The organism is Moritella sp. JT01 (genome assembly GCF_001574435.1).
Taxonomy (GTDB): domain Bacteria; phylum Pseudomonadota; class Gammaproteobacteria; order Enterobacterales; family Moritellaceae; genus Moritella.
The window spans coordinates 1-57,671 of sequence record NZ_LOCN01000026.1 but is presented as its reverse complement, the minus strand read 5'-3'; the positions used below and the strand labels follow the sequence as shown (position 1 = coordinate 57,671).

Here is a 57,671-nt window from a genome sequence, read left to right as displayed (position 1 = left end):
AACAGTTAAATAGCTTAATCAAAGGAAGCGTATGTATCATCGAGAATGGAAGTGCATTTGCCCTAAAAATACAGCAAATGGATTTATCGACTACCTCTCAGAAATACTCAAGTTATAAAGGGTTGTACTGGTTACCATGTTTTACGACGAGAGTTAGAAGGTGAAATTGAAATCACATTCGTATCTTTCTGGTTAGAACTTGAGATGATGAAACAGTATGCAGGGGAAAATTTGTATAAAGCCGTACTTTATCCGGAAGATTATAAATATTGTATTAAACCTGATACAGAAGTAAGGGTGTATCAAGTTGTTCCCGGCATAACAGCTACTTAACAAGCAACTGAACGCATATTCGTTTTACAGTCACGCGTTTTGCAAAAAAGATGCAAAACATCGCGCCAGAAACCCTCAATGGTTAGTTTGACGTTAAGTTACCAAGGAAGTTATGCGAAAGTTGGGATGACACAAACATCTTCTATTTGCGTAATGAAAAAGACGCAAGTTTAATAGAATCGTGGGCAAATGAATGCGGGCTCTATCGCCTTAAGTAACCTAACAAACTGCGAATTAAGATTCACCACAGTAGTTATGCCAATTACGGAGCAATTCGCCCATCTGCATTAGTTCACTTATTAGCAGGGCGCTATGTAACAAGTACAAGTATCTGCACAAATAACGGGGTAAGATACAAAGTATTAAAATTTATCTTTACGAGCTTGGTATAAACAACTATGACAAACCGACTGCCTCAGAAAACTTCCTCGACTATATCAACGCTTAACGATCTTGCGAAGTTGGCAAATTATTCCCTCATGGACACGCTCAACTGTGATCCTGATGCGACAGAAAACGGTGCCGACCACGCGCCGCGACAAGTCTTTACGGGCCATTATGTCCCCGTCAATCCTACTCCAATCAAAGACCCTGAGTATGTAGCGCACAGCAAAAACTTTTTTTCCGAGCTTGGCTTCGCCGACAGTCTGGCTGAGTCCTCCGAGTTCATCCGCATGTTCTCCGGCGACATTTCTCAGGTTCCAGAGCCGATGCGCAAGGTCGGTTGGGCTAGTGGGTACGCACTTTCCATCTACGGTACTGAATACATCCAGCAGTGCCCGTTCCAAACCGGCAACGGATATGGCGACGGTCGTGCAATTTCTGTGCTTGAGGCCGTCATCAACGGTCGACGCTGGGAAATGCAGCTGAAAGGTGGCGGCCGCACGCCATATTGCCGCGGCGCGGACGGTCGTGCTGTCTTGCGGTCTAGTATCCGCGAGTTCTTGGCTCAGGAGCACATGCACGCACTGGGCGTGCCCACATCACGGTCTTTGAGTTTGTACGTTTCAAAAACTGAGACGGTGAATAGACCGTGGTACTCGGAGGGCTCGCGCTCGGAAAATCCCGACATGCTTATATCTGAAGCCGTCGCCATCTCGACACGTGTCGCACCGTCGTTCATCCGCGTCGGCCAACTCGAACTTTTCGCTCGCCGTACCCGTAAAAACGAACACCTGAAAGCGATGGAAGAACTCGAGAAGATTGTGCTGCACTTGATTGATCGTGAGTACGCTGACGTTGTCGATAGGCAACTCACCACCCCAGAAAAAGTGGTATTACTGGCGCGCGAGTTTCGTAGCCGCCTCACGTCGCTGGTGGCGAATTGGATCCGCGTCGGCTTCTGTCAGGGTAACTTCAACAGCGACAATTGCGCAGTCGGTGGCTTTACACTTGATTATGGTCCCTTTGGCTTTTGCGATGTGTTTAACCCGTATTATCAGCCTTGGACGGGTGGTGGTCGTCACTTTTCGTTCATGAACCAACCAAACTCAGCGCAAAGAAACTTCGGCATGTTTTGTTCGGCGTTACGGCCATTACTGGCGTCGCATCAGGACTATTTGCTAGAGCTCGACGAGATTCAAAGTGGATTTTCGAAAGTAATGCACACGAAAATGGAAAAGATGTGGGCTGCCAAGCTGGGTCTTAGTACTTTGAACACAGCGTCTCACAAGGCACTTTGCAACGTACTGTTCAGCGAGCTAGAAACACTCATGATGCAAACTCCTGTCGATTACACGATCTTCTTCCGCGAGCTCTCGTCGATACCCGGTGACATTGGCCCACTCAAGAAAAGCTTCTACAATAATTCGCCGCATGATATAGAGTCCAAAGAGATGGACAAGCGCTGGGCAGAGTGGCTTGAAAAATGGAAAACGCTCCTCAACAGCGCCTGTGACGCGAATGCTACGTCGCCCCGAACCAGTGAGGAAATCTCTAGGCAGATGAAGCTCGTCAACCCAAAATACATTTTGCGAGAGTGGTTTGTTATGCCTGCTTATCAGCAAGCAACTGCGGGAAATTACGCTCTAATTCGAGAACTGCAGGACGTGATGACACAGCCATATGCAGAGCAGTCGAAGGACGTGGAGGATAAATACTATAGATTGAAACCGCCTGAGTTCTTTGAGGTGGGTGGATTGTCTCATCTTAGTTGTTCGTCGTGATTCTTTGGACTTAAAAAAGTAGTGCCAGAAACAACTTAATAGTGAAGGCGAGGTTAGTATTAATAAAAGGTGGCTAAAAGTTGTAATTGACCTTACTGATTGGCCCCTACTTATTGAATATATAGTCACGAGTATTGTCAGTAAACACCCAACAAAGCGCTCAAGCGTTATATACCTAGGAGGTATTTGATTTGAAATTGATTCCTGAGTTAGAAACTGAAAACTTGATTATTTCCGTTTTAAATCCTGACGATTTTGAATTACTCGTCAAATATGAAAGTAATAATCGTAGCCATTTATCTCCGTGGGAGCCAACAAGAACCACAGAATATTTTGGCTTAGAAAAAACAAAAGAACGTGTAGAATTAAACTTCAAAGACTTTCAATTAGGCTCTTCAATTTCTCTTGTTGCCTTTGATAAAAGTAAATCTGAAATTATTTGTTTATGTTCATTTTCAAATATAGTTCATGGTGTTTTTCAAGCTTGCAATCTTGGCTACTCAATCTCTGAGAAGAAGCAAGGTAAAGGTTTAATGTTTGAAATGCTTCAAGCATCAATACAGTATGTCTTTACTGAATACAATCTACATAGAGTTATGGCTAATTATATACCATCAAATATCCGTTCTGGGAAATTATTGGACAAGCTAGGTTTCCAGAAAGAAGGAATGGCAAAGTCATATTTAAAAATATCTGGCTCATGGCAAGACCATGTTTTAACATCAAAAATAAATCCGAGTTAAGTCGGCATATAACAATAATTTAAAGTGGGACTGTTAACCGTTTGCCCGGTTCCGCTTCATTCTACATTTTAGCCATCTATTATTGGGCGTAATGCGTAAAAAGAGACAATATGAAAAGTCAGGGAAAGCTGTTCTTCTTCTGTGGCAAGATGGGAGCGGGTAAGTCAACGAAATCCAAGGTCGTGGCTATCGAAAATGATGCTGTTTTAATATCAGAAGATGAATGGTTGGCCGCTCACTTTCCGAATCAAATTCAGTCGTTTGATGACTACATCAAGTACTCTAACTTAATCAAACCGTTTATCAAAAATCATTTCCAAAGTCTTTTGAAAGTTGGGGTAAATGTTGTCATGGATTTTCCTGCAAACACGGTGAAGCAGAGATTGTGGTTCTCGTCACTTTGTAATGAATTGGGCTGTGACCACGAACTTTTATATCTTAACTTAAGTGACGAACAGTGTTTGTCTCAAATTGGAAAGCGTCGCCTTGAACAACCAGAGCGAGCACACTTTGATACAGAGGCAGTTTTTTATCACGTCACTCAGTATTTTGAACCACCGTGTGTTGGTGAAGGCTTAAACATAGTGCTCGAGGAAAAACACGCATAACAAAGAGTTTACTGAGGGGCATAAAAGTCAATCGGATTCCATAAGTCGTTCGTAGCGTTAGTCTAAATTTAGCGATGTTGTTGTAAAAATTAGAATAATCTTGAGTACCTTATCTATATCAGCTTTACCAAGGGCTAACCAGCCCCTTTAGTTTCCTTCTTCACCCAAAACGCCCGAAACAAACGCATCAACCCCAGCGTTGAAACCGCAATACCTGCAGATCATAATCAGCATCGTTACCTTCCTGGTTAGCCAGGCGTTTAGCTTCTGCGTCCAGCTTAGCCAATTTAAGGTCACCTTCTGCAGTCGTAATCGATGCTGCCATTTCAGCAGCAATATGCTTTTTATTATGGATCAATTTAACGAGAAGAACAGTGAACTGGTTTTATACGCAGGTGTAATGTAAAGCTAACAAGACGTTGGTTAGGGCTGGTTGGTGAATAATATGAATTAACTCCTTAACCGGTCTTGTCTACGCATTTTTTTTGACTCTTTATCGCATTCTTCCAAATGTTGCCAAAGCTGTTTATTCTTTTTAAGTAACTCAACCAATAAATGTTTAAACATATTCGCACCTTTTATTGAATTGTATCTATGTGTATGAAGTGTAGTAAAGTTATGCGTTTGTGTGGCAAATAATAAAACTGTTGGCAACCATTGCAGAGCCTTCATCTACCAGTGGTATCAACACCGATATGAACCACATGATATTTAAGGGTGAGCTCTTTAATTTAACTGGCCATGGTTTCAAAACCGTTACCACTGAGATTCAATAATTCCAACAGACGGAATTTATCGTCAGGGCCAAGCGGTAAACTCAAGACCACGACCGAAGCAATGTCTCGCGTTCGCGCAGGGTCAAAACCAATAACAACGGCTTCATGGCGTAAGGCCGTGAGGAAGCCATTCTATAAATCATAAGCTTCATGGCTGGTCACCGATGGCGTACTAAAATAGGTAATACGAAAATCTTATGGGGCGGCATGCTGGGTGGTGTGATCGGTCGGCCAAAAGGCAAGGGCGGTTATGTTGTATTAAATGCACGTAAAAACTTTGCGAGGCAAAATATTGAAAGAAAGCTATTAACTTAATTATCAGTCCAACCTTCATACCCAAGACGTTTTTCTAATTACTCTGATACGATAAATAGGAAGGACTTTTTAATTTAGTTTGGCGTTAACTTACATTTCCAAGTCCACAACGCTGATAATATCATCTTTATTAATGATGCCTAAATAACGGCTATCGTTAGCAAAATCTCGATTGTCACCTAAAACGATGTACTCATCATCTTTTAAATGCCATTCCCAACCATCATTTCGCATATCAAGAGGAACTATCTTCTTATTGAGAAGTTGAATGTTATAGCCAGTCTGCTTACCTTCCGAAAAGATAGTGTTATCTTTAGTGCTATAAATAGAATTTCTCTCTAAGCACTTTGAATTAATACATAGCCTGCCAACCGTCAGCCATATACGGCTATAGTCGATTTACCTAACGCTTAGTAAGACAAGGCATTATGCTAAACCATAGAACGGTGCAAAGGCTGGAACAACGGCACCCAATATACTTGAGCGAAATATGAAGGCTACAAAGCCAAACGAAAAGTGGGCAATAGTAAAAAAATGCTGATGAATTAATAGAAAATCTCGACGAGTACATCGAGTGATACAATACGAATCAAGGTCAAATTAAAAGGCCTGACTCCGATAGAACATCGAAACCAGGCCTTACAAGCCGCTTAACTAAAATGTCCAACTTAACGGGATCAGTTCAAAAGGGGGCTTTTTTAATTACATGCTTTGCAAAAAACTAAAATACGCTTGTATCTTGGAATAAGCCTACTTTAAGATCTTTTGCAGTATAAATTACTTTACCATCTACAAGCATTTCAGCGTCAGCAATACCCATTACCAAACGACGAAGTACAACACGCTTCATGGCAATTCTATAAGTAACTTTTTTATTTGTTGGTAATACTTGACCTGTGAATTTAACTTCACCTACACCCAGTGCACGTCCTTTACCTTTAGCGCCATTCCAACCTAGGAAGAAGCCAACTAATTGCCACATTGCATCTAGGCCTAGGCAGCCTGGCATAACAGGATCACTGTCAAAGTGACAGTCAAAAAACCATAAATCAGGAGTAATATCTAGCTCTGCAATGATTTCGCCTTTACCGAATTCACCGCTTGTGCTGTCAATGTTTAGAATGCGATCCATCATTAGCATATTGTCTTTTGGAAGACGAATCTCAGAATCAAATAATTCACCGTTACCACATTTAACTAGATCTTCTTTATTGAAGCTGTTGCGTTCTGTTGCTGACATAGGTACCACTTGAACCTCTAATTCGTTTATCATAATAATGTCCTTGTTATCTTGGAATCATCTTAGCGTACATCTGTACGCCAAACAAGTCCAATCAGTTGTTACGTCCCTGTTTAAAGGTTATTCTAGCGTACAATTGTTTAAGTTTGGTTACAAAAACAGGCTCATCGTCTTCTAGTCTATCATCAATATCGTCGGCTAGTTTCTGAATTATACTATAGATACCTTCTTTTTTATCAAGGTCACCGGCTTTGGTGCCCATTAACAGTTCAATGGCTTGGTCTATGTGCGTGATAGGATAGATTGCCAGTTGATTTTTGTTCACTGCAGTGATGAGTTTATCACTTAAATTTAAGTTTACATTATTCGCGGCTGGAATTAAAACGCCCATATTGGTTTGTCCGTTTAATTCACAGATACGCAGGAAACCTTCCAGTTTTTCATTAATCCCGCCGACAGCAAGCACATTACCGAATTGGTCTATTGCACCCGTAACCGCGAGGTTTTGTGCAATCGGTATCTGTGCTAACACCGAGAGTAATGCGCAGGTGCCAGCTAATGCCGCGCTATCACCATCAATTTCACCATAGGATTGTTCAAATACTAAATTGGCACTAATTGGAAGTGGTAGTGGCTTTGCGAAAGTGTGTGTAAAAAACCCTTGAATAATCATCATGGATTTCGCGTGTATATTACCCGCTAACTCGGCTTTGCGCTCAACGTCTGAAATATCACCGTCACCATTTAAATGTCCTGTTGCTGTAATACGAATGGGTTCACCAAAGCTTTCAGGGTGACCATCTATTTCAAGAACAGATAAACCATTTATTTGACCTATTTTAGCACCATTGGTTTCTAAAATAATTTGTTTTTCGATAATACCTTCGTTACTCAATCGAATGTGCGTATTTAACGCTTCATGTTGCAGTGTTAACACGGTATTTAAGGTATCACGGTCAATCATGTCTAACTTTTGTTCAGAGGCCACATGATGGCAATAGCTCAACAATGTCATTAATTTTGATTCATTTAAGCTAAGGTAGTTATTATGTTCACACCAACGACTGCTTAGTTGCAGTAGACGTGTTAGCCCGCTTGAAGACAAGGGAAGTAACTGAGACTCAGTGATTAATGATTTAATATAACCGATGTATTTTTCGATATTTTGATCTGAGACGTTAAACTCAGCAGGAAAATCGATAAATGAATTCGTCATACTCGACAGTTCTCTATCACCTTCAGCTAACTGGCTAATAGCGAGTCGATCACCGAGTAAAATGACTTTTATATCGATTGGGGCTGGATCTGGCTTTAATTCAGTTTGTACTGCTTGGTTACTTGAACGCCAATCCAAAGTACCTTGTTTAATTACCGCTTTTAATTGATACCATAGGTCGGGATTGTTAATTAACTCATCAATCTTGATAAGGATATAACCACCATGAGCTTGGTGTATTAGGCCAGGCGTTAATTGAGCGACATTACTGCTGTAACTGCCGTTTTTATAAAGCGTGTCTTGATTACCAAATAAAGTGGTTTGGGTAAGGTTACTTGCATCAACGAGATTAGAGGTTGCCGTCTCGCCATTGGTAAGGATCTTAAATGCGTGTTCAACATTAAACTCATTAAGGTTTAATAACAGTGGTACAAGACTCGGGTAGGGTTTAATGATACAGGAGTTTAACTGTTCGTCCGCACATTTGCCTGTTGCAATGATGTTGTCAATAACTTGCTTGAACAAGACTGTTTTATCTCGCCAAATTTCAAATGCGTGTGCACGTCCTATTTTTGTTACATCTTCGATATAACAAATGGATTTAGCACGTTTAGTCGACATAGAGGACAACATATCTGAGAATGATTTGGTGTGTTCAAAGCCTTCAAAATCGGTTGCTACAAGTAGTTTAGCGCTTACTGTATTGTGGAATAATGCGAATAGTTTATTATTTTGAGGGTATAACTGGTCTCGCTTTACTGTATCAAACTCATCGAGTTTACAGCGCGAACCAAGATCAAAGACAGGGACTAATTTATCAGCAACAATTTTCTCAATTAACAAGGCTATCACTCATTGGAAGGTAGATAGTTAAATTATATGAGATTGTCGTATAAACAGATAGGATTATTCACAGGTTGTCGTAAATTGGTGGTTTTAAGCGGGATTAATAACCAGAACTGACGGCGTTAACAAAAATGGTTATCATTTTATAAGTCGTTACATTTACGATTGATAGTCCAAAACTAACCCCATAAAAGTGTGTATAAGTGATACACGTTAGGGGCTAGCAGGACTCATTATTAATAATCTTTTATTACCACATTAGATCATCAGGAATCTGGAAATCAGCATACGGGTCGTCTTCTTCAACTTCCGTTGCGGTGTTTTCATTCAGTACCAGTACGTATGCTTCATCAACGGCTCTAATCTTGTCGATAGCAATACTCGGCATAACATAGGATTTACCTTCAAGCACACATAAGCCAATTTGACCTCGAGTTAATGCGTTATAGCTTGGTTGATCGACAGATAGTGTCTTAACCTTGTTATCAAGCACGTAGTTAAATGACAATTCACCAGCGAAATCCGTGATATGCAGTTGCTGAATCATTTGCTTCACTTTGCCATGCTCGGACTTAAGCTCTATTTTCTCTTGAATCGCTTTATTACGGTCAGCATCTAATTGTGCTTGAGCTTCTTTTTTGGTTTTAATATCATCTTGTAGGCTAGTGTCTGCACTTGCCTGATTTTTGCGTACCGCTTTATTTTTCTTATTTTTTTCTTTGCGGATTTTTTTCGCTTTTTTTTCATCGCCTAAACCAGCTTTTAAAAGCTGTTCTTGTAATGATGCCATGGTTTTGAATTCCTGTAGTTTTCGTTTATGCGCGGATCATAGCAGTGTTAACTTTAATTCGCTAGATCCAAACACGGATAGACATTATCATTGATTTTAGTGATCAAAAAAGGCGGTGATTAGCCGCCTTTTTAATATTAAACTCGGTAATAAGCGTGATTATTGCTCGATACCTGTAATTAACCATGGTGCATTTTCTTGAGTCAGATTGCGTTCTAAATGCCACACTTCGTTAATGTCTGCTTCTACTTCCTCATGGCCATCGCGGTAGCGACCACTAAATTTAACACTTACTTGCGAAAGTGATGCGGTAGATTCAGCACGTACTAACTCTGCGTCAAGGAACATGACTTCTGTATGTTGCTCGCCTTCAAGTTCTTTACGTTGAACACGTAATTCATTGTATAACTCGATTGATACGTATTCTTGGATTGTTTCTAAATCATTTTCATTCCAAGCTTTCTGTAGTGTTTTATAATGACTACGCGCACCGCTTAAGAAATTTGTTAAATCAAAGTCTGCAGGTAGGTTAAATGGAACTTCATTGCTTGAACCAGAAAAACCGCCTTGGCTTGCAGTGTTAAACGTTGCATCCGTTGGTGTTGGTGCTTCTTCTTGTCTAAATGCTGGACCAGATGCAGTTTGCGGTGAACCTTGTTGCGATGCTGCTTTTGCGCGCATCATGCCTTTGAATAAGCGGAATAATAAGAAGGCAACACCGGCCATGATAATCATGTCCATGAATTGGAAACCTTCAAAAGCACCACCAAACATAGATGCGATTAAGCCACCAACAAGTAGGCCGCCTAACATACCGCCTAGCATGCCTTTTTTGCTCATACCTTGTTTAGCGGGTGTTGCAGCCGCAGGCGTTTGTTTCTGTGGTGCTGTCTTGTAGCTCTTACCAAAAGACTTACTGCCACCGAATTTTTTAGCGTGTACTTCAGGCGCCGCTAATGAGAAAGCGAATACCATCATTAGAACAGTTAAAATATTTTTCATTATATCCCTTCAATTAATACAAATGTCGTACGCGTATTTTACGTAACTGCATCATAGCAATGGTGTCGTGGGCGTCAATTGCCTTTGGTTACTATTTACACTAGTTGACATAAAATGTCGTTAAAATTATTTTATTTAATTCATAAAGTGATCTGTGTGGGGTTTATTTATTCTGGATATAGAATACTTGGTTATAATAAATAAGAGTGGAACACTCATTACAATGTGTACATAGCGAATAGTATGAAGGCAAATTTGAGAGAGACGAATTTTGATACTAGCGAAAATAATAGTAATGGCCGGTTTATCGGTCTCATTAGGTGCATATGCTAATGAGACCGATATCAAAACGCCCCCCCCCGAGATTAAACCCTTTGTAGTTGGTGGTGTTGATGAGAAAGTATTGGAATTACCCTGGCAGATATATTTAGAGATAGAAAAGGGCGGTACCACCTATGCTTGTGGTGGTACGTTAGTGGCTGACAGGTGGGTTGTCACCGCTGCTCATTGCATAAATAGATTTGTGAGCAATTCAGTGTTTAGTCCTGTTCATGCAGACCAACTCACCGTTTACTCCGGTGGGATAGATCGGTCATCTAAGGATGAAATGTCGAGTAACAGAGTCATACAGGTCATTGCTAATCCACTATATGATCAGTCATCTAACACTGGGGATATTGCGTTACTTCACTTATCTTCACCTGTAGAGTTACCTGCACAAGCAATTAGGTTAATGAATGACGCATTGCAAGTGGATGTAGATTTAGAGTTTGGTAATGGAGTTAGGAATAATTTGGTCTTATCCGGTTGGGGGCGTACATCCACTGATGGTACAAAAAGTACGAACATTTTACAAAAAATAGTGCTTGATGGCATCGCTGATGATACCTGTGCCCTCGCTTGGGGCTGGTCGGGCTTTGAAACAAGTTTTATTTGTGCAAATGCATATAATAAAGGCTCTTGCAGTGGTGATTCTGGCGGACCGCTCATATGGCAAGATAAAAATGCGATAAGCGATAATGATCGCGGTTACCGATTAGCAGGTGTCGTAAGCTTTGGTAATGCACAACAATGTGCTTTAAATTCATTACCTGATGTTTACACCCAAGTTAGCAGCGTTCATGACTGGATTGTAGATGAGATTAACAAAATTTGCGTATATACAGAACCGGCGTCTTCTTTTACACAAGATATATTTACGATTGAAGTGGCAGCACTACCACAAAGTAAAAAAGGGGGGGGGGTGGGTTATTCATTCCTACTTATATTAACGGGTTTACTGCTATATCGTCGAAGAAACTAAAATTGAGAATATCTCTATACTAATAGGCTTATACTTACGCTATAAGCTATTTATCTAGGGTGTAAGTATGGTCAACCTAAAGCTGAATCTTAACCGTCTATCAATTTTTTTTATTCTTGTCATTCTATGGGCTAAACCTGTTTATTCTCAACCTTACGCTATGCCCATACTCGGTTCAAGGCTGATTGGTCAGCAGATACAATATACAGTGAAAGAGGGGGATTATTTGCATGCGATTGCGCAGCAATACAATGTTGGAATGATGGCGTTAATGGCATCGAATCCGACTGTTGATCCCTTTTTACCCCAACCAGGAACTGTGCTTGAGTTACCAACCAGCATGCTGTTGCCTGACGCGCCATATAAAGGGATTGTGATTAACTTACCTGAACTCAGACTATACTACTTTCCTCAAGGCAAAAACATCGTGCATGTATTTCCTGTTGGAATTGGACGGGAAGGGCGTAAGACACCAAAAATGAACAGCTTTGTTAAAGCGAAGCTCAAAGATCCAATCTGGACGCCTACGCCCTCTACGCGTGCCGAGTACCTAGAAAAATTTAAAACTGTGTTACCTCGTTATGTTGAGCCCGGTGAAGATAATCCATTGGGGCGTTTCGCCTTGCAACTTGCTTATGGACAAAGTAACTATCTCATACATGGAACGAATCAACGTTTTGGTATTGGGATGAGGATAAGTGCGGGTTGTATTCGAATGAATCCAGATGACATTGAGTTGTTATATGCTCGCGTAGCGGTAAATGAACCTGTAAGGATTATAAATAAGCCAATTAAATTCACGATTGAACCAAATGGTCAGTATTTAGTTGAAGTTCATACCCCTTTATCTTCTGAAACATTGGATGAAGATCTTAACATGGCTGAGGTTATTGATAGATTTGAAAATCATAAGGTTGATGAAAATGCCCTCAATAATGCGCTACTGCTACACTACGGGTTACCTGTTAATGTCAGTCTTTAATATGAGGTTGAATCGTTAATAGAGGGAAATAGGTCAACGCTCACTATTGCTAACCTATCCAATCTATCGACCACAACAAAACAATGTTGTTAATTATTTGCTATAAGATGCGGCGATATTATCGATGCGTGAGTTCGCTCGTTGTGCTTCTTCCAAAGCTTGTTGAGCCGCTGCTGCGTTAGATCCAATGCCAGACTTCATACTTCCTTGTTCAGATTCTAACATTTTCACTTGGGAGGTTAATTTACTGACTTGAGATGTCAAGCTACCAACACTATTTTCTAGGTCGGCGTTATTTGCACAACCTCCAATGAGTGCTGAACTTACAATCAATCCAGCAATGAGTAATTTACTGTTCATGAAATACCTCTATTTGTTAGCTCTGGAACATGTATATAACATTTTCCACTATCAGAGTTAAGTATGTCAGAGGTTAGGTAATTTTCCACTTAACACTCTATTGTTTTTAAAATTAACAAATATTTATATATTATATTAATCGTTACGGCGTTTTTTATCAGACTATTTTAATGGTTATGCGCGTTATATATGTTTATGATTGCATCTAATTTATTGATATCTACAGGGATTGGCGACTATCAAGTATTTAACAGGGATTGTTTTCACTACAAACTTATTACTGGCTCATTATGCCGTTGCTGAAGACAGTCATTTTACTTTTCCGCATGAATTAGCCTACTTTAGTTCAGAAAAGCAGAAAGAAGATCAAATTAATGCGTGTTTGTCATCGAATGTGACGTCTGCAAAGGGAACGATGACAGTCGAAGCGCTAAGGACGTTTTGTCATGAGGTTAAACCGAATCCGCTTCATCAGCGTAGGGCATTAGAAAAAAGCGCTGAAAACAACCCATTTGCTTTAATCCCCTATAAACCTAACTATATTCTACCGGTGACTTATTCACAGGGAAGCACTGAATCCTATAAGAGTCTGGATAGCGAATATGATTTTGATGATGTAGAAATAAAATTTCAAGTGTCATTAAAGTATATCGTTGCAGAAGATTTTATGACGCCCGGGTTTGACGTGCAACTTGCTTTTACGTCTGTGAGTTGGTGGCAAGCCTATAATTCCGATAGTTCATCACCATTTAGAGAAACAAATTATGAGCCTGAGATCATATTTCAATATAGTGAACCTTGGGATTTGTTTGGATTACCTGTTGCGATCACTGCACTCTCTTTAAATCATCAATCTAATGGTCAATCTGGCCGTTTGTCCCGAAGTTGGAACCGTAATGGCATTTGCTCATGATGATGTTGTCTGGGCTGTTCGTGGCTGGTGGCGTGTACCTGAAGACGAAAAGCTAACACCGGATTCATCACAAGGCGATGATAATCCTGATATCGAAAAATACTTAGGTTATGGTGATCTCAATATGGTTTGGAAATTACCTTATAGCCATAGCTTGGATTTTAAATTACGAAATAATTTAAAATCTGATAATAAAAGTTCGATACAAGTAGGCTGGTCTTTTCCATTGAGTAAGCATTTATTTGGTTATGTCGAATATTTTAATGGCTACGGCGAAAGCCTTATATATTATGATCAACACATTTCGAGAGTCGGTGTCGGCTTTAGATTAACTAACTGGTTATAATTTGGGGACCGAGTGAGCAAGATGTTCTATATCTCGATGTAAAAGTGATTCATCGGCTAAATTTAACTGAACTAAACGACGAAGTTCTGAAATACTATTAATATCAATTCTTGTACAACGTAACCCTAAAACATGGGCTTCATTATGAACTAAAATGGCCGCCATAATGATGACTTGTTCTTGGGTTAGGCTAATTGACAGTGTCATTAGCTGATTAATATTAAACTTTACATTTCTTGGTTTGGTACAGGATAGTCCACGTAAAGATAAATCGATTACATTTGTTGACCATTGATGCCCATTACAAGTTAGCGTGGCATTATGATCAAATAGTATCCGTTGAAAGTGACGCTTATTATTCATAATACTATCCTTAATAATTATCCTGTATAACTTAATATTTTAGAGCAAAATTATTAATTTGGCTGACTTTTTTAGTCGTAATGACGGATCTAATATGATTTTATCATAGCCATTTGACTTGGCCCCAATGAAGCTGTCGGCGTTCTCTGGTTTTTTGCCTGACAAACTAAAAATAAGTTAAAATTTAGTGTTTTAGGCCAAAGTAGATGAGCTAGCAGTCCTATAGGACTACATTGGTCATAAAATCATGGATGTTTTACATACAAGATCATATCGTATCACAACTAATCAATATAAAATCATATAGTTAATACTATGTAAGATTACATAAGTCATTGCCAAGCTTATGTATTTTTTCATATGTCATGGTTTATTTCGTCTATAACAGCTTGTTTGTTTAAAAAGATCAAGGTATATATGTGAACATATGTCATGAAGTGTATGGCGTAAAGTAACTATTTTATTAAATACGATTAAGATGAGTAGCGGAATGATGGGAATTGAAGATTCGTTTTTACCCGTATTAATAGTCACTAAGGATATAATTAATGCTTGTAATAGCATGTTTTCAACATTAGTGGGTATAAGTGAAAGTGAACTCATCAATCGCTCCTTACATGAATATTTGCATTTGGATAGTGACACAGCCTTAGCTGTCAGTGATATCTCTCTATTATTGAAAACTGCAAGCGTTAGTGAAACCGGATGCTTTGTTAAAGCAACACTGATGGATGTTAACTTTCATCGTTGTAAAGTGGAACTTCACTGCCAACGTCGTAGTGAAAGTCAATTCGATAATGCGTTTAAATTATGCTTTAACGTTATTGAGAATAAATCAATTGATTCTATTACTGGTCTGCCGAATGGTTGGGCGATAAGCGCACGCGCAACACATTTATTCAAATTGCCAAATACACAAATGCGTTTGATGATGCTAAGTGTGGATAATTTCTCTACTATCAACTTTCGTTATGGATATGACACAGGGGATAATTACCTTTCTGTACTCGGCAAAAAATTACAAGCGACAGTGAATGATGATGGGCTGGTGGTTCGATTGGCTAATGCGCGTTATGGTATTTTAATCGAGAATAAACATCATTTATCATCAGCCGATTTTAATGCGTATATAACCATGTTTTGCCAGTATTTATGTGATTTATCTTTAGGCTCATTAGTATTAAATAATGGTATTACAATAAATAAATCATTTAGTATTGGTATTAGTAGTGAGCATACTAAGTATGAAAGTTATTTTGCAATGGAGAATGCGACCGAGACCGCAATGAGGGAGTCTAGACGTCATAGCCATTCTTATTTCTGCTTTGCTAAACCCGAGATTAAACCTGAGTTGATGGCCAATAAGCTTATTATTGATGAACTTCCTAGCGCAATTGAAAAGTCACTCATTAAAATTCATTATCAGCCTCAGTACGACCTTACTACTAAACAGCTGGTGGGTTTCGAAGCGCTATCGCGGTGGATACACAAAGATTTAGGCTATATTCCTCCGGATGTCTTCATTCGAATTGTGGAAGACATCGGGCTTCATTTTGAATTTGATTTATGGGTATTTACTCAAGTTTGTAACCAAGTAGTAGAATGGCAAAAATTAGGTGTTTCCACCCCTAAAATAGCAATAAATATATCATTTAAAACACTTGAAATGATCGACTTTATTTACCGGTTAGAATCTATAATTACGTCAACTGGTTGCCCAAAAAATTTACTCGAGATTGAAGTAACCGAAACTGCTTCAATTAGTAATATGGATACCCTAATCGATAATATTAGAGCTGTACGTAGCCTTGGTATTCTTGTTGCAGTCGATGATTTTGGAGCTGGTTATTCGTCGCTAAGCCTTGTTAGAACATTACGGAAATCACTTAATACGTTGAAGATTGATCGCTCATTAGTTGCCGATATATGTGAATCTAGGTTAGATAAAGAGTTTGCAAGGAAAATCATTGAATTAGGAAAAGTCTTAAATGTGAAGGTATTAGCTGAAGGTGTCGAAACCTTAGCACAACGAGATTTATTACAAACTCTAGGATGTGATTATGCGCAAGGGTATTATTTTGACAAAGCATTATCGATGATAGATGCTGAAAATCTCATCATAAATCAGGCTATAAATTAAACATTCCGTCCAATTGATCATATTAAAGCTGACGTTGACTCGAGTATAATAAATGAACGAAAAAGGGTTTATACCGTCTTATTTCACTCTAATCGTACATATATTTTAAATATAAGGATAATTTTTAATTTGTTACTGTCGGACTATAAAGGTAGATAAATAACAATAATGAGAGGTTATTCGTATGAACAAACATTTATTCGCGGCTATTTTTAGTGCTAGCACATTTATTTCTACAGGTGTGATGGCGGCAAACGTCGATTTTCCTCATTTAGAAACCACTGGTATGGGTGAAGTGATTGCTAAACCTGACATGGCCGTATTCTCTGTACAAGTATCTGAAACGCGTAAAACAGCAAAAGAAGCAAAAGAAGCTGTCGATAATGCAATTGTCGCGTTTAATGGACGCTTGAAAAATGAAGGGGTGGCACGTACGGATATTGAAAGCTCTAACATTTCATTGCGTCCAGAGTATCACTACAAGAAAGATCAGAAACCTAAACTCATAGGCTACCGTGCAAACAGACAGGTGACAGTCACTGTTCGAGATTTAGATAAACTTAATAATTATTTAGATGGTGCGCTTGGAGACGGCATCAACAATATTAATAATATTGAACTAAAAGTAAGCAATGAACCTAAATTTATAGAGTTGGCACGACAAGCTGCAATTTTAGATGCAAAGGAAAAAGCGCAGTCACTTGCGAAGGGGTTTGGCGAAAAGGTCGATGGTGTTTGGAAAATCACTTACCGATCATCACAACCTCGTCCAATATTAATGAGAAGTATGGCAATGGATTCTGCGCTAAATGTTGAATCATCTTATCAAGATGAGAAAATTATTATTCGAGATCAGGTTGATGTGGTATTCCGCCTCGAAGATTAATTCTTTATTTCGAATAACAACTTTATTTCACTTCGGATAAACTCGTTTTACCCACGAGAAAACGGTGTGATTAGCCGTCAGCGAGGATTCATAACAGACGGCTATATCGACTAATCTTTATAAATAAACTTCTTATTATTGACGCAAGTCACATCTAGGTCGTTTAGCTTCGAGGGGTCTCCAACAAAGGTTTTGATATTTTGCTGAATACAGTCCCCATTTTCAGAAAATAGAACAACATGATCAATCGTATCATCTGTAATAACCCGGCTGTTTGCAAAATCTTTTTTGACGAGGTTCCCCCATGCTTGTGGAGTCTGGTAATCGTTGCCGCCTTGAGTAATAAGTACAGGGACAGTATCATTTTTAACACCTAAGGCTTCCTCGTCAGCGGATTTTTTTACATCCCATATTTTACATGCGGTAGGGGTAAACTCCATATGAAAGCTATTATCGATGACTTGTTGTACTTCACTTGTCCAGTTAGCTCTTTCTGTATTCATTTGCTCGTAATAAGGAGGAAATCCATATTCTTCAGCACAAACTACAGATAACCCCGTAGCATAAAAATCATCAGGTATATCAGGTACTGCGTTTACCTCTTCTTTATGTTCCTGAAGTAACTCCTTAACTTTACTTATTGGTAGTCTACTGAAAGCTGGAATTGTGTATTCGCTCCAATCCTCGTGTGTTGTGTCATAGGGCATAAAAGATAGCAATAAACTTAAGTAGTACTGATGATCTTCTTTGGGCAAATCAATAAGTTGATTTTGAATCTGACTTTTTAGTGTGTCTGAGTCACAGACTGAAAGAGATCGATTACAGACCTCAATAATACGCTTAAAGTTTTCGTAATTAGCCCATTTAGCGTCATTAATCCCGTTAACTTGAATTGGAAAAACACCGTCAAGTACCATTGCTTTAATCCCTGACTCTGTTTGAAAACCTTGTTTTGTCAGGCGATCTTCCTCACGTAATACTGTTATAGCTAACCTGGTACCATAAGAGGCGCCAACTAGAGTCCACTTATCTTTGAGCTCTCCGGTATCCTCTAGTTTTTTACGTAAAACAATGAAATCTAGAGCATTATTTTTACTATTGAACTGGTTTAAATCTATGCCTCTATTTTCAAATTTGGATTTACAAACTGTTATATTTGTTTCATCGTTACTGCTTTCAAACTCACAGTATAGCGCTGGAGATGAATAACCAGTTCCTCTTTGATCAACAAAGTAAATATCATTTTCATCACGAATAGGACTTTCACCATAGAACCATAAGTCTGTAATGACAGAGCCTCCTGGGCCGCCTTGCAAAAAGGCAATCGCGCCTTTTTTATTATTATTAGCTGAGTTTGCTTTAGCGATGGCTAACTTAATTGTTTTACCGTTTTTTGGATTAACGTAGTCCTCTGGTACAGTCAAAGTCCAGCATTGTTTGACAAAGTCTGGAGGGGTAAAGGATGCAGAGTCTAGTTTAAAGTCAGCACAAGGTATTGAATCCAAATGCGATATGGCTAAAGCAGATGTGAAATTTTCGAACTGAGAAGGTGGTTTTTTAGCGCCACTATCACCGGAACCAGTACTCCCTCCAGAACCGCCACAAGCGGCTAAAGAGCTTAAGATCACCAATGTAAGAGCATATTTGACTGTGGATCTCATAAGTAATTTATCCTAAACGTGAGCAATAAGTTCTTACTAGTTTAGCTTATAACTTACAGGTATCTCACTTAACATTACATTATCAAAGTATGCTGTCGAATCTCGATCTACAGCCCAGCGGTCACTATTACCCCCATGCCAAAGTTGGAAGTATTGATAGTTGATTGCATATATTCTATTCTCAGAAAATGTCATATGAGTTTTTTCAAGTACTTTAAAGCCATTTACATGGATTGTCACAATACCGTTTGCCTGGTTTGCATCGTTTATTTTTACATACTGTTCGATAAGGTATGTTCTTTCACGTTTAAAGGAGAAATTCTTACCTTCATGTTGATAATCAATTTCATCACCGCATTTGCTGGTCTTATCTTGGTGGTAGAAATAACCTATCGCACGGCCATTCTCACGAAACATTGAACGTAAGCTGAAACCTTGGTTTTCACTGATAGGCTTACAACCATCTGGGTTTTTATCGTAATCCGGATTTAATCCTGCTAAACCAGGTAATTTACCGCCCATAGAGAAGTCGTAATTTTTACCAAATGTAATTTGATATGAAAAATACAATTCTTCATATTCAGATAAATCTTTACCACCCGAAATCCCCTTTTTGTATTGACCTTTAGGGTGGGTTACCGCTAACACTTTTGAATTATTTAAATCTACAATATTCGCTTTACCAGTCACGCTAGCCCATTTGTTAATGAAGTCGTTTTTAAACATAGCGGATGTATACGTACCATTTTGTCTATTTTCAAAATCGATATACTTAATAATACCTGGTACGTTTTTATAATCTACATTTGGTACGATATCATGAATATTTCTTGGTTCAGGCGGTACTATAGGTGGTACTATAGGTGGTATTATAGGTGGTATTATAGGTGGTATTATAGGTGGTATTATAGGTGGTATTATAGGTGGTACTATAGGTGGTTTTACTGGTTTTACTGGGTTTGTTGGGCCAGTTTGTTTTTTTTCATCAGTGCTACTACCACCACATGCAATCAAAAATGTACTAGTGAATGTACAAAGTAATAATTTTTTCAATTCCGACTCTCTTTTGATATTTTTTAGTTTAGGAAAATTGATTTAGCTACTGTCTTTTCACTGAATGTAATTTACGCAGGAAAAAAAATGGCCTTGTTAGATAACAAGACCAATTTTTAATTAATCATTTAGGGGTTTATTTTGAATAGCTAAGCGGTTGTGTGCTTAACGCAACATCATCGAAATAAGCCGTTGAATCACGATCTACAGCCCAGCGGTCACTATTACCCCCATGCCAAAGTTGGAAGAATTGATAGTTGATTGCATATTCTCCCTTTTCGGATAACGTCATATCGGTTTTTTCAAGTACTTTAAAGCCATTTACGTAGATAGTCACAATACCATTTGCTTGGTTTGCGTCGTTCATTTTTACATATTGTTCGATAAGGTATGTTTTTTCACGTTTAAAGGAGAAATTATTACCTTCATGCTGATAATCAATTTCATCACCACATGTGCTGGTCTTATCTTGGTGATAGAAATAACCTATCGCACGGCCATTCTCACGAAACATTGAACGTAAGCTGAAACCTTGGTTTTTACCGATGGGCTTACAACCATCTGGTTTTTTATCGTAATTCGGATTTAATCCAGCTAATCCAGGTAATTTACCGCCCATAGAGAAGTCGTAATCTTTACCAAATGTAATTTGATATGAAAAATACAATTCGCCATGTTCATTTAAATTCTTACCACTCGAAATACCTTGCTTAAATTCACCTTTAGGGTGAGTTACCGCTAACTGCTTTGAACCATTTCGATCTAAAATATTTACTTTAGCTAGACTACCTATCGTTCCCCATTCATTTTTAAAATCTTCATTGAACAACCCGGCTGTATATTCGCCGTTCTGACGGTGCTCAAAATCGATATAATCGATAATACCAGATGCATTTTTGTAATCTACATTTGGTACGACATCATGAATCTTACTTGGGTCTAGTTCCGGATCTGGAGTTGGTTCCGGTTTAGGAGTTGGCTCTGGTTCAGGAGTTGGTTCCGGTTTAGGAGTTGGTTCCGGTTTAGGAGTTGGCTCTGGTTCAGGAGTTGGTTCCGGTTTAGGAGTTGGTTCTGGTAATGGAGCTGGTGTTGGTACTCGGTCCGATTGAGTTTCATCGTCTGCTGACGAAGATCCACCACATGCAACTAAAAATGTACATGTAAAAACACATAGCAATAACTTTTTCAAATGAACACTCGCCCTATCTCTGTATGAATTTTAAAGCATACTAACGGCATTATTTGACCAGTACAAGCGGTTGAGTTTATGCTGTTCGATACTTACCGGTCGTAAGTGATTGGTTTCAATTTCTAAGTATTTGATAAGAAAGGACACGAAATTAATTGAAAAAAATATCAATTTACAGTGTTAAATCGTAAAATTGTGCTATGGCGATTTTATCTACATTTACGAATAATGTCAGTGGAAAATACGAGTACTGCAGTATTCATTGTAGAAAAATGACTACCGCAGTAATTTAATTATTTAGCAATAGGGTAAGTAAAAAATACGAAATGCACAAAATTAAATGCGAAATGCATTAGTATCGCGGCACTTAATTTACCGGTCCAGTGATAGGTTAAACCATAAAGTCCACCTGCCAATGTAGCGACTAAAATAAAGAATGGGCCGCCAGAAAAATGTGCAAGTCCAAATAATATACTTGTTATAACAATACCGACCCAAGGCGAGATATATTGTCCAAGCTGTCGCTGAATATATCCACGAAATAGTACTTCTTCTGCTACGCAAGTAAATAATAAGTTATTAAACGCAAACAGCCACCACCATGCAGGTAATGTTAATTCTGGTTTTACAAGGGAAAATAAGAAAGCAAGTAAAGGTAAAAGGATAAAACCGATTATCAAAACATAATATTTTGTATTGGTTAATTTAAGGCTAGACCAAGAAAATTCAGAGTTACTCATCATCGAAGGTACGAGTAGTAACAGTGCAAATATAATCATTGGTTTATCTAGATTCAAATACATTGTAAAAGGAATGCTTTGTGGTCCAGTTATTACCTTATCTAGTACCAGCAGGTTATTAAAACCAGGAATTAAATGTAATACCAAGGCAATAGACCAAGCAAGTACGATTGCATGACCAATAACAGCTATTTTTCCTTTGCTATAGTTCTTCGTTATTATTGAGATAGCAAGCCCGAATAAAACAAAAGAAATACCGATGATTGAAATTCGATCTAAAAAATATGCAGTAATAAGTGTTATAGATAGTAGGAAGGGCCAAAGAGAAGAGCGAATAAATAATGAAAATATTGTAATAGAAAGTAAAAACCAAACACTGATGTCAGGTGTTATTAGCGCTGTAAACATAATAAATAGAAAACCATGTGGAATAATAAAGAATAATTATAACAAAGGCATACAACATATCTAAAGTATTTAATATTCAATATGTATTTTTAAGTGCTATGTTTGATAGTGGTTCTAGATTGTATATTTCCACGCAGGTATTTAATTATATCTGGGTGTTTATAAGTATTGTGTTTTGTTTTATTTTTTTTGGATTGAATTGGCGGTGTATATTATCAATTGATTATTACTACGTGGAATAAATTAATTACCAATTAAGTATATTATCATTTATTTTTTAATCTCTATAATAGAGGCTATTTTTAAATTTTAAAAGGTATTCATTTTGTTAGCTATCCTATTTCGAGTAAATGAACATTCAGTTTGTAATTTGCGAGATAATTATGATTGTTCGTGATAAGCCAAGTGTATTTAAGCTATTTTTCATTCTTAAAGGCTCGGTTATTCCGCTGATATTTCCACAGGTCCTGTTTATTACATTACTCAGCACCTTCGTTGCAATCGCACATTTTAAATATCCAATTATTTTTCCGACATATACGATCGCACCGTTTACCCTGTTAGGTGTCGCACTGTCGTTATTTTTAGGATTTCGTAATAATGCATGTTATGAACGTTGGTGGGAAGCGAGGAAATTATGGGGACAGCTAATTGTTAATTCACGAAGCATAGGTAGGCAAGTATATTCATTTATAGATGATCATAAAGAAGGCGGGGAACTGATGCAGAAGCGACTAATAAACCTGACTATCGCTTTTAATCATGCATTACGACATCATCTTCGCCATTCAGAACCTTGGGATGATATTGGAAAATATCTAGAACCAGAAGATTTATCGTTATTAAAAAAATCGAGAAATGTACCCGACTCGATATTACGGTTAATGGGATTAAAGTTAGGAACCTGTAGACATAAAAAATTATTGTCTGATTTTTTGGTTCAGAGTATTGATGAACACATTACATCAATGACTGCAGTACAAGCAGGTTGTGAACGAATTGCGAATACGCCGTTACCTTTTGCATATAGATTACTTGTACAGCGTACTGCATATTTATATTGTATCATTTTACCATTTGGACTTGTTGCTTCGCAGGGCTTTGCAACACCACTTTTTAGTGCCATTGTCGCTTATACTTTTTTTGGGTTGGATGCGTTAAGTGGAGAGTTAGAACAACCATTTGGTCTATCCTTCAATGACTTACCTTTGCATTCGATGTCTAGGAGTGTTGAGATCGGTTTACTTGAGATGATGGGGGAGACGGACTTACCAGAACCTATTAAAGCGAAATACCATTTGTTAGAATAACATTTAATAACGAGATGATAACAAGAGGGCTTGTTATCATCTCGAATAAATTTTTAGAACTTGTAAGTTGCAGCTACGTATACTGAGCCTATAAGAACATTTGTATCAGAAGCAGCATAACCGTTATCAATTATAAATAGATCACCTTCATAACCGCCTCGGAAACTAACACCTGATAATGCTGCTGGTGTGTATTCCAGACCAGCCCCCAAACGAACTGCTGAACCAGTATCTTCAATAATGACAACATTTTGATCTAAATCTAATGAAGATAAACCAATAATACCAAATGGACGTAAACCATTTTCAAATGTATAACCAAGATTTGCAGCTACAGAGAATGATTTAGGTTCCCATGTATCTACCTTACCAACTTTACCGTATTTTGTATATTGCGCTTCAATCGCAACGATGCGGTTAAATTGATAACCACCGATTACTTTAAATGTTGTACCATCTGTTGAAGGAGATACAGAATTAGAGTTTTGTTCCAATCTTGCTTCAGTAGAACCGACACCGCCACCAATATAAAAACCTGAAACATCTTGATTTGCTTGAACACTTGCAGTTAATGCTAGCGCAGTTAAAGCGCCTAATACAGTAATTGATTTCATTTTTATGCCTTTATGTTTGTGTATATACAATATTTCAATGTTTTCATTATAAAGGTTAGCTAGTTTTATACAATGATATAACCCTTAAGTAATGTAAGTAGATGTAAGGTACAACTGGTTATATTGACATATTCAGATGAATTAACTAATACGTTAACGTTTGGTAAAAGAGGCTAACTTTGGACCCGCACGATAAATTATCAAAGCGAATAAAATTAAGCTGCAACCGACTAACTTTGTTAATTCCATTTTTTCACCATACCAAAGCATACTTAAAAAAACAGTCCAGGTTGGTTCTAAAATCATAATAATGGCGGCATTAGCTGTCGTCGTATTTTTTTGACCTGCTGTCTGAAGGGCATAGCGTAAACTCGTTGCGATTAATACACTCATCGCAAGCCACCCCCAAATTTCCAATTCAATTTGTTGAGGCCATGTTTCGGTTAATAGTGATACTAGTACTCCAAGTACACCGGTGACGAATAGTTGGATACAAGTAAGAACCAGTGTCGGCATTTTTTGTGCAAAGTGGCTATTTAAATTAAATTGTATGGCAAGCATAACAGCTGAAAACATAAACCAAATTTGACTACCTGAGATGGTCCAACTACTCCCTTTTGATAAAAGAGTTAAACCAAGTATTGCAAAGGGTAGTGAAAACCAAAACATTCTAGGTGGTCTGTTTTTAAAAAAAATCCAAGCGATAATAGGGACAAACAACATTGATAAGCTCATGATGAATGCGCCTTCACCTAGTGAGCTACTATTGGCGATGGCATAAATCCAGATTAAAATTGCAGAACCAAGAAAACAACCAACACTCGCGGCTCCAACTAAAGTTGCCCGATTAATGTTAAAAAGTGTTCGATAACAAAATGGTAATAATAGTATGGATGCAAGAATAAATCGCAATCCGATGAAACCAAAAGTCGGTAATCCTTGAATAGCCTCTTTAGAAAATATCCATCCTGCTGAAGCAAGTATTGTTGTAATGACAAGGATTAAATCAGCACGGCGGTTATTGGTCATCTTATTCCTAGAAAATTTAAATAGGGACATTATTCTAGCTACATTCTATCGTTAAATAGATATTCATCCCACAAAATACAGTACTAATATTGCGATTTATTACATTATATTGGTTTAAATCTCGTTATTTATCAAGGCTACTGGTTTATCTCACTTAATTGTAATGATTAACTGAAATTTAATCATTACATCACAACCAAGTGCTAAGTCATTGATAAATATGTCTTTATCTATGCCTTAGTGTGCTAATTACAATTTATACATTATTTTAAACCGTATAATGACATCCATTGGGTCTCATTTTTACGGGGGTACATAAATTACTGTATATAAACACAGCTGTCTATTATCTTGTTAAAGACCTATATTTCGATGAAATATAGAATTACAGTCGTAATTTTGCTTTCGAATAGTGTTAAATACGTCATTCACAAGAGTCATTTTTACATCTATCACATTGATTAATATCATTAATTTAACTTTTCATTGGGTTTTTGGTGTGTTGTATGTGAAATCTGTAGTTTGGTGGCTATGATTATCCGTAAATATTAAAAAATAGTCCTAAAACTCTATTGTACGAAATAATATTTCAGTGGTAATTGGCGTTTTATTAATTTATATATACATAATTTAAATGTAACTATCCATTCTATATCTTTGTATTTATAAATCTAACTCAAGCAATATTTAATCCCACTTTTATAAAATAATTAAAGTCATATAAATTCCACTGGTAAATCATTTTATGCATCACTTGGTGAATTAACCATTGGCAATATAATATTCAATGTGGATCTCTTTATTTCGTATAATGACCGTTAAACGAAATAAAGACATTGATATCATTGGTATTTCGTGGTGAATTATTTGTTATATATATAAGTGATCAATTGTTTGTATTTATAAATAACATTTAAATCACATAAGTTTCACTATATATATTCCTAATCCGAACTCAGATAGACGCTTTTAATTGACTCTTTTATTGAACTAAAATGATGCTATAATAAATTCAATTAATTTCTTATTTTTAAAGAAAGCATTCTTCTTAACTTAATCCGTGGTAAATATTATGAAGATCAAACCAGACGCAGTTCGAAAAAATAGTACGATAAGAATGTATGAAGACTTACTCGAAAAATTAGAAAGCATAAGTGAACAATGTAATGTATCTAAGAGTCAGTTTGTTGAAGGTATGCTTGCCGACGTTTTTGAAAATGGCATGGATGATTTATTATCAGGGACGGGCATTATTACTGTTCATCTTAGTAATAAAATAACAAAGAGGCATGTTGAAAATGTGTTGATCGAAAATTATCCTAAGATAAAAAACACGCTTTATATCGAGACGGATAATGATGAAACAGAAATTACAGTTAATTTAAACGGTAATGAATTTAGCCATAATGATACGGACTGTATGTTCCATTCAATATTGAATGAGATGGTAAATTTAATTGACGGCTAAAGACGGCTAATTATAATTGGAAAGGGCATGACCTTTCCAATACATATTAATGTTTAATCAGCTGTCATCGCTTCTAATCTTTCTCTGAATTCACGTACTGTCGCAAATTTATTATTCACACCTCGGGTGTAAAGTTCAACCATACGTAAAGTCTTCCAGCGACCTGCTCGCATAACCAACGAATCATCAAAACCAGCGCCGACAAGATCACAAGATGCACCAACTCGAGCAGAGTGACCACTAAAAGGTCGTTCTGGTAAATCGATATGCAAATCAAAACTGACAGATTCATTGTACGCATTAATGAGATGCCAAGTGTTTGCAAACACGAGCTCAACAGTTTTCGTTGATATTGGTTTGTCATTGGGGTTTGGTGATAGCGAACTTGGTTTTAGCGTTTCCAGTTTACCGCCACGTGGGGTTGTTCGTTTAAACAGATATTGCCCATGATGTTCGGTTATTTTTTGAAGGTATAGTGGTAATAGTTTTGATGTAAATTTACTCAGGTGAACAATGGAACCATCTAACGATTTATCCGTTTTCGTATTCGTGATATTAACTGTATAAAGACCGTTGGTTTTATGCAGCTGATCGACGAATAGGTTACAGGCCTCACTTTCACGGAGTAGTCCATCGTAGCAAATGTTGAGTAATAACGTATTACGGATAGAGATCAAGGATGCTGTATCAAGTTGTTCATTTACAAATTTAAGGTGTTCATAAGAAAATGCCACAGCTTGCTTGCGTTTAATACCCAGTTTTACTTCTTGTTTCGAGATTATTTTTAACCTAGCTGTGATCACTGTTTTGAAATAAGGGATCTCTAGACCCGCTAAAGCATGTACCTTTGATACTGCCCAAGCGTAAATTCGAAGTGTTTGAGCTTTACAGCCTCGCTCATTTTCCTTTATCAGAAATGCTTCAAGCACTGTCGCATCTTGTAATGGTAAAGGGATAACATGACGACTGAGGCAATATTCATTGAATTTATTCACATGGAAATGCAGTGATTTAAGTGTGTTTTCTTCTAACTGCTCTTTACGATCACTAAATCTGAGCAGGTTTTCGATATGTTCTTCACTAAGGTTAGTTAATGGAATTATTGAGCTATTACCTATATTTATCAATGCTTTAGGCATTTTAATCCCATTTGGTTGCTTAATCTAAAATATTAACGGGGCAATTATAACATCTACAACTGTATAAGCAACCAGTGAAATGAGTGTTTGTTTTCGTGCGCTACGTGAAATCTGAAGTGGTGGTGTGGAACCTAGCTAGTTGAATTCACGTAGGGACGCATAATCAACAAGTTAAAGTAGCATTGAACGAGATAAATATGTTTAATTAAGTCAATGTTAATAATTTAACAAATATTTAAACTATTATTAAAATACAACTTGCAAACATACCGATCGGTCGGTATCTTGTATGTACAACGTTTAGATAAGCTAATTTATCAAACGCAGTTTTTGTAACATGAGTAGAGAAGATCTATGGTTGAAATTAGAGATGCAGAATTAACGAGACAGACGATTTTAGAGATCACAGCGGCTGAAATGTGGAAAAATGGCTATAAAGCAACGAGTTTGTCGGACATTATTTCGAAAGCAAATGTGTCTAAAGGGGCGCTTTATCATCATTTTAAAAACAAGCAGGCATTGGGTTATGCTGTTTTTGAAGAAATTTTTGCTGCTCAATTTTATGCAATGTTTGAACCTGTTTTAGCTCAAGAAGATGCTATTACTGCATTATCAGAACTGTTCTCTGTTATACCGACTATGGGTTGTGAAGAAGATATGATTGGAGGTTGTCCAGTAAATACAATTTCACAAGAAATGTCTTCGCAAGATGAAGGTTTTCGACAACGTGCAAACACCATATACCAGAAGAAAGTTCAGATGTTTGCCGAGGCTTTTGAACGCATGCAACAAGTAGATAAAATAAAACCCGAAGTAGATTGTCGAGCATCTGCTTTACTTATTGTTTCGTGTTTTCAAGGCATGATGAGTTTGGTTAAGGTCTCTCGTGATCGACAGCAAATGATTGATTTACTTGAAGGTATGAAGAATTACTTAGCCACTCTTCGGGCTTAATCAATCGAAGATAGAAATAATAATAATAATATTTATATTTATTCGTAAAATACAGTATTTATGTCTATTATTTACGATGAAAGAAGGTTTAAACGTTGCTTTAATAAGTGATATTTAAACTTTTTTTTAAATATAAGCATACCGAGCGGTCGGTATCTTTATGCTGGTTTACTCGTTTCACTTCAAAATTTTATAAAAAGGAAATAAAATGAAACAACAAATGGACGTGACTAACGACAAGTTTAGTCGTTATGCCGAATGGGTAGTCAAGTGGCGTTGGTTATTAATTATAACATCAGTACTTTCTGTCATGCTGCTGGGTAGTGGTGGGCGGTTACTTGCATTCAATAACGACTACCGTGTATTTTTTAGTTCAGACAATCCACAGCTAATCGAATACGAAAAGTTACAGCGTACTTATACCCAGATCGACAACATATTATTTGCTGTTGTCCCTGAGGATGGCGATGTATTTTCGATAAATTCATTGTTGGCGTTAGAAGCGTTAACGGCTAAAGCCTGGCTGTTACCTTATACCTTACGTGTTGATTCTCTGACAAATTTTCAACATACCACCTCTGAAAATGATGATCTTTTGGTTCGAGATTTAATCACTGAAAGCGCATCAATGACAGACTTACAACGAAGTGAAGCTCGGTCTATTGCATTGGCAGAACCATTCTTGAATGGTCAATTAATTAATCCATCGGCATCAATCGCTGGGGTTAATGTTACGTTTCAGCTACCACAAAAGTCGTTAGATGAAATGCCTTTACTGGTAGGTGAAGCCCGTGAACTCGTTTCTAAAATTGAAGACAAGTACAAGGTTAAGATCCATTTAGCTGGCATGATCATGTTAAGTAATTCATTTTTCGAAGCTGCAATGCTTGATATGACCACACTCGTTCCCGTGATGTATCTCATTATTCTACTTGTTGCTTTACTCTTGTTGCGTTCATTTACTGCAATATTGGGGACATTAGTCGTGATCATGTTTTCAATCATGTCGGGTATGGGAATGGCGGGTTACATGGGCGTTCAATTAACGCCGCCCGCGTTGGCTTCGATGACTATCATCATGACGTTATCAGTCGCAGATTCAATACATTTATTAAGTACGATCATCGTAAGTATGCGATCTGGTATGGATAAGTTAGCAGCGATTAAAAATAGTGTGCGAATAAATGCGTCACCGGTGATTTTAACATCTGTTACGACAGCGATTGGTTTCCTTTCTATGAACTTTAGCGAATCCCCCCCGTTTCATGATTTAGGCAATATAACCGCGATTGGTGTTATGGCCGCTATGCTGCTTTCGTTAACCTTATTACCCGCGATGATGTTAGTACTGCCTTTACGCGTTAAACAAATTAAAACAAAATCAAGTAACAGAATGGAGGTGTTAGCCAGTTGGGTTATTCATAAACAAAAACAGATTTTAGTTGTATCAACATTCGTATCGGTACTGCTGTTATCTTTTATCCCCCAAAATACGCTCAATGATAATTTTGTCGACTACTTTGATGAGTCGATGGCGTTTAGGCAAGCAAGTGAAATTATTGATGCGGAATTTACAGGTGTGTATCAGATCCAATACTCACTGGATTCAGGCGAAGAAAACGGTGTCAGCAATCCTGAGTTTCTTCAAAAAGTCAGTGATTTTACAGACTGGTTACGTGAGCAGCCTGAAGTTAGACACGTTAATACCATTATTGATACGTTCAAACGTTTAAATATGAATCTGCATAGCGATGATAAAGCGTACTATCGTTTGCCAGAAAATGCAGAGTCCGCAGCGCAATATTTATTACTTTACGAACTGTCATTACCTTATGGATTAGATCTAAACAACCAGCTGAATATAAGTAAATCATCGACACAAGTCATTGTTACAGTGAGTAATATGCCTTCAGGAACGCTTATTAATATTACTGAGAGAGGAACAGATTGGTTAAAAGTGAATGCAAATATAGATGCAATTGGTGTCGGTCCAGCCGTCATGTTTTCTCATATTTCAGAGCGAAATATACAAAGTATGATTGTCGGAACACTGCTGGCGGTTGTGATTATTTCAGTACTCATTGGGTTTGCATTGCGCAGCGTTAAGCTAGGCCTTGTCAGTTTGATTCCTAATTTATTACCAGCTGGTTTAGCATTTGGTTTATGGGGACTATTTGTCGGTGAAGTTAATCTTGCTGTTGCCATGGTGACAGGTATGGTTCTTGGGATTGTTGTTGACGATACCATTCATTTCTTAAGTAAATATCAGCGCGCTCGTAGTGAAAAAGGTTTATCACCTGAAGACGCTATTCGTTATGCATTCTCAACGGTAGGCACTGCAATTGTTGTTACTTCATTTGTTTTAATTGCTGGATTTAGTGTATTAGCACAATCAAGTTTTGGTATGAATTCTAACATGGCAGTCTTAACCGCCATTGCAATTGCTATCGCTATGATTGCAGATTTCTTATTACTTCCTGTCTTGTTACTAAAAATGGAAGCGTGGAGTAGTAATAGAAAAAGTACCGTAATGCGTTAAAAAATATAAAGCTAAATTAGCATCATATAAGGATATTAATCATGAATATATTTTACAGTAAAAACAATCGATTACGTTGCTCATTACTCGCAATAGCATTATTTAGTATTGTGAATACACCAACCGTTTTAGCTGAAACGTCACAAGAAAAAGGCCTCGCGATTGTTGTTGAAGCAGACAAACGTGATCAAGGGTTCGGTGATTCATCTGCATCGATGGAGATGATATTAACCAATCGACATGGCGAGCAGTCGATACGCATCATGCGCAATAAAACGCTAGAGCAGGATAATGACGGTGATAAATCCCAGATTGTGTTTGATAATCCAAGAGACGTAAAAGGTACCGCTTTTTTGTCATATACACACCGAGAAGGCGCGGATGATCAATGGTTATACTTACCGGCATTGAAGCGTGTTAAGCGCATAGCATCAAGTAACAAGTCTGGACCGTTTATGGGCAGTGAGTTTGCATTCGAAGATATAGCGTCACAAGAAGTGAATAAGTATACTTATAACTATTTGAAAAATGAGCGTTTTGATGGACGTGAACATTATGTCGTAGAGTTTTACCCAAAAGATTTAAAGTCCGGATATTCACGTCAAGAAGTCTTCTTCGACACTGATGAATATCGAGTCTGGAAGGTAAATTACTTTAACCGTGGTGGTGAATTACTTAAAACGTTATCAATAAGTGATTTTAATCAGTACCTCGGTAAATACTGGCGTGCTGATACTTGGACCATGATAAACCATAAAACAAGTAAAAAGACGGTACTCAATTTTCAAAATTGGAAATTTAATAATAACTTTTCTGACCGCGATTTTAGTCGTAATAGCTTATCGCGCGCGAGGTAATAAAGGATGTATAAAATATTACCTTTGCTTACAACCTTCGCATTAACGGGATTTATACCAAGTGGAATCAGTGGTGAATTTTCAGGACATGTAGGACTTGAGGCTACTGCATTTTTTGAGCCTGCAATTTACGAAAATCAAAAAGACACTTATGCGTCGTTGAGCACTAAAATAAATTATTACCATGATTGGGATAATGGTTATCAGCGTTTTGAAACGAGTATATTTGGTCGTGTCGACGGTGATGATGAGCGAACGCATGCTGACATTCGAGAGTTATATTATTGGCGTGCTTTTAATCGCGTTGAGTTATACGCCGGTGTTCGTCAGGTTTTTTGGGGCGTGACCGAATCCGCACACCTTGTTGATATTATTAATCAAACTGACTTAGTAGAAAGTATCGATGGTGAAGAGAAACTCGGACAAGCTATGATTAATACATTCTATGAAACAGACTATGGTGCTTATGAATTGTTTGTTTTACCGGGTTTTAGAGAGCGTACATTTACGGGTGAAGAGGGGCGATTAAGACCAAGTGTTATCGTCGATCAGGATAACGCTACGTATGAATCAGGTAAAGAGCAGTCACATATCGACTATGCTTTTCGTTGGAGTCATGTTGTCGATGTTGTTGATATAGGGCTGAGTTATTTTAATGGTACCGATAGAAACCCAACACTAACACCAAATTTTGGTGGTAACGGCGTTATCGTATTAACACCTTATTACCGACAGATCCAACAATATGGCCTTGATCTTCAAGCGACGATTGAAAGTTGGGCTTGGAAAATGGAAACCATCGCCGTGATCCCTGATAGTGATGATAATTATTTTGCTTCTGTGTCTGGGTTTGAATATACCCTTGTTGGGTTATCAGGTAGTAGTACCGATTTGGGACTTATTGTTGAATATCAATATGATCAGCGTGATGCAGACTCGGCGAGTTTACAACAAAACGACATTGTAGTGGGGACTCGTTGGGTACTAAATAATGCCGACAGTACTGAAATTTTATTAATAGGCAGTGTAGATCTGGATGACAGTTCAGTCATTATGTCGGTAGAGGCACAGCATCGATTAACAGATAATTGGAGCGTGAGTATTGAAGCGAGATATTTTGGAAACGCTTCATTAGGAGACCCGACTTATGATTTACGTCAGGACAGTTATGCAAGAGTCGAATTTAACGGATACTTTTAAACAGCTGATTTACTGAATAATTAACTAAACTATTTATTTAATTATGTCGTGACAGATAAAGATATCAATATATAATGATAATCATTATCAATAACGTGATGGCTAATAATATGAATGAAGTAGTGATTTTTGGTGCAGCAAGTGGGTTAGGACTGGCGATGGTCAATTACTTTACGAGTCATGGGGTGTCAGTCATTGGTGTTGCGCGTAATGTTGAAAAAAACGCACTTTCAACATTATGCGATAAAACGTATCAATGTGATGCAACCGATCAAGCGCAAGTTTCAAGTGTTGTCGAATCACTTAGTAAAGACGCTATCGTGATCTCAACTATGGGTAGCTTTCGTGCTGATATACCTGTTGATTATATTGGTCATCGACATCTTATAGATGCATTAGAAAGTGCTGGGATTAACCGGTTTTTATTAGTAACTTCATTGGGTTGTGGTGATTCGTGGCAGTTTATGTCTGCGCGATCTAAAGCTGGTTTTGGTAGCGCAGTAAGAGAAAAATCACTGGCAGAATCGTACTTACAAACCAGTACGTTAGACTTTACGATCTTACGACCGGGTGGATTAAAAGATGGAGACGTGACTAACGCTGGTGACTTATCACAAGGTAAGGAAGTGCACGGAATGATCACTCGTCACGAAGTTGCACGATTGGCCCATGCATTACTACTTCAAGATAAAAGTAAGAAGCAAGTATTTGAATGTGTTGATCCAACGGTTGTTTACGGATAGTTGTGTCGCATACGAATAGTTATGTAATAATAAGGTCCTTAGCTCGACTATTCATAGATAACAAGGATCTTATCAATGAAACAATATCCTAGTCCAGAGAACGGATATCTCCATGAACATGCCGATCTATTAATATCAAGTTACCAACGCCTAACAGGTAAAAAGCTCATTGATAGTCGTCATGTCGATATTGGCAAAGCCTTATTTGACGCTGACTTTGTCGTGGTATCGCATGGCACTGAAAGTGATCCAATATTTAATTATGGCAACAAGTCGGCATTAAAATCATTTGAACTTAGCTGGTCAGAATTTGTTGCCTTGCCATCTAGAAAGTCAGCAAAGCCCCTGGACAGAGATGAAAGACAGGATTTATTGGCGAGAGTCACAGCGTTTGGTTTTATTGATGATTATCGCGGTTTACGTATTTCTTCGACTGGTCGTACTTTTTGGATAGAGAACGCAACGGTGTGGAACCTTATTGATAACAATGGGGCTTTTCGTGGTCAAGCTGCTATGTTTAAACCATAGACTTGCTAAATTACATTCTGTACAATCAGTTTCAAGCTAATTCAGCATGTTAATTCTGTAATTAGTTTCCCTTCGTATAACCCTAATGATATGGATTAGGGGTCTCTACCAGGAACCAATAATTCCTGATTACGAAGAGTTTAGTACTTTAGTACTTTTCTCTTTGTAGTGTCTGTTATTAAAGAGAAGTACTTAATAAATTTTATTAGGAACTTAATCATGAAACAATTTATTCAAAATTTACCAAAAGTAGAACTTCATTTACACATCGAAGGTACGCTTGAGCCAGAGCTTATGTTCGAACTTGCCGCACGCAACAAAATCGATATTCCCTTCAAGACATTCGAAGATGTGAGAGATGCTTACAATTTCCATAACCTGCAATCATTTTTAGATATCTATTATCAAGGCGCGAATGTATTAATTACAGAGCAAGATTTTTTCGATCTTACCTGGGCTTATCTACTGCGTTGTAAACAAGACAATGTTGTTCATACTGAAGTATTTTTTGATCCACAAACCCACACTGAACGCGGCATTAGTTTTGCTACTGTGGTTAACGGCATCCATAACGCCTTATCTCAAGCGGTTGAAGAGCTTGGCATTACAAGCCAATTGATAATGTGCTTTTTACGTCATCTCGATGAAGAGTCGGCATTTATAACATTAAATAAATCACTTGAGCACAAAGATAAGATCGTCGCCGTCGGGTTAGATTCGTCAGAAAATGGTAACCCAGCCAGTAAGTTTGAACGTGTTTTTAAAGCCGCGATGAATGAAGGTTTCTTAACAGTTGCGCATGCTGGAGAAGAAGGCGAGGCGAGTAGTATTCGCGATGCGTTAGCGCTGTTGAAAATTACGCGTATTGATCATGGTGTACGGTGTTCTGATGATGAGACGTTAGTTAAAGAGTTAGCAACACTGCGAACGCCGCTAACCATTTGTCCGTTATCAAATATCAAGCTTAAGGTATTTGATAAAATGGAAGAGCATAACATTGTTGAATTATTACGAGAGAATGTATGCGTTACGATTAATTCTGATGACCCTGCATACTTTGGCGGCTATATGACAGATAACTTCATGGCTGTGAGTAATGCGCACGACATGTCAAAATCAGAAATAGCACAATTTACTTTTAATGCCATTGAGGCCAGTTTTATTTCAGAGGATGAAAAAGAACGCTTGATGGCATTGAATACAGCCTATTTAGCATTGAATCAATAATAAAATCTCCGTAGAGGTGTTACTTTTACGGGGATTGAATTATAACTGTATGTATATACAGTTATAATTCAGACTAGCTTAAATCGATACTTATCTTCTTAAAACCAATCTTTTGTGCATTCGCTGCTGCTGCATCAATACTCTTAAATGCACGTGGTGTATTTGATTCTTCACGTTGTGATGTCATCACATGTACATTCTTATTTGTCGTGTTTGCAATTAAGATATAACCGTCCATTAATGGTGCACGTTTAATTGTTACTGACTTTAAGCCATCGTTATCAAATAACACCTTTAATGCTTTGATTTCCAAGTAATACACCCTCTATTTTGAACAAAGTAAAAGAACGTATTGTACAATCATAATCAAATTATAACCAATCAAATTTAAAATTTGATTGGTTAATTTAAACCATCACTGGCTTATTAAGGGGGGATGTTTTAACGGACTGTATATAGCTATTTACTTGTTTGTATTAATTTATGAAGTTCGCCTACACCATTCTTGTTATTTAATGTCACAAACCAATTAAAATCTTGGCTCATCATGACTAGACTATCAATCCCATTACACTTATCTGGAGTGACGTTGATATTGTCTATATAGTAAGTTGTAGAAACGTCAAGAATCCCACGTCCAGCACCTTTAACTAACTTACCAGTCACGGTACAGCTTGATTTTGAGCTTGGGATCGAAATCTCCACATTTGAATTATCTATTGTCATGCGAACATCATTATTATCTTCCCAAGTGCCACCTACAGACGTTAGCGGAAAATCTTGCAGACCGATACCCGTAATGTCGCCAAGGGAATCCGAATAATCCTTTCTATTTCCGTTTTCGTCATTAAAGTGATACTTCCATTCAAGACTTAATGGGGATGTGCCGGTTATATTTATTTGAAATACCGCTCGTTCTCCCACTGCTTGAGTATCTTGATCTTTAAAATGTCCCATCATTATCCGAAACCGTTGATCTGTTATCTTCATTTTTTTATCATGAAGGAGACCAAAAGAAACTAATGTTTTACGATCTACGTCTTTATTGCTGAAGTTTCTATAACTTAATATTGCTGGATTCGTGTTATCAGGTTGAGAAACCATTAAAAATGCGTCCTGACCATTCACGCTATACAGACCAGATTCGATGGTTATCGCTGGTTTTGGTTCTGGTGTGGTGACTGAAGTATCAACACCACTACCACCACATGCTGATAGTAGGATAGTAGTTGATGTAAGTAACCCAAATTTAAAGTTCGTGTTCATTTTTATTACCTATTTAATTATAAAATAACAATCACAAAACAATATAAGCAACTGTTTTTATTGATATTTCTATTGCTTGCCAAGCAATAGATGCGAGATTATATTCTATAAGTATACGCAAAACAATTAATAATAGTGTTATATATCTAATTGATATAAAAATGTAACTTATGATTCCAAATATATCATTTCTATTCAATCTTAATTGATAACTCATTAGAACAGTTGTAAGTACCTACAATAGACTGGGTCAATGAATAACTGAGTGGTATTTTATAAGAGATGGTCTGAACTTGATATTGTGCGATGGGAATAGTCCGGTAATACGATTGACCGGACTATTTATTATTTAAAAAGAGGGGGACTTATTAAATTAGTTATTTAACTCTTTAGATACTAGAGTACCTTCTTTACTGTAATCTTTGATTTCGCCAGATTTAACTCGAGTAATAAACGAATGTAGCTCTTTTTTCACCACTGGCATTAAGAAATACAAACCGATGATATTGAAGATAGACATTGCAAAGATAGCCGCATCAGAAAAATCAATCACAGCACCAAAGCTAACACTTGCACCGACAACCACAAAACAACAGAACATAATTTTATAGACAAGTTCTGTTGTTTTGCCTTCACCGAACAGATATGTCCAAGCTTTAAGACCATAATAAGACCACGAAATCATTGTTGAGAAAGCAAACATAACAACAGCTACGGCCAGAATATACTCGAAGATATCTGCCGTTTCAGTAAACGCCGCGGCGGTAAGTGTTACACCGCTAAGTTCACCATTGTTCATTCCTGAAATAGTGATAACCAGTGCCGTCATAGTACAAATGATCACGGTATCAATGAATGGTTCGAGTACCGAAACGAGACCTTCAGTTATAGGCTCTTTGGTTTTTACCGCTGCATGTGCAATAGCTGCTGAACCCACACCTGCTTCATTTGAGAATGTCGCACGTTTCATACCTTGGATTAATGCACCAACAAAACCACCGGCAACACCAGCACCAGTGAAGGCACCTTCAATGATTTGTGTAAATGCATCGCCAATCATAGATGCGTTAGATACCAACACAATAGCCGACATGCCTATATATAGCAGGGCCATTGCTGGGACTAATTTACTTGTTACTTTCGCAATTGATGGCATGCCACCAATAATAACCGAACCAACCATCATCGCTAAAATAACGCCTGTAACCCAACCATAGCCGTCAGGTATACCCAGCGCTTGTACAATCATTGCGTTCGCTTGGTTGCCTTGGAACATGTTGCCACCACCGAGCGCGCCTAAAATAGTCATAATTGCAAAGCCGACAGCCAGGAATTTACCTAGACCAGCAAAACCACGTTCTTTTAAACCTCGGCTCAGGTAATACATTGGACCACCCGATACTTCACCGTTTGGCAGTTCATTACGATACTTAACACCAAGTGTACATTCACAGAACTTTGAAGCCATACCAAGCAGGCCACACAGGATCATCCAGAAAGTGGCACCGGGACCACCAATGGCGAGTGCAGCACCAACGCCGGCAATATTACCAAGTCCGACCGTACCAGAAAGTGCGGTTGTTAACGCTTGGAAGTGAGAAACCTGGCCAGGTTCGTCCTTATTCGGATCAGTGAAGTCACCTTTGACAATTTTAACCGCTAAACCAAAACGCTTGAACTGAACAAAACCAAAATAAAATGTGAAAATAATGGCCGCAATAAATAACCAGCCTACAATTATGGGGAAGTTTGTCCCATTAACAGGGACTGAGGTGAAAATAGTGTTAGCAAACCAACTGAGGTTTTCATTAAAGAACTGATCAACAGCCTTATCAAACCCTACTGGTTCACTGGCGGCAAAAGCCGAAGAGGTAAACATGCTTAATATTACAGCAAAGTAGCAACTAACCTTAGAGATCATATTCAATTCCATCCATGTTTTATCTTATTTAAGCGATACCAATAGAATAATTCACTATTCAATATAGTATTTCCCGCTCCATGGCAAAATAAATTAGCAATAAATAAACATTTACTCAACAATTAGCATTAACATAGAGTGGTCTATTATTCTTGTTTTTAGGTCTAAAGTAGATTAATTGACTGGTTTATGGGTGATCATTCCAGTTCATAAGTCTGTTAAGTGGTATTTAATGGATGATATGCGATTAACATTATATTGGTTATGATCTGTTAACTTTGTCACCTTTTTTTAGCATATTACTCTAAATTAGTTAGTTAACTTAGGTATATATACTTACAAGTGGTTAGTCTGTTTAAGTTCTTAAATCCGGTTTTTTAAAAGGCTCAATTTTACTTAATATGTAAATTATCAGATTTCCTATTTCTGTTTTAGCCATCGATGTTTATAGCTTAATTCGCCTCTAAAATTGATTAAATGACGTATAATTAGTGCGACGTTATTATTTTAGTGATACATCTCACCGCGAGAATGATTACAATTTGCAATTAGTAATAAATCTCATTAAGATTTACATTCTTGTAAAGTTGAGGTCATTATGGAATTACAGCAATGCTGGATGCGTTACCTGAGGGCTGAAGAGCTAATGGAACAGGGTCATTGGCCTGAAGCTCATCAACTATATGGGGAGGTTTTAGACAATCTCCCCATGCATATTCATCAGGCTTTAGAAAACGAGCATATTAAACCATGCCAGTTTTCATGCTTGTTATTAGGATTAAGAGATGCCACTGTCGCACAGTCTGAAATTCTCAATCAAATGGGGCAGCAACAACGCGCATTTTCAACGTTGAACCAGTCTTATGCACTATTTCAATTTATTTCACTTGAAACAAGTGATCTTGTTCAACGAACAATGACACTTATCGATAATAAAAGTGAAGATATTTTACGCCATATGGGCGCTTTTTGTCACGCTCAACACGATGATCAGTGGATGCTTCAATACGAGCATATCAAGAAAGCACATCATCACTTTGCTAAGTTAAGAGTGACCTCAGACTCACAACATTCAACGCATCTCTTAAATTGATAAGGACCTATCATGCTAAACCAACCTATTCTTCAAGTTCGACACCTTTCCGTCAGTTTCACTACCAATGACGGAATGGTTGATGCGGTGAAAAATGTTAATTTTGATTTAAAATCCGGTGAAACACTGGCTATTGTCGGTGAATCGGGTTCGGGTAAGTCGGTATCATCCAATGCTTTGATGTGCCTATTACCGGATAATGGTATTGTATCTTCTGAATCGAGCATTATTTTTGAAGGTCAATCGATCTTAGATAAAACAGAACGTCAAATGCAATCTATCCGAGGTGACCGTATTGGCATGGTCTTCCAAGAGCCTATGACGTCTCTTAACCCCTATTTACGAGTCGGCATTCAGGTTGCCGAAGCCATGATGTGTCATCGTAAAGTGTCTAAAAAGCAGGCTAAAATACGTGTTTTGGAACTTTTTACTCTCGTTCATTTACCAAACCCAGAACAAGCTTACGGCAAGTTTCCACATGAATTTTCAGGCGGTCAGTTGCAACGTATTATGATTGCAATGGCGCTTATCAATGAACCTGACATTCTAATTGCCGATGAACCGACCACTGCGCTAGATGTTACGGTGCAGGCAGAAGTTCTGGATTTAATTAAAGAAATCCAGAAAAAAATGGGCATGGCTATTTTGTTTATTACACACGATCTCGGCGTTGTAAAACACCTTGCAGACCGAGTACTGGTCATGTGCAAAGGTGAAATAGTGGAAGAAGGGGAGACTGGACTACTTTTCCGGGAACCACAACACGAATATACAAAAATGCTCATTAACTCGATCCCGAAAGGTCAAAAAGAGCCAATCAAAGCAACAGCTCAAGAGCTGCTTAGCGCTGAAAATATTCACGTTAAGTTCTTGGTTAAGTCTCACTTTATTCCCCGTAAATGTGAATATTTTGAAGCTGTGAAGGGTATTTCACTCACACTGAAGCAAGGTGAAACGTTGGGTATTGTCGGTGAATCTGGCTCAGGTAAATCCACTCTCGGTCGGGCTATCATTGGCCTGTTGCCCTTTACTGGTAATCTATCCTATAAAGGTCAAGATCTCAGTTTACTCACTGATAAGGCAAAATTTGAACTAAAAAAAGACGTACAGATGGTGTTCCAGGACCCGTACGGATCTTTGTCTCCGCGTATGACAGTTGGCGAAATAATTACTGAAGGTTTAAGGGTGCACAAACCTTTGATGTCCAAACAGGAACGCTTACAAAAAGCCTGTCTCGCGCTCGAAGAAGTACGCTTAGAACCGAACTCAATCAATCGTTATCCGCACGAGTTTTCTGGCGGTCAGCGTCAACGTATTGCAATTGCAAGAGCACTGATCTTGAAACCGTCTTTTATTTTATTGGATGAACCTACCTCTGCGCTTGACCGCTCTGTTCAGCTCACCGTGATTGACTTGCTTAAAGAGATCCAGGTCAAAAACAACATTGGTTTCATCTTCATCAGCCATGATCTTTCAGTCGTTAAAGCGCTATCTGATCGGGTATTAGTGATGCAAAAAGGTAAAGTTATGGAGCAGGGAACGGCTGAGGATATATTTCATAACCCTCAGCATGATTACACTAAAAAACTGATTCATGCTTCGTTTGACTTAGATGAAGAACCGATAGAGGTAGTTGCTTAAGGTTTATTAATCAAAAATAAAATGCCCCGACTCTGGGGCTATACGGAACCACCTAACGGGCTAACTTTCGATAGCACCTATCACTAATGATCTCGTCAAATATTGTAAATACAACGCCTGCTTGTTTACACTGAATGTTACAAGGCCTTTGACGAGTTGAATGACACTTTCAACATATATTGCGGCGAGTGACGTTGATAATACACTAATAGGGATCTTGATTGAGCAACCATCTAAAGCGAACGTTAATCTCACTGCCATACAGTGAGCAAGTTTGGCCTTTAATTGTAATAATGCTTGTGGCCAATCTTTATCGAGCTTGAAGTTCATAGGGCGTCTAAAATTACTATTATTAGAAAATATATTCAGCATATTACTCACAGAAGGGCGAGCGTCATTACTTAACCAGTCATCTTTACTCGTTAAATCTTGAAGTAGGAGCTCAAAAATATCATCATGCATGGCCAGTAACACTTCCAATTTACGTTGGTAATATCGATAAAAGGTTGTCTTGCCAACATCAGCCCTCTCAATAAGCATCGCAACAGATATATCGCAATAATCTTTTTCCCTCAGCAATTCAGTAAAGGCTCTGATTATACGTTTTTGGCTACGATTTAATGTTAACTGTTCTGGCTGCATAATATCTACTTGATCAAATCTAGGACCGCTTATATACCATAATTTAACGTATTCCATCAAGATATGAACGCTTCTGGGTTGGAACAATTTATTCAAAAGGTTCCATTTGGTACGTATGCCTTACATTGTGTCTAAATAATTGGCTATAAATTATTTATACTGGGGGCAATTAATCAGACGTTGAATGAGTAATGAAAAGAACAATAAACCGACGAAGCTTCTTAAAAAAAGGTCTGGCCTGTTCTATGGGGCTAGGTGTAATAAGCACGAGTTATTTCGCTAATGCAGTCCAAAACGAATCATTGGAACCACACAAAAATGCCAAACAAAATAAGGGCGCTGCTAATCTCAATGTAGGCATATTTTTATATCCAAATATGACCATGCTGGATGCTTATGGCCCCTTGCAAGTGTTAGCTTTAGTACCAGAGCTAAATACGTTTACGTTCGCAAAAACATTCGGCCCTTTACCGTGTGATGCAAAAATAGATCTGCTCCCTAACTATGGATTCAGTAATTGTCCTCCCATCGATATTTTGATTGTACCAGGTGCCGCTAACCCTGCAGAACAAATGCAGGATGAAGTTGTTATTGAATTTTTACGGAATGTTGGAAATAACGCTAAATATGTCACGTCTGTGTGCACGGGAGCACTGATCTTGGCCAAAACGGGTTTGTTAGATAACTATCAATCTACTATACACTGGGCATATGCCGATGCCCTAAAGGCTTTCCCTAAGGTTACATATGTCGATAGTCGGGTTGTCATTGACCGTAATCGTATTAGTGGTGGCGGTGTAACGTCTGGTTTGGACTTTGCTTTTAGGTTAATAGCCGAAACTGTTGGAGAAAACCAAGCTAAAGCTATGGAGTTACTACTTGAGTATGATCCGCAGCCTCCATTTAACAGCGGTGATCACAACAATGTTGATCCCGATTTAAAACGAAAAATACAAGAGAGGGTTTACCATATTGCTAAAGAGTTATTCTAATCGGTAATAAGTCATTACAAACGTTGACAAAGCAATTATTGCCCTAGAATTAAAAATAATTAAAATTAATACAGCTCAATAGTAAGTGCGACACCGGTATCGCAGCACCATCTATTGTTGTAATCCCCAACTTATCGATTAACCGAGGTCATGGTTCCGGTGAGTTTACCAAAATATAAAAAGAGTTAGTTATGTTTAAAAAAATATTAGTTGCCGTATCTACTGCATCACTTGTTGCTTGTGGTGGCGGAGGAGGCGGTGATCAAACACCACCTCCTGCCAAACCTAAAATTAGCGTACCACAAATGTCCTTATCGGCGGTTAAAGGTAGTGTTGCTAATCCAGATAGTTCATCGCCAAAAGTGTTAGAGGGTTATGCCGCGACGCCACTTGATGCCTCACCTGATGTCTCACCTGATGTCTCACCTGATGTCTCACCTGATACTCGTTTTAATACCACAAGTTGCACCAGTGCGCTTAATCTTTTCAACATTTACTCTTTAGGTTGGTCCGATAAATTTAAAGGCGGGCTTACACCAGAACAGATCTTAGATATGGAAGGCTTCTATGGCATTAGTGGTGCTAACGGTATTGTAGATTACTCTGCTTATAGCAAAGAAATGATCGAAGCTAAAGATTGGATCAGCTATTTTTACTACGGTGCTAACTTTCAAGACTGTGAAGCCCGGCGTGATAAGGTATACGACAGTATTAATGAAGAAAGTAATGGCATTACTGAGCTACGTTATAAAACGCATTCGAAAGCTGAACCGAAAGATAATTCACCAGAACAAACCCGAAACAATTATACGGCTTGGCAAATAGATAAAACGAATAACACCCTTGTTGGCCTTATTACTAATATCACCCATTTGACCAAAGATGGCGGTAAAATCAAAGAACAGCTGAAGAGTTACCGATGGGATACAGGTCGTGCTGTTGATTCTATTTCTATTAGCGATATGTTCGTTAACAGTTACTTCTTAGAGTCACTTGACAATAACACGCTAAATTATCAAGTGGTTGGCGGAAAGGTTATTGATAAATATGCCAAGCTAAAAAGCACAGACATAGACCAATACTATGCGGTCAATTTAATCTCAGCTCATTTCCCTGGAGTCGGTACACAAGTAAATTGGTGTGTTCGTGGCAGCCAGTTCGTAACAAATAAAGAAACACCAATTACAGCTGAGAAATACAAAGAAATTATTGAAAGTGGTGATCTTGATACAGCTTACTGTGACCCGTTTGATACTAAAGTTGGTCAAGTTCGTTACTACGATACCAAGGGTAAAAAGCTAGCTGATAGTTCAAAGATCGTAACTGAACTAAAAGATAAACTAGCATTAGGCAATAGTGTTAAAGATAAGCTCGATGAATTAGTCAATAACAGAAAACTGTACCTAGGTCAGTCACAACAAGAGTACTTCCAAGATCTTTCTTTATCTAATCAGATAGATCAAATAAAAGTAGATCTTAAGCCTTAATCATAGCTTAGAACTATACCTGAACGTAATCGAAGGGCTTTCCCAGCGTGAGCCCTTTATTTCACCTCAATTTGCCATAGATCTTATTATGGTTCCTATTAAATACTTTATTCACCCAACAGAGCTAGATTGGTTTCAAAAGTAATGTTGGTATTGATAAAAAATTATTAGATAAAGCGAATGGGCGGCACCAAGAAAGACATTGAGGCTATAGGTAAAACCATAGACAAACTATACACAGGTCATTGTACTGGCTTGAAAGCCTATGAGATACTGAAAGGCGTACTTGGTGACAATATTGAATACTTTCCAACAGGGCGTAGTGTTACTATTTAAATAAGCCTGAAAGCTACTAGAACTTTATTTAGCAACTTTACAACCAATCATATTCATCGTTATAATGCATTAATCATTTCTACTGGAGCTAACGCCATAATGAACAACTAACTTCCTGACATCCAATTAATATCATCATTTGGACACTCGGGGTTAGTGGGCGTTACTTTCGTCATTTCTTATCTTGCAAAATTGCAAGAATTGCACATATTATCGTAATTGAATTTCTATTTTTACGGTGATCGTATCTAAGTAACGTCTTGCCAATCTATCTCTATAGAAAGGCGAACCCCTATTACATTTTATTACGTAAAGGGAGGCATTTTCATGCCTGTATTAAGTACACATCAACTGTCATTTCAGCTCGATACTGGGGAATGGCTATTTCAAAATTTAAACTTCAGCTTAACCAGCCGTCTTACAGGATTAGTAGGACGAAATGGCGTTGGAAAATCAGTATTTCTTTCTCTATTACTTAGGAAACTCACCCCAGTTAACGGTTATGTAATGAGCCAAGGTAAAATTGCTTACTACTCGCAATTATCTTCTCACCTTTTGGATGGGGGCTTACGTATTGCGGAGTTCTTAGGTATTAGCAATAAACTATTGGCTTTGAAAGCGATTGAACAGGGACATTGTTTGCAAGAATATTTTGATGTAATTGGAGACGATTGGGATATAAAAAATAAAACAAAGCATACGTTAAAAACACTTAGGATCGACCCTAATCTTAATGCATATTGCCATACTTTGAGCGGAGGGCAATTAGCACGCCTACAACTGTATCAATTATTTAATTCGGACGCCGAAATATTATTGCTAGATGAACCGTCTAACCACCTTGATTATGAAGGTAAGCAATGGCTAATTAATGAACTTAAACAATTTTCAGGACAAATACTTCTGGTGAGTCATGATCGAAGTTTGTTAAGTCATGTGGATGGTATTTATCAGTTAACGAGTCTAGGGCTCGGCTTTTTCAAAGGGAATTACGATGTCTATTCCGCGCAATCTTCTACACAGACTGAGGCATTAGATAGACAAATTACTCACGTTAAAGCAGAACAAAAAAGGATGGAGCGTCAAGCCCAAACGAATAAAGAGAAGGCCCAGCAACGGGAACGTCACGGTAATCGAATAAGGAAATCGGGTAGCCAGCCTAAGGTTCTGATGGATGCGAAGAAAGATAAAGCAGCACAAAGCCGATCTGCTACAGTGATTAATCAACAGAATCATTTACAGCGAAATCAAGAAAGATTACGTGTAATGGAAGAACAGAAAGAAGTTTTGAAACCACAAGTGTTGTATCTGCAACAAGCAAATCAAATTAAGAAGAGAAGGTTATTGAATATCGAAAATTGTCAGTTGTATTATGGCTCTGGGAAACCGATTTCACTCATTCTATCTCACGCTGAACGGTGTTATTTAAATGGCGCTAATGGATGCGGAAAATCCACTTTATTGAAAGCAATACAAAATAACCACTTAAACTATTCTGGTGTAATAGAACTGAATGTAAAAACCGTATATTTGGACCAACACTTTGGATTACTGAAGCTTGAAGAATCCATGCTAGATAGCTTAATTAAAAGCAGTAAAGAACTGACTGAAAATACTGCCCGGGGTTTACTTGCTGGGATTGGGTTTCGGCGCGATTCTGTATATCGAAAAGTAGCTTATTTAAGTGGTGGTGAAAAAATGAAGCTATCAATGCTGGTGGTCAGTCACCTTGCTAATTCACCTTTGTTACTGCTAGATGAACCAGATAACCACCTAGATATTGAGTCTAAACAAATATTGGCAGCTGCATTGAATGCTTATAAAGGGGCATTCATTTTAGTTAGTCATGATGAGGATTTTGTCGCAGAGGTTAGAATAAACAAGTATATCAGGCTCTAAGGTCTTAAATAGTGCGTAGGGCATCTGTTATCCCTAAGCTCAGCCTCAGAAATAGCATTAAAATCTGAGGCGAGTACATCATGAGCGTGGGCCACGCTCATGATGTACAGTTAACGCCAGTACCAGCGTTGGCTATCACCACCGTGATACGTCCAAAGGTGAGCCGCGCTACCGTTTCTGCTCCAATAGCCACCTTTTATATCCAGCATGTATTGCTTACTGTACTGGCTGCGCAAGCCATGATCGCCGAATTCAGACCATCGTTGGTTGATCTGTTCGTTGCAATCCCAAATTTCAATGTTTGACCCCTTGTCACCCGAACCTGACACGGTTGCACACTTGTTGAAATTCAGCTTGTTGCGCAGGTAGCCCTTTGGATCGAGGTACCAACGTTGTGAGTCTGCACCATGGCAGCTCCATTGGTGGATGTCATTCCCGTTCTCAAGACTGCGATCCTCTAGGTCTAGGCATTTACCATAGCCGTTTTTCAGCTGTCGGAACGTTATGTCGCCGAATAGTGGATATATCGCGCCATAACTGTTTGGAAATAATGTTTTCGTGTCGGTCAGTGATGCCCCGTTGCGATGCAAATCGATCGCAATACTAGTTTCTACGACCTTGGAACGTCGCTCATAATAATCAACCATGATAATATTGGGTTCCAAGCCCTGATCTATTTCGTAGGACATCATCCACTGAGAGAGAAAGGTATTGGACTTATCAGCCATACTTTTAAGCGTGTTCAATTTATCAATAATACCGCCAGAACCCATAAAGGTGAGTTGCATCTGACTCACATAAAATTCATTGGTGTTCTGATGTTTTATAATTTGAGAGTCTTGATGGATCTTAAGATTTTCAACTGTGGCTGCGTTTGCCCATGGGGAATTGATATTACTCCCGCGGGGCCAGTAGTAGTTTGAAGAAGCGAGGACTTTGCTTTCATTTGCCAGTACAATAATATTCCTGTTCATGTTCCATGCATCAGAGATCAGGATGTTTTCCGAATTGTAGCTGACGCCTGCTTTGTTATTAGGGATTAGATGGTCTGAAAATTTGGTCAGGAAGTAGTCGTTAAAGCGCTGTACATCCGTGCTGTCGACAAAATTATTCAGTTCTTGAAAATCCATGATTAGGATCTCTTTAGGGTGGCTCTTGGCAAATTCATATAAGGGATCCAGCACTAGGGGAAGATCTTGCCCACGTATACTGCCATGGACGATAATAAATTTATCATTATCGTCGTCATTGTTAACCCGTAAATCGAAATAACGAATACCTTCTTTGGCCTGCTGGCATAAATTTCGACTTTGGGTCACGGAAAGAGCTTCGACAGGAGCAATAGACTTGATCGAGAAGGTACCCGCATCGTGGGTGCCAGGGATAGCGATGTCGCGCAGGCGAATATCACTGTTCTGGTTATACAAGCGCTCCATCCAGCTGCTATATTCCCCACCACCTGAACAGGTAGTCGCCTGAGTACCAATGCTGAATGTCAGCGCTGTCAAGATGCCGACTGTACTGGTTAGTTTCCGAAACAATTTCATATTACATCCTTTTCATTAGTTATACCTTCATACTATTAACTAAAAATAATTAGCCGAAAAACTGCTCGGTTAAGTTTAAAACCCTGCAAGTAATTTCAATCAATATAAGGAGGAAGGTATTTTTTAATGAGCTATTTTCTTATAAAAAAGAATTAATTGACACTCATAGTCATGATTTAATCTGGATGTGTGGAGTCTACCTGATTACAAAGAAATGAACAGGAGGGAGATAAGGACAGAACCGGCTGCTTTGTTATCAATTAAATAGTTGTAACAAACACTTACAAAACCATTATTGCCCTTCAATTGTAAAATAATTAGAATGCACACTGTTAATAGTCAGTGTGCATAGAAGTGTATCCGCATGATCTATTTTTATAATTTTTATCCTACCGAGTACACCGAGATGATGATTATGAGCTCGGTGATTCAATTGAAAAATAAAAAGAGTTAATCATGTTGAAAAAGATATTCGTTGCTGCTTGTACCGCATCACTTATGGCTTATGCCGGTAGCGGAGACGATTCTACAACGCCAACAAAAAAACCATCAAAACCTGAAGCAATAAATGTTACACCTAAAGTATCAACGCCTAATGACGTAGCTTGTACTCCAGAGGAAACTGTCAGGGCTGTGAAAGATTCAAAGCCACGCGCAATGGACATTGAAATACAGGGGGCGCGTTTTGGTGAGCATACTCTCTATGGTCAGTATAAATACTTTGATTTAAACAAAGACCCTCAAACGAGTAGCTTATTTGAATGGATCGTGATTAAAAATAACATCGATACTGTTGTTAGCCGAGAGCAAAGTTACACTCTACAAATGAGCGATGAGGGTAAAGGTAATCAAATTCGATTCTGTGTAACACCATTGAATGCAAAAGAGCAAGGCGATATACAATGTGTTACTGAAGATATTGCATGGTTTGAAGGGTTCGGTGAATTTAAAGAAGGCGGGGTGATAACCCCTTACTTAGTAGGTTATCCTAATTTTAAACTTTCCTATTGGAAGTCAGCGTCCAACATGTTAACCGCCGCAATGGCATTAGATCTTATACATGCTCAAGTAAAACCACTAATTGTCGATACTGCAGATCCTAGCTTTAGTAACCTATATCCAATTTCGCTTTGTGTGTCACTTGATCATGATATTCAAAATGATGATGATATTTGTCGAGAAATGAAAGCGAACAGCAATCTAAATGGCGGAATGGTATTTGACTTTAATGATACTAGCCGAGTAGCAATGAACTACAAACGTGAAGTCAATGTGACTATATCAGGAAAAAAATATCGTATTCGACGTCCATATACATGGGCCGAGTTTAAAGAATTTAATTTAGCTAAAGATCCTGAATTCCTTTCAGCCGAGCCAAGTATCATGCGTGAAGGATTTAATATGGTAAGGGGAGTAAAAATGACACCGATACAAGCCAATAACTTTTGTTTACGAGCCTATGGTGCCCCAGGGGTGATTAGTTCATCCATTAATCTTAGTGACGGGGTTATTCCGTCAGGCAGGCACCAATGGCCAATTTATCTTGCGTTGCAAACGTATGTAACAAAAGAGCCTAATGGTGAGTTTGTTATTGATTCGAATAAGCACATACCCGCGGATATGAGTAGTAAATATGCCTTTGCGTGCTTGGCTGCCGTACCGTAAGAGGCCTAAGCGCGGTCATAATGCCGAATACAGTAAGATTAAGTTATCGACACACATCCTGAAAAAGCTGTTCCGCTAACTGCTTTATGGTATTACCTTCTGGGTGTGTGTGGGCGAATGTTCTTAAGCCATATATACCCATCATCAAATAATGAGCGCGTTCATCAGCGTTGCGGTCGCTGGAAATTTCATTTTGATCAATGGCCTTTTGCAAAACTTGAGTAATAGCTTGCTGCCAGTTAGCGAGGTGAAGCTTGATAATACCATGCACTTCTTCATCTTGTTCAGCGACCTCATTTAATGCTTTAGTCAGTAAACAGGCACGCGACGCATCACAGCTCTGACACTCTAAAACGATATGATCCAAATAAGATTTGAGCTCAATAAGCACTGTGCTTTGACCAGAGAAAATCCCCGTGAACTCGGTATTTCTATCAAGATGGTATTGCTCTAATGCGGCTAAAAGCAAGCCACGCTTATTTTCAAACGCACAATAGATAGAACCAGGGTGTAAACCTGTGGCCTTTTTCAAATCTTGCATACTTGTCTTACCGTAACCTTTATCCATAAAGGAGGTCATAGCAGATCTCAGTACTTTCTCTCTATCAAATTCTGCAATACGCATGGCTAGTTGGTAACTCTTCTTGAGACTCTTTATCGCTGAGTCATATTATGTAATGAAGTCCATTATAATCTATTTTTGAATATTTATTCAAAAATAGATCTTGAATGATCATTCAAAAAAGAATATCTTGAACGTACATTCAAGAAACGGACGTTGCTATGACTGATAACCTATTTCAAACTTATGTACTTAATAAGACTCTATCGTTAAAAAATCGCATTCTCATGGCTCCTCTGACTCGCTGTATGGCTGATGATGAGTTAGTGCCGACTCAAGATATGGCTGACTACTATGGTCGTCGAGGCGAGGCTGGTTTAATCATTTCTGAAGCGGTGATCATACGTCCTGACGGTCAAGGTTATCCAAATACCCCTGGTATCTTTACGCCAGCACAAATTGATGGTTGGAGAACCGTAACTGATGCGGTACATAAAAACGGTGGCAAAATTTTTGCACAGCTCTGGCACACGGGCCGTGTAGCACACCCACACTTTTATCAAGTAACAGGCAGTCAAGATGTCATGGCGCCTTCTGCCGTCGGTGTTGAAGGTAGTGTACCTAGAATGCGTGAACTGACTTATCAAATACCAAAGGCTGTATCGGTAGAAGAGATTGCTCAGTTAGTGAGTGATTATTCTCAAGCAGCGGCAAACGCGATAGACGCAGGTTTTGATGGTGTTGAAATACACGGAGCAAACGGTTATTTAATTGATCAGTTCTTACATCACGACAGTAACCGCCGCAGTGATGAATATGGTCAGACACCTGAAAATATGTCGCGTTTCGCACTCGAAGTCGTTGATGCCATCGTTGCTCGTATCGGTAAAGACAGAACCGCCCTACGTGTATCGCCGGGTGCATACTTCAATATGGCTGGTGACAGTCGTGACCGTGTTGTATTCGATTATCTTATCCCTGAACTTGAGAAACGTGATTTAGCCTTCTTACATATTGGTATTTTCGATGATTCGATGGAATTTGACTATTTAGGTGGTCGAGCGTCAAGTTATGTTCGCAGTATTTATAACAAGACATTAGTGGGAGTGGGTAGCTTTACCGCTGAAGCTGGTAGCAAAGCGATTGCGGATGATAAATTTGATCTGCTGGCGATAGGTCGACCATTTATTGCCAACCCTGATTATGTCGAGCGTGTTCGAGATGGTAAGGACTTAGTTGAATATTCAGATAAGATGTTGACGAGTCTTGTATAAGACAGAGTACTAATTTTTTGTAGATTGCGATAAAAATAAAAGGGTTAGCATCGTGCTAGCCCTTTTTGTATTAGTACCACCGGCACCGGTTATAAAACGACTTACTGAAGACTGTATAGGCTTAGCAAGTCGTAGGCACGTGCTCAGCATTTCATTTTACTGACCAATAAGCGTTTATTTTTTTTGTACCATAAAATGAGTAATAAGCTCGATATAAATAACAAACCTGTTGCTGGCGCTGATACTGCTAAACCAACATCACCATCAGTAACTGCCCAAGCATAATTGTCGTTCCATTCATAGTCACTAACAATATCACCCCATCGTAAACTAAAATCCCAATATTCCGTTGGGCTTGATTTTGGTAAAGTACCATCCCAATAGTTATAGTTTTGCATGTTGATAAACATATTCATGTTGGCGACGCCTGCCGCATCTGTTGCCGAAGGGTCTAAGCCGTCTCCAGCATCCAAACCAAAATAATTATAATACAAGTAACCTAGTTCACTTCCCGTACAGCCATCACCTGAAGTATGGCCATTACTGGGGTCGGTATAATCACAATTAGGATCAAATAAATCACGAGTAAATAGACGCCAGTCATTTATCCCTTGAAACACTAAGCCTGTTGCCCATGTATTTGCCTCTGCCCATGTCATCAGGCCATCAGCATCATAACCACTAGTTTGTGAATTGTTAGCATCTTGTAACCAAGTAATGTCTTGAACATCGTCATATACTAGGCCATTTCCTCTATCAATTAATGATGCGTGAGATATGTTAGTAAAAAATATAAGACACATAAAGATTAAAGCATGAAGATTTATAGGTTTATAAAATAGTTTATTCACTGTCATTCCCCTTAAAGTCGTTAGTTTCGTCACAGTCGCTCTCCTTAATCATAAGGTTGTCATTTTTTAACTTGTACTCTCATACATGCATTAATTAATCCAACTTATTTATGTGTATGTTTATCAAAACCTTTCTTATTTAATAAATAATGGCCTAACTAAAATATGTTAAATTTTCTGACAACAGGCGTTTCGTAGGGGAGTTCAATGCTAATTTACTGGATAACTGCGCAGAACACTTTACCTAACCAAAGTACTCACAAGCGAGATTAAGCGGTGTATATTTTTCTAATGAACCTTTGTGTTGCTCGAATGTTAATTTACTGTTAATTTATAAATGCTACCCTAAGGGGGTAACATTTCATTTGTAAAAACATCATGTTTAGCCAAAATTCAACGATAGATAAAGCTATCTTAGATAACTAAACAAGCAATTATTATTTTATATAAGGTTTTTAAATATGTCTCTGCCTACTTATTTTTATTTGAGTCTTCCGCTTTTACTTTCTGGATGCTTTGATTCTTCCCCTCCAACTGGTAATAATAGTACAGATTCTATTATTGAAGTATCTGGGCATGGGGGAAATGGCGCTACGGGCATTTATACTTATGGTCTTGATGAACTTGCCGATAAGCCATTAAGAGTAACCAAAGGCGATACTCCCGGTACCTGTAACATGAGCAATACAAACTTTGAACTAAGGAATGGGTGGGAAAATGGGTCGGTTGAAAACCCTATTCCTGACGGTTTTTGGAGTGATTATTATCCACGCGAAATTTTAACTTTTCCTTGCCCTACAAAGAATGAAATTCTTCAGCATGATCAAGATAAAAGAAATGGCAGCTTTTCGCCGATTAATGATACTTGGTTTATTTTAAATAATGCAGTGCCTTTTTATGAAGAATTATCAGGCGAGCTTCCTATGTCTGAAAAAATCACAATCATCTCGCACTATCTGTTTGGCGCTAACGCTCAGTATGTTCGCCCCGATCATGAATATGCGCCTGACCAGTTTAAAAATAATATCTTAATTTCCGATGGTATACATCGCGATGGTAGTGGAATAGAATATACTTATTCATTTGCCACAAGTGATATCTTAGTTCATGAATTGACCCATGCTTACACAGGTAAAAAGGGGCATTCATTCGAAAAAATAAATGCTTTGAGGGATAGTTTAGGTGGTTGGTCGGAACACTTCTCAGATATAATAGCTGAATACTACCAGTTTAAAACAACGGGTAAAACAGATCTTATTCATGGCGCTGATCATATAAAATGTAATATATCTGATTCTGATTGTTCTACAAATGTTAGAGATTTTAAAAACCCGCAATATAAAAATGTCATTGATGCAATCTCTGATCAAGGTAAAAACAGTCTGGATGAGCTAGAAGTACATATTATTGGAGATACTTTAAACTATTCCTTCTATCTTCTTCTTAAAGATGATAATTATGGCGTCTTTACTCTTGATGAATTAATTGAAATTTATATACATGCTGAAAAAAATGTTTGGAAATTAAATCCCTCTTCAAGCAGTAAAGACCTAGTAGACGGATTGATATCCTCAGCTTCAGCTCTGGATTATTCTGATGAGAAAACTTCAAAAATAAAAGAAGCTTTCACACAAACCGGATTTTATTCGGACTTGCCGTTGTAGCGCCATGTAGCTTAATGAGGTGTTAATCTCAATCAGTCCATACTTTTTCTAATTGTAGTGGTTCATTGAAATTGGCCTCCTAGTTGGAGGCTTTTTTGATTTTTGGATAAAATCGTCCCTGAGAGGTCTATTTCACCATTCACACCAAAAAGCCCATTAAACCCTCATTTAAACCTCTTTAAGTTAATTTTTATCCATAGTTTGGTGAAGATAATTTTGCACTGTTCTGGTGAATCTAGCTTTATCCTATGTAACTCATGCTATAGCAGACTAATCAGTTGGCTTAACCATTGGTGGCTTGCTTTGCTATTGTTTAGCTTGTGCCAATATACATTTAGTTGATAGTCCGGGATGGGAATAGGCGGAGTGTAGATGTCAATGTCGATCATTTTAGCGACATGTTCTGCAATTAGACGTGGAAACGTTAGCAGGTAATCTGAGTTTTCTATGGTATAGGGTGCTGCCATAACACTGGGTAATTGCAAAGCAACATGACGGTTAAGCCCTTGCTTTGCTAACTGCCTATCAACAATACCCTGTTTTTCACCCCACGGGGATACTCTAACGTGCGATAGACTCAAAAACTTATCTAATGTTAAGCCATCTTCTAGTTGCGGATGATTCTTTCTCGCGATGGTGCAATAACTGTCTTGCAGCCACGTTTGACGTTCTATGGTGGATGATTTCTCAATTTCATGACTAAAACCCAGCACAAAATCGAGTTCGCCACTGAGCAGCTTTGCCGTCGGAACTTTATCTTCAGACGGTGTCACTGTGATCCGAATGTTGGGCGCTACCTTACTAATATGACTTATAAGCTTGGGTAATAAACTGAATTGGGTGTAATCGGTGGCTGAAAAAGTTAATTCTAGATCACTGATTGCCGGGTCAAACACTGCACTACTATTTAAACCATTATAAAGTTGAGCGAGGGCAGGGGTTATATGCGTAGCAAGCTCATGGGCCAAGGGTGTTGGCTCCATCACATTATTAATACGAATAAATAGCTCATCTGCCAAGTGTTTTCTCAGTCGGGATAACCCATGACTAAACGCTGACTGACTAAGATAAATTTCATTGGCGGCGATGGAGACCGAGCGATAGCGGTACAAGGCGTCGAATAAAAGTAATAGATTTAAATCAATTTGATGTAGATTCATTATGAATGCAGCTCATCTAGGTGTGAATACAATGCATTGGTATCATAGCACTTCAATCGCTATGATAGACCAATAATTAATTACTAATATAAAGGAACAACAAGTGAATCAATTGTCCATTCGTCCAGCAGTAGCAACAGATAGTAAATTAATTCTACATTTCATTAGAGAGCTGGCTATTTATGAAAAAGCGGAGGATGAAGTGCATGCAACGGAAGAAACTATTGAAGCAACTATTTTCTCTAAAGATAACCATGTCAATGCGTTAATTTGTCAGCAAGATGACCAACCAGTGGGTATTGCTATATATTTTTATAACTACTCAACTTGGTTGGCAAAGCCTGGACTTTATTTAGAAGATCTTTATGTTTCGCCTGAGTACCGTGGTAAAGGTGCCGGTAAACTATTACTGAAGAGAATGGCGAAAATTGCCTTACAAAAAGGTTGCGGTCGATTTGAGTGGAGCTGTCTTGATTGGAATAAACCGTCACGCGATTTTTATCATTCGATTGGTGCCGAGTCACAAGATGAATGGGTTGGCTATCGTATGTCGGGACAAACTTTGATAGATTTTGCTGAATAAAATTAATGTTACTTACATTGGTTTTTTTGGAGAAATTATGACTCTTATGTCAGGAATACTGCTATTTTTTTCAATGTTGATATCGGCACTGATTCCCGGACCCAGTGTAATGGCTATTATTTCTCGTTCTATTACGTTAGGAGCGAGGCACGGCCTAATGGCCGCATTAGGCACACAGTTGGCTGATTATATTTTAATTTGCTTAGCATTGACTGGACTCTCGACAATTTCATCCATACTAGGCGAGTTTTCTGTAGTGTTACAGTATTTAGGCGCTAGTTATTTAATATGGTTGGCTTATCGTATTTGGCGAGCAGATATAGTATTAAGTGAAGAGATTGAGCCTAAAGCTGGCAGTTTAACGTCCAGCCTCTTTGTCGGGTTAGTTACTGGACTTGCCAATCCTAAAGCTATTCTATTTTACATGGGATTCCTTCCTGCATTTATTGAACTATCAAGTATTAGATTTCATGAAGTTGTTATAATTTTGCTGATATCAACCTTTGCTGTTGGAGGCGTACTTAGTGCCTATGCTTGTGCAGGTGCTAAAGTCCGTCACTTATTCAGAGGCCAAAAGACAAGACGAATGATGAATCGGTTATCAAGTGGTATATTGGCGTCGTGCGGGGTAATACTTGCAACAAGGGTTTAATATACGGACACATTTTGTCCATATTTTCAGTAATGCTAAATCTACACTTTACAGTCCAAGCACTAAGCCATTGCTGTCCACCTTTGGCTTAGTGCAATCACGCTAAGCCAAATTTGCCCCAAAGTGGCTTAGAGTTTTAGCTCAATCAGAATCTTAACATATCAATTTTTCTTACATTTACTAATGCAGAGAATCGGGTCCGTTTCTCATTCCATATAATGTATAGAAGTGAGCCTAGACCAGAGCATTGCTTTTCTTTACATTTTCTTTACATTTTCTTTACATTTAAACCCATAATGTCTTACAGGTCACCAAATTTACTACCACTATGGTGTTATATTGCGTTTCGCAATTTTATTAATTTTCGATTTAACAGTATAGCGTAGGAAAATGTTTATGAAAAAAAGTATATTATTATTGAGTGTGTGTAGCCCTCTCTTATTTCACTCC

54 protein-coding genes and 1 riboswitch are annotated in these 57,671 nt (G+C 38.2%); of the genes, 31 read left to right on the top strand and 23 right to left on the bottom strand.

What is annotated here, in order from left to right; translation table 11 throughout:
* Positions 1–731 precede the first annotated feature (731 nt).
* From AKG98_RS18060 to AKG98_RS18050, 3 genes are all read left to right on the top strand, one after another.
* Positions 732–2,498 carry a YdiU family protein gene (locus tag AKG98_RS18060; RefSeq protein WP_067049183.1) on the top strand — a complete coding sequence of 589 codons (1,767 nt, stop codon included), beginning with the start codon at positions 732–734 and terminating at the stop codon, positions 2,496–2,498.
* A gap of 191 nt (positions 2,499–2,689) precedes the next feature.
* Entirely contained in the window at positions 2,690–3,241 is a 552-nt protein-coding gene (locus AKG98_RS18055) for a GNAT family N-acetyltransferase (RefSeq protein ID WP_083544012.1), read from the top strand.
* 110 nt (positions 3,242–3,351) lie between these two features.
* Positions 3,352–3,849, top strand: coding sequence for an ATP-binding protein (locus tag AKG98_RS18050; protein WP_067049179.1), 498 nt, complete (start codon positions 3,352–3,354; stop codon positions 3,847–3,849).
* Positions 3,850–4,036: 187 nt separating this feature from the next.
* Here the strand turns inward: AKG98_RS18050 and AKG98_RS22010 are convergent, their stop codons facing one another.
* Positions 4,037–4,174 (bottom strand): hypothetical protein, encoded by a 138-nt coding sequence (locus tag AKG98_RS22010; RefSeq protein ID WP_369814933.1) that lies wholly within the window; start codon positions 4,172–4,174, stop codon positions 4,037–4,039.
* A 601-nt stretch (positions 4,175–4,775) separates the two neighbouring features.
* On the opposite strand from AKG98_RS22010, the gene AKG98_RS22340 reads away from it, so the two are divergent.
* A complete protein-coding gene (locus AKG98_RS22340; RefSeq protein ID WP_157534162.1) occupies positions 4,776–4,940 on the top strand; it encodes a hypothetical protein in 165 nt (54 codons plus the stop codon).
* A 90-nt stretch (positions 4,941–5,030) separates the two neighbouring features.
* Here the strand turns inward: AKG98_RS22340 and AKG98_RS22755 are convergent, their stop codons facing one another.
* Entirely contained in the window at positions 5,031–5,318 is a 288-nt protein-coding gene (locus AKG98_RS22755) for a S26 family signal peptidase (RefSeq protein ID WP_228140354.1), read from the bottom strand.
* Positions 5,319–5,495: 177 nt separating this feature from the next.
* Between AKG98_RS22755 and AKG98_RS23040 the strand changes: the two genes are divergently transcribed.
* A complete protein-coding gene (locus AKG98_RS23040; protein ID WP_369814935.1) occupies positions 5,496–5,594 on the top strand; it encodes an IS3 family transposase in 99 nt (32 codons plus the stop codon).
* Between the two features lie 67 nt (positions 5,595–5,661).
* Here the strand turns inward: AKG98_RS23040 and fabA are convergent, their stop codons facing one another.
* From fabA to AKG98_RS18030, 4 genes are all read right to left on the bottom strand, one after another.
* The gene (gene fabA / locus AKG98_RS18045; protein WP_198155565.1) at positions 5,662–6,180 is read right to left on the bottom strand and encodes a bifunctional 3-hydroxydecanoyl-ACP dehydratase/trans-2-decenoyl-ACP isomerase; all 519 of its coding nucleotides are present in this window, start codon (positions 6,178–6,180) and stop codon (positions 5,662–5,664) included.
* Positions 6,181–6,274: 94 nt separating this feature from the next.
* Positions 6,275–8,248, bottom strand: coding sequence for an AAA family ATPase (locus AKG98_RS18040; RefSeq protein ID WP_228140353.1), 1,974 nt, complete (start codon positions 8,246–8,248; stop codon positions 6,275–6,277).
* A gap of 244 nt (positions 8,249–8,492) precedes the next feature.
* Positions 8,493–9,032: a DUF2058 domain-containing protein gene (locus AKG98_RS18035; RefSeq protein WP_067049171.1), complete on the bottom strand. Its 540-nt coding sequence runs from the start codon at positions 9,030–9,032 to the stop codon at positions 8,493–8,495.
* A 159-nt stretch (positions 9,033–9,191) separates the two neighbouring features.
* The gene (locus AKG98_RS18030) at positions 9,192–10,034 is read right to left on the bottom strand and encodes a Tim44 domain-containing protein (RefSeq protein WP_067049169.1); all 843 of its coding nucleotides are present in this window, start codon (positions 10,032–10,034) and stop codon (positions 9,192–9,194) included.
* Positions 10,035–10,329: 295 nt separating this feature from the next.
* On the opposite strand from AKG98_RS18030, the gene AKG98_RS18025 reads away from it, so the two are divergent.
* On the top strand, positions 10,330–11,337 hold the full coding sequence (locus tag AKG98_RS18025; protein WP_228140352.1) for a serine protease: 1,008 nt from the start codon (positions 10,330–10,332) through the stop codon (positions 11,335–11,337).
* A gap of 67 nt (positions 11,338–11,404) precedes the next feature.
* Positions 11,405–12,319, top strand: coding sequence for a L,D-transpeptidase family protein (locus AKG98_RS18020; RefSeq protein ID WP_083544011.1), 915 nt, complete (start codon positions 11,405–11,407; stop codon positions 12,317–12,319).
* A 93-nt stretch (positions 12,320–12,412) separates the two neighbouring features.
* On the opposite strand, the gene AKG98_RS18015 is transcribed toward AKG98_RS18020, so the two are convergent.
* Entirely contained in the window at positions 12,413–12,679 is a 267-nt protein-coding gene (locus AKG98_RS18015) for an Lpp/OprI family alanine-zipper lipoprotein (RefSeq protein ID WP_067049166.1), read from the bottom strand.
* A gap of 229 nt (positions 12,680–12,908) precedes the next feature.
* Here AKG98_RS18015 and AKG98_RS22885 point away from each other — a divergent pair, with 229 nt between their 5' ends.
* On the top strand, positions 12,909–13,592 hold the full coding sequence (locus tag AKG98_RS22885; protein WP_255358672.1) for a phospholipase A: 684 nt from the start codon (positions 12,909–12,911) through the stop codon (positions 13,590–13,592).
* Positions 13,576–13,938, top strand: coding sequence for a phospholipase A (locus AKG98_RS22880; protein WP_255358671.1), 363 nt, complete (start codon positions 13,576–13,578; stop codon positions 13,936–13,938). The genes AKG98_RS22885 and AKG98_RS22880 overlap by 17 nt, the downstream gene beginning before the upstream one ends.
* Here AKG98_RS22880 and AKG98_RS18005 read toward each other — a convergent pair.
* On the bottom strand, positions 13,933–14,301 hold the full coding sequence (locus AKG98_RS18005) for a PilZ domain-containing protein (protein WP_067049162.1): 369 nt from the start codon (positions 14,299–14,301) through the stop codon (positions 13,933–13,935). The two genes, AKG98_RS22880 and AKG98_RS18005, sit on opposite strands and share 6 nt — an antisense overlap.
* Positions 14,302–14,791: 490 nt before the next feature.
* Between AKG98_RS18005 and AKG98_RS18000 the strand changes: the two genes are divergently transcribed.
* Positions 14,792–16,441: an EAL domain-containing protein gene (locus AKG98_RS18000; protein WP_228140351.1), complete on the top strand. Its 1,650-nt coding sequence runs from the start codon at positions 14,792–14,794 to the stop codon at positions 16,439–16,441.
* 184 nt (positions 16,442–16,625) lie between these two features.
* Positions 16,626–17,327 (top strand): oxidative stress defense protein, encoded by a 702-nt coding sequence (locus AKG98_RS17995; RefSeq protein WP_067049159.1) that lies wholly within the window; start codon positions 16,626–16,628, stop codon positions 17,325–17,327.
* A 110-nt stretch (positions 17,328–17,437) separates the two neighbouring features.
* Here the strand turns inward: AKG98_RS17995 and AKG98_RS17990 are convergent, their stop codons facing one another.
* The 4 genes from AKG98_RS17990 to AKG98_RS17975 all read right to left on the bottom strand — a co-directional run bounded on the left by AKG98_RS17990 (position 17,438) and on the right by AKG98_RS17975 (position 22,378).
* Entirely contained in the window at positions 17,438–18,988 is a 1,551-nt protein-coding gene (locus AKG98_RS17990) for an alpha/beta hydrolase (protein WP_067049156.1), read from the bottom strand.
* A 36-nt stretch (positions 18,989–19,024) separates the two neighbouring features.
* Positions 19,025–20,041, bottom strand: a complete 1,017-nt coding sequence (locus tag AKG98_RS17985) for a polysaccharide lyase (protein WP_067049153.1) — start codon at positions 20,039–20,041, stop codon at positions 19,025–19,027.
* Positions 20,042–20,177: 136 nt separating this feature from the next.
* Positions 20,178–21,230, bottom strand: a complete 1,053-nt coding sequence (locus tag AKG98_RS17980; RefSeq protein ID WP_067049150.1) for a polysaccharide lyase — start codon at positions 21,228–21,230, stop codon at positions 20,178–20,180.
* A gap of 293 nt (positions 21,231–21,523) precedes the next feature.
* Positions 21,524–22,378, bottom strand: coding sequence for a CPBP family intramembrane glutamic endopeptidase (locus AKG98_RS17975; RefSeq protein ID WP_067049147.1), 855 nt, complete (start codon positions 22,376–22,378; stop codon positions 21,524–21,526).
* A 383-nt stretch (positions 22,379–22,761) separates the two neighbouring features.
* Here AKG98_RS17975 and AKG98_RS17970 point away from each other — a divergent pair, with 383 nt between their 5' ends.
* Entirely contained in the window at positions 22,762–23,688 is a 927-nt protein-coding gene (locus tag AKG98_RS17970; RefSeq protein WP_067049298.1) for a bestrophin family protein, read from the top strand.
* 53 nt (positions 23,689–23,741) lie between these two features.
* Here AKG98_RS17970 and AKG98_RS17965 read toward each other — a convergent pair whose 3' ends face one another.
* Positions 23,742–24,302 carry a porin family protein gene (locus AKG98_RS17965; RefSeq protein WP_067049145.1) on the bottom strand — a complete coding sequence of 187 codons (561 nt, stop codon included), beginning with the start codon at positions 24,300–24,302 and terminating at the stop codon, positions 23,742–23,744.
* A gap of 153 nt (positions 24,303–24,455) precedes the next feature.
* Entirely contained in the window at positions 24,456–25,331 is an 876-nt protein-coding gene (locus AKG98_RS17960) for a DMT family transporter (RefSeq protein ID WP_067049142.1), read from the bottom strand.
* Between the two features lie 1,072 nt (positions 25,332–26,403).
* Here AKG98_RS17960 and AKG98_RS17955 point away from each other — a divergent pair.
* Positions 26,404–26,799, top strand: coding sequence for a ribbon-helix-helix protein, CopG family (locus tag AKG98_RS17955; protein WP_067049139.1), 396 nt, complete (start codon positions 26,404–26,406; stop codon positions 26,797–26,799).
* 53 nt (positions 26,800–26,852) lie between these two features.
* Here the strand turns inward: AKG98_RS17955 and AKG98_RS17950 are convergent, their stop codons facing one another.
* Entirely contained in the window at positions 26,853–27,938 is a 1,086-nt protein-coding gene (locus tag AKG98_RS17950; RefSeq protein ID WP_067049136.1) for a tyrosine-type recombinase/integrase, read from the bottom strand.
* A 354-nt stretch (positions 27,939–28,292) separates the two neighbouring features.
* Here AKG98_RS17950 and AKG98_RS17945 point away from each other — a divergent pair, with 354 nt between their 5' ends.
* The 7 genes from AKG98_RS17945 to AKG98_RS17915 all read left to right on the top strand — a co-directional run bounded on the left by AKG98_RS17945 (position 28,293) and on the right by AKG98_RS17915 (position 35,986).
* Positions 28,293–28,892, top strand: a complete 600-nt coding sequence (locus AKG98_RS17945; protein ID WP_067049133.1) for a TetR/AcrR family transcriptional regulator — start codon at positions 28,293–28,295, stop codon at positions 28,890–28,892.
* A gap of 208 nt (positions 28,893–29,100) precedes the next feature.
* A complete protein-coding gene (locus AKG98_RS17940) occupies positions 29,101–31,431 on the top strand; it encodes an RND family transporter (protein ID WP_198155564.1) in 2,331 nt (776 codons plus the stop codon).
* Positions 31,432–31,472: 41 nt separating this feature from the next.
* Positions 31,473–32,288, top strand: coding sequence for an outer membrane lipoprotein-sorting protein (locus AKG98_RS17935; protein ID WP_067049130.1), 816 nt, complete (start codon positions 31,473–31,475; stop codon positions 32,286–32,288).
* A 6-nt stretch (positions 32,289–32,294) separates the two neighbouring features.
* A complete protein-coding gene (locus tag AKG98_RS17930) occupies positions 32,295–33,488 on the top strand; it encodes a hypothetical protein (protein WP_067049127.1) in 1,194 nt (397 codons plus the stop codon).
* A 110-nt stretch (positions 33,489–33,598) separates the two neighbouring features.
* Positions 33,599–34,231, top strand: a complete 633-nt coding sequence (locus AKG98_RS17925) for an SDR family NAD(P)-dependent oxidoreductase (protein ID WP_067049294.1) — start codon at positions 33,599–33,601, stop codon at positions 34,229–34,231.
* A 75-nt stretch (positions 34,232–34,306) separates the two neighbouring features.
* A complete protein-coding gene (locus AKG98_RS17920; RefSeq protein ID WP_067049124.1) occupies positions 34,307–34,759 on the top strand; it encodes an MEKHLA domain-containing protein in 453 nt (150 codons plus the stop codon).
* A 52-nt stretch (positions 34,760–34,811) separates the two neighbouring features.
* Positions 34,812–34,911, top strand: a riboswitch (purine riboswitch).
* Positions 34,912–34,978: 67 nt separating this feature from the next.
* Positions 34,979–35,986, top strand: coding sequence for an adenosine deaminase (locus AKG98_RS17915; protein WP_067049121.1), 1,008 nt, complete (start codon positions 34,979–34,981; stop codon positions 35,984–35,986).
* Between the two features lie 73 nt (positions 35,987–36,059).
* Here the strand turns inward: AKG98_RS17915 and AKG98_RS17910 are convergent, their stop codons facing one another.
* From AKG98_RS17910 to AKG98_RS17900, 3 genes are all read right to left on the bottom strand, one after another.
* Positions 36,060–36,308, bottom strand: a complete 249-nt coding sequence (locus AKG98_RS17910) for a plasmid replication protein RepB (protein WP_228140350.1) — start codon at positions 36,306–36,308, stop codon at positions 36,060–36,062.
* A gap of 137 nt (positions 36,309–36,445) precedes the next feature.
* Positions 36,446–37,252 (bottom strand): hypothetical protein, encoded by an 807-nt coding sequence (locus AKG98_RS17905; RefSeq protein ID WP_067049115.1) that lies wholly within the window; start codon positions 37,250–37,252, stop codon positions 36,446–36,448.
* Positions 37,253–37,625: 373 nt separating this feature from the next.
* Positions 37,626–39,173, bottom strand: a complete 1,548-nt coding sequence (locus AKG98_RS17900; RefSeq protein ID WP_067049112.1) for a sodium:alanine symporter family protein — start codon at positions 39,171–39,173, stop codon at positions 37,626–37,628.
* A 598-nt stretch (positions 39,174–39,771) separates the two neighbouring features.
* On the opposite strand from AKG98_RS17900, the gene AKG98_RS17895 reads away from it, so the two are divergent.
* Complete coding sequence (locus AKG98_RS17895) at positions 39,772–40,266, top strand: hypothetical protein (protein ID WP_067049109.1); 495 nt, start codon at positions 39,772–39,774, stop codon at positions 40,264–40,266.
* Positions 40,267–40,278: 12 nt separating this feature from the next.
* A complete protein-coding gene (locus tag AKG98_RS17890) occupies positions 40,279–41,907 on the top strand; it encodes an ABC transporter ATP-binding protein (protein ID WP_067049106.1) in 1,629 nt (542 codons plus the stop codon).
* A gap of 60 nt (positions 41,908–41,967) precedes the next feature.
* On the opposite strand, the gene AKG98_RS17885 is transcribed toward AKG98_RS17890, so the two are convergent.
* Entirely contained in the window at positions 41,968–42,549 is a 582-nt protein-coding gene (locus AKG98_RS17885; protein WP_198155563.1) for a TetR/AcrR family transcriptional regulator, read from the bottom strand.
* A gap of 191 nt (positions 42,550–42,740) precedes the next feature.
* Here AKG98_RS17885 and AKG98_RS17880 point away from each other — a divergent pair, with 191 nt between their 5' ends.
* The 4 genes from AKG98_RS17880 to AKG98_RS17870 all read left to right on the top strand — a co-directional run bounded on the left by AKG98_RS17880 (position 42,741) and on the right by AKG98_RS17870 (position 47,263).
* Positions 42,741–43,541: a DJ-1/PfpI family protein gene (locus tag AKG98_RS17880; RefSeq protein WP_228140349.1), complete on the top strand. Its 801-nt coding sequence runs from the start codon at positions 42,741–42,743 to the stop codon at positions 43,539–43,541.
* A 191-nt stretch (positions 43,542–43,732) separates the two neighbouring features.
* Entirely contained in the window at positions 43,733–45,028 is a 1,296-nt protein-coding gene (locus AKG98_RS17875; RefSeq protein WP_067049097.1) for a hypothetical protein, read from the top strand.
* 180 nt (positions 45,029–45,208) lie between these two features.
* Positions 45,209–45,364 carry a hypothetical protein gene (locus AKG98_RS22000; protein ID WP_228140348.1) on the top strand — a complete coding sequence of 52 codons (156 nt, stop codon included), beginning with the start codon at positions 45,209–45,211 and terminating at the stop codon, positions 45,362–45,364.
* A 327-nt stretch (positions 45,365–45,691) separates the two neighbouring features.
* Positions 45,692–47,263, top strand: a complete 1,572-nt coding sequence (locus AKG98_RS17870) for an ATP-binding cassette domain-containing protein (protein WP_067049094.1) — start codon at positions 45,692–45,694, stop codon at positions 47,261–47,263.
* A 110-nt stretch (positions 47,264–47,373) separates the two neighbouring features.
* On the opposite strand, the gene AKG98_RS17865 is transcribed toward AKG98_RS17870, so the two are convergent.
* Entirely contained in the window at positions 47,374–48,810 is a 1,437-nt protein-coding gene (locus AKG98_RS17865) for a ricin-type beta-trefoil lectin domain protein (RefSeq protein ID WP_067049091.1), read from the bottom strand.
* A gap of 456 nt (positions 48,811–49,266) precedes the next feature.
* Between AKG98_RS17865 and AKG98_RS17860 the strand changes: the two genes are divergently transcribed.
* Positions 49,267–50,475 carry a hypothetical protein gene (locus AKG98_RS17860; RefSeq protein ID WP_067049088.1) on the top strand — a complete coding sequence of 403 codons (1,209 nt, stop codon included), beginning with the start codon at positions 49,267–49,269 and terminating at the stop codon, positions 50,473–50,475.
* A 43-nt stretch (positions 50,476–50,518) separates the two neighbouring features.
* On the opposite strand, the gene AKG98_RS17855 is transcribed toward AKG98_RS17860, so the two are convergent.
* The gene (locus AKG98_RS17855) at positions 50,519–51,100 is read right to left on the bottom strand and encodes a TetR/AcrR family transcriptional regulator (protein ID WP_067049085.1); all 582 of its coding nucleotides are present in this window, start codon (positions 51,098–51,100) and stop codon (positions 50,519–50,521) included.
* 158 nt (positions 51,101–51,258) lie between these two features.
* On the opposite strand from AKG98_RS17855, the gene AKG98_RS17850 reads away from it, so the two are divergent.
* Positions 51,259–52,311: an alkene reductase gene (locus tag AKG98_RS17850; RefSeq protein WP_067049082.1), complete on the top strand. Its 1,053-nt coding sequence runs from the start codon at positions 51,259–51,261 to the stop codon at positions 52,309–52,311.
* A 143-nt stretch (positions 52,312–52,454) separates the two neighbouring features.
* Here the strand turns inward: AKG98_RS17850 and AKG98_RS17845 are convergent, their stop codons facing one another.
* Complete coding sequence (locus AKG98_RS17845) at positions 52,455–53,195, bottom strand: DUF1566 domain-containing protein (protein ID WP_157534159.1); 741 nt, start codon at positions 53,193–53,195, stop codon at positions 52,455–52,457.
* A gap of 428 nt (positions 53,196–53,623) precedes the next feature.
* Here AKG98_RS17845 and AKG98_RS17840 point away from each other — a divergent pair, with 428 nt between their 5' ends.
* Positions 53,624–54,826: a M4 family metallopeptidase gene (locus tag AKG98_RS17840; RefSeq protein ID WP_067049077.1), complete on the top strand. Its 1,203-nt coding sequence runs from the start codon at positions 53,624–53,626 to the stop codon at positions 54,824–54,826.
* A gap of 260 nt (positions 54,827–55,086) precedes the next feature.
* On the opposite strand, the gene AKG98_RS17835 is transcribed toward AKG98_RS17840, so the two are convergent.
* Positions 55,087–55,986, bottom strand: a complete 900-nt coding sequence (locus AKG98_RS17835) for a LysR family transcriptional regulator (RefSeq protein ID WP_067049074.1) — start codon at positions 55,984–55,986, stop codon at positions 55,087–55,089.
* Between the two features lie 103 nt (positions 55,987–56,089).
* On the opposite strand from AKG98_RS17835, the gene AKG98_RS17830 reads away from it, so the two are divergent.
* Both AKG98_RS17830 and AKG98_RS17825 read left to right on the top strand, forming a co-directional pair.
* Positions 56,090–56,569, top strand: coding sequence for a GNAT family N-acetyltransferase (locus AKG98_RS17830; RefSeq protein WP_067049071.1), 480 nt, complete (start codon positions 56,090–56,092; stop codon positions 56,567–56,569).
* Positions 56,570–56,606: 37 nt separating this feature from the next.
* A complete protein-coding gene (locus AKG98_RS17825) occupies positions 56,607–57,221 on the top strand; it encodes a LysE family translocator (protein ID WP_067049068.1) in 615 nt (204 codons plus the stop codon).
* The last annotated feature ends 450 nt before the right edge of the window (positions 57,222–57,671 follow it).

Coding starts and splice junctions, on each gene's coding strand:
- AKG98_RS18060 (WP_067049183.1), top strand. CDS start 732: ATGACAAACCGACTGCCTCAGAAAACTTCCTCGACTATATCAACGCTT.
- AKG98_RS18050 (WP_067049179.1), top strand. CDS start 3,352: ATGAAAAGTCAGGGAAAGCTGTTCTTCTTCTGTGGCAAGATGGGAGCG.
- AKG98_RS22010 (WP_369814933.1), bottom strand. CDS start 4,174: ATGGCAGCATCGATTACGACTGCAGAAGGTGACCTTAAATTGGCTAAG.
- AKG98_RS22340 (WP_157534162.1), top strand. CDS start 4,776: ATGGCTGGTCACCGATGGCGTACTAAAATAGGTAATACGAAAATCTTA.
- fabA (WP_198155565.1), bottom strand. CDS start 6,180: ATGTCAGCAACAGAACGCAACAGCTTCAATAAAGAAGATCTAGTTAAA.
- AKG98_RS18035 (WP_067049171.1), bottom strand. CDS start 9,032: ATGGCATCATTACAAGAACAGCTTTTAAAAGCTGGTTTAGGCGATGAA.
- AKG98_RS18030 (WP_067049169.1), bottom strand. CDS start 10,034: ATGAAAAATATTTTAACTGTTCTAATGATGGTATTCGCTTTCTCATTA.
- AKG98_RS18025 (WP_228140352.1), top strand. CDS start 10,330: ATGGCCGGTTTATCGGTCTCATTAGGTGCATATGCTAATGAGACCGAT.
- AKG98_RS18020 (WP_083544011.1), top strand. CDS start 11,405: ATGGTCAACCTAAAGCTGAATCTTAACCGTCTATCAATTTTTTTTATT.
- AKG98_RS18015 (WP_067049166.1), bottom strand. CDS start 12,679: ATGAACAGTAAATTACTCATTGCTGGATTGATTGTAAGTTCAGCACTC.
- AKG98_RS22880 (WP_255358671.1), top strand. CDS start 13,576: ATGGCATTTGCTCATGATGATGTTGTCTGGGCTGTTCGTGGCTGGTGG.
- AKG98_RS18005 (WP_067049162.1), bottom strand. CDS start 14,301: ATGAATAATAAGCGTCACTTTCAACGGATACTATTTGATCATAATGCC.
- AKG98_RS18000 (WP_228140351.1), top strand. CDS start 14,792: ATGATGGGAATTGAAGATTCGTTTTTACCCGTATTAATAGTCACTAAG.
- AKG98_RS17995 (WP_067049159.1), top strand. CDS start 16,626: ATGAACAAACATTTATTCGCGGCTATTTTTAGTGCTAGCACATTTATT.
- AKG98_RS17990 (WP_067049156.1), bottom strand. CDS start 18,988: ATGAGATCCACAGTCAAATATGCTCTTACATTGGTGATCTTAAGCTCT.
- AKG98_RS17975 (WP_067049147.1), bottom strand. CDS start 22,378: ATGTTTACAGCGCTAATAACACCTGACATCAGTGTTTGGTTTTTACTT.
- AKG98_RS17970 (WP_067049298.1), top strand. CDS start 22,762: ATGATTGTTCGTGATAAGCCAAGTGTATTTAAGCTATTTTTCATTCTT.
- AKG98_RS17965 (WP_067049145.1), bottom strand. CDS start 24,302: ATGAAATCAATTACTGTATTAGGCGCTTTAACTGCGCTAGCATTAACT.
- AKG98_RS17960 (WP_067049142.1), bottom strand. CDS start 25,331: ATGACCAATAACCGCCGTGCTGATTTAATCCTTGTCATTACAACAATA.
- AKG98_RS17955 (WP_067049139.1), top strand. CDS start 26,404: ATGAAGATCAAACCAGACGCAGTTCGAAAAAATAGTACGATAAGAATG.
- AKG98_RS17950 (WP_067049136.1), bottom strand. CDS start 27,938: ATGCCTAAAGCATTGATAAATATAGGTAATAGCTCAATAATTCCATTA.
- AKG98_RS17945 (WP_067049133.1), top strand. CDS start 28,293: ATGGTTGAAATTAGAGATGCAGAATTAACGAGACAGACGATTTTAGAG.
- AKG98_RS17940 (WP_198155564.1), top strand. CDS start 29,101: ATGAAACAACAAATGGACGTGACTAACGACAAGTTTAGTCGTTATGCC.
- AKG98_RS17935 (WP_067049130.1), top strand. CDS start 31,473: ATGAATATATTTTACAGTAAAAACAATCGATTACGTTGCTCATTACTC.
- AKG98_RS17930 (WP_067049127.1), top strand. CDS start 32,295: ATGTATAAAATATTACCTTTGCTTACAACCTTCGCATTAACGGGATTT.
- AKG98_RS17925 (WP_067049294.1), top strand. CDS start 33,599: ATGAATGAAGTAGTGATTTTTGGTGCAGCAAGTGGGTTAGGACTGGCG.
- AKG98_RS17920 (WP_067049124.1), top strand. CDS start 34,307: ATGAAACAATATCCTAGTCCAGAGAACGGATATCTCCATGAACATGCC.
- AKG98_RS17915 (WP_067049121.1), top strand. CDS start 34,979: ATGAAACAATTTATTCAAAATTTACCAAAAGTAGAACTTCATTTACAC.
- AKG98_RS17905 (WP_067049115.1), bottom strand. CDS start 37,252: ATGAACACGAACTTTAAATTTGGGTTACTTACATCAACTACTATCCTA.
- AKG98_RS17900 (WP_067049112.1), bottom strand. CDS start 39,173: ATGATCTCTAAGGTTAGTTGCTACTTTGCTGTAATATTAAGCATGTTT.
- AKG98_RS17895 (WP_067049109.1), top strand. CDS start 39,772: ATGGAATTACAGCAATGCTGGATGCGTTACCTGAGGGCTGAAGAGCTA.
- AKG98_RS17890 (WP_067049106.1), top strand. CDS start 40,279: ATGCTAAACCAACCTATTCTTCAAGTTCGACACCTTTCCGTCAGTTTC.
- AKG98_RS17885 (WP_198155563.1), bottom strand. CDS start 42,549: ATGCAGCCAGAACAGTTAACATTAAATCGTAGCCAAAAACGTATAATC.
- AKG98_RS17880 (WP_228140349.1), top strand. CDS start 42,741: ATGAAAAGAACAATAAACCGACGAAGCTTCTTAAAAAAAGGTCTGGCC.
- AKG98_RS17875 (WP_067049097.1), top strand. CDS start 43,733: ATGTTTAAAAAAATATTAGTTGCCGTATCTACTGCATCACTTGTTGCT.
- AKG98_RS22000 (WP_228140348.1), top strand. CDS start 45,209: ATGGGCGGCACCAAGAAAGACATTGAGGCTATAGGTAAAACCATAGAC.
- AKG98_RS17870 (WP_067049094.1), top strand. CDS start 45,692: ATGCCTGTATTAAGTACACATCAACTGTCATTTCAGCTCGATACTGGG.
- AKG98_RS17865 (WP_067049091.1), bottom strand. CDS start 48,810: ATGAAATTGTTTCGGAAACTAACCAGTACAGTCGGCATCTTGACAGCG.
- AKG98_RS17860 (WP_067049088.1), top strand. CDS start 49,267: ATGTTGAAAAAGATATTCGTTGCTGCTTGTACCGCATCACTTATGGCT.
- AKG98_RS17855 (WP_067049085.1), bottom strand. CDS start 51,100: ATGCGTATTGCAGAATTTGATAGAGAGAAAGTACTGAGATCTGCTATG.
- AKG98_RS17850 (WP_067049082.1), top strand. CDS start 51,259: ATGACTGATAACCTATTTCAAACTTATGTACTTAATAAGACTCTATCG.
- AKG98_RS17840 (WP_067049077.1), top strand. CDS start 53,624: ATGTCTCTGCCTACTTATTTTTATTTGAGTCTTCCGCTTTTACTTTCT.
- AKG98_RS17835 (WP_067049074.1), bottom strand. CDS start 55,986: ATGAATCTACATCAAATTGATTTAAATCTATTACTTTTATTCGACGCC.
- AKG98_RS17825 (WP_067049068.1), top strand. CDS start 56,607: ATGACTCTTATGTCAGGAATACTGCTATTTTTTTCAATGTTGATATCG.